Annotated in this window: 47 protein-coding genes (2 of these 47 cut by a window edge); 37 read left to right on the top strand and 10 right to left on the bottom strand. The window is 53.6% G+C overall.

The window, feature by feature from the left end:
* The 6 genes from DFQ01_RS18965 to DFQ01_RS18940 form a co-directional block, all read left to right on the top strand.
* Positions 1-1,260: the 3' portion of a sensor histidine kinase gene (locus tag DFQ01_RS18965; RefSeq protein ID WP_110045470.1), read on the top strand. 24 nt of this gene lie to the left of the window's left edge; 1,260 of the gene's 1,284 nt are visible here — the last part of the coding sequence; its start codon lies beyond the left edge, outside the window; the stop codon is at positions 1,258-1,260.
* A 613-nt stretch (positions 1,261-1,873) separates the two neighbouring features.
* Positions 1,874-3,379, top strand: coding sequence for an extracellular solute-binding protein (locus DFQ01_RS18960; RefSeq protein ID WP_181394747.1), 1,506 nt, complete (start codon positions 1,874-1,876; stop codon positions 3,377-3,379).
* On the top strand, positions 3,379-4,077 hold the full coding sequence (locus DFQ01_RS18955) for an ABC transporter ATP-binding protein (RefSeq protein WP_245946791.1): 699 nt from the start codon (positions 3,379-3,381) through the stop codon (positions 4,075-4,077). The genes DFQ01_RS18960 and DFQ01_RS18955 overlap by 1 nt, the downstream gene beginning before the upstream one ends.
* Complete coding sequence (locus DFQ01_RS18950) at positions 4,034-5,107, top strand: efflux RND transporter periplasmic adaptor subunit (RefSeq protein ID WP_110045468.1); 1,074 nt, start codon at positions 4,034-4,036, stop codon at positions 5,105-5,107. Before DFQ01_RS18955 ends, DFQ01_RS18950 begins: the two co-directional genes overlap by 44 nt.
* The gene (locus DFQ01_RS18945; protein ID WP_110045467.1) at positions 5,107-7,896 is read left to right on the top strand and encodes an ABC transporter permease; all 2,790 of its coding nucleotides are present in this window, start codon (positions 5,107-5,109) and stop codon (positions 7,894-7,896) included. The genes DFQ01_RS18950 and DFQ01_RS18945 overlap by 1 nt, the downstream gene beginning before the upstream one ends.
* 21 nt (positions 7,897-7,917) lie before the next feature.
* Positions 7,918-8,871: an ABC transporter ATP-binding protein gene (locus tag DFQ01_RS18940; RefSeq protein ID WP_110045498.1), complete on the top strand. Its 954-nt coding sequence runs from the start codon at positions 7,918-7,920 to the stop codon at positions 8,869-8,871.
* 361 nt (positions 8,872-9,232) lie between these two features.
* Here the strand turns inward: DFQ01_RS18940 and DFQ01_RS18935 are convergent, their stop codons facing one another.
* Positions 9,233-10,033, bottom strand: coding sequence for a WYL domain-containing protein (locus DFQ01_RS18935; protein WP_110045466.1), 801 nt, complete (start codon positions 10,031-10,033; stop codon positions 9,233-9,235).
* Positions 10,008-11,333: a helix-turn-helix transcriptional regulator gene (locus tag DFQ01_RS18930; protein ID WP_110045465.1), complete on the bottom strand. Its 1,326-nt coding sequence runs from the start codon at positions 11,331-11,333 to the stop codon at positions 10,008-10,010. The genes DFQ01_RS18935 and DFQ01_RS18930 overlap by 26 nt, the downstream gene beginning before the upstream one ends.
* A gap of 466 nt (positions 11,334-11,799) precedes the next feature.
* On the opposite strand from DFQ01_RS18930, the gene DFQ01_RS18925 reads away from it, so the two are divergent.
* Together DFQ01_RS18925 and DFQ01_RS18920 are read left to right on the top strand one after the other, a co-directional pair.
* On the top strand, positions 11,800-13,341 hold the full coding sequence (locus tag DFQ01_RS18925; RefSeq protein WP_110045464.1) for a TROVE domain-containing protein: 1,542 nt from the start codon (positions 11,800-11,802) through the stop codon (positions 13,339-13,341).
* On the top strand, positions 13,316-14,119 hold the full coding sequence (locus DFQ01_RS18920; protein WP_110045463.1) for a nucleotidyltransferase domain-containing protein: 804 nt from the start codon (positions 13,316-13,318) through the stop codon (positions 14,117-14,119). The genes DFQ01_RS18925 and DFQ01_RS18920 overlap by 26 nt, the downstream gene beginning before the upstream one ends.
* A 62-nt stretch (positions 14,120-14,181) precedes the next feature.
* Here the strand turns inward: DFQ01_RS18920 and DFQ01_RS18915 are convergent, their stop codons facing one another.
* The 3 genes from DFQ01_RS18915 to DFQ01_RS18905 are packed head-to-tail and all read right to left on the bottom strand — an operon-like array spanning position 14,182 to position 15,721.
* Complete coding sequence (locus tag DFQ01_RS18915; RefSeq protein WP_110045462.1) at positions 14,182-14,757, bottom strand: histidine phosphatase family protein; 576 nt, start codon at positions 14,755-14,757, stop codon at positions 14,182-14,184.
* Between the two features lie 29 nt (positions 14,758-14,786).
* Positions 14,787-15,224 carry a GNAT family N-acetyltransferase gene (locus tag DFQ01_RS18910; RefSeq protein WP_217490340.1) on the bottom strand — a complete coding sequence of 146 codons (438 nt, stop codon included), beginning with the start codon at positions 15,222-15,224 and terminating at the stop codon, positions 14,787-14,789.
* Complete coding sequence (locus DFQ01_RS18905) at positions 15,224-15,721, bottom strand: DinB family protein (RefSeq protein WP_110045461.1); 498 nt, start codon at positions 15,719-15,721, stop codon at positions 15,224-15,226. The genes DFQ01_RS18910 and DFQ01_RS18905 overlap by 1 nt, the downstream gene beginning before the upstream one ends.
* A gap of 216 nt (positions 15,722-15,937) precedes the next feature.
* Between DFQ01_RS18905 and DFQ01_RS18900 the strand changes: the two genes are divergently transcribed.
* The 10 genes from DFQ01_RS18900 (at position 15,938) to DFQ01_RS18855 (ending at position 27,779) form a co-directional block, all read left to right on the top strand.
* The gene (locus DFQ01_RS18900; protein ID WP_174812500.1) at positions 15,938-17,884 is read left to right on the top strand and encodes a cellulase family glycosylhydrolase; all 1,947 of its coding nucleotides are present in this window, start codon (positions 15,938-15,940) and stop codon (positions 17,882-17,884) included.
* A 234-nt stretch (positions 17,885-18,118) separates the two neighbouring features.
* A complete protein-coding gene (locus DFQ01_RS18895) occupies positions 18,119-19,873 on the top strand; it encodes a methyl-accepting chemotaxis protein (RefSeq protein ID WP_110045460.1) in 1,755 nt (584 codons plus the stop codon).
* Between the two features lie 161 nt (positions 19,874-20,034).
* Positions 20,035-21,135 (top strand): glycosyltransferase family 2 protein, encoded by a 1,101-nt coding sequence (locus DFQ01_RS18890; protein WP_110045459.1) that lies wholly within the window; start codon positions 20,035-20,037, stop codon positions 21,133-21,135.
* Complete coding sequence (locus DFQ01_RS18885; protein WP_245946790.1) at positions 21,132-21,770, top strand: glycerol-3-phosphate acyltransferase; 639 nt, start codon at positions 21,132-21,134, stop codon at positions 21,768-21,770. The genes DFQ01_RS18890 and DFQ01_RS18885 overlap by 4 nt, the downstream gene beginning before the upstream one ends.
* A 900-nt stretch (positions 21,771-22,670) precedes the next feature.
* Positions 22,671-23,123 (top strand): MarR family winged helix-turn-helix transcriptional regulator, encoded by a 453-nt coding sequence (locus DFQ01_RS18880; RefSeq protein WP_281272026.1) that lies wholly within the window; start codon positions 22,671-22,673, stop codon positions 23,121-23,123.
* Positions 23,124-23,272: 149 nt separating this feature from the next.
* Positions 23,273-24,223 (top strand): ring-cleaving dioxygenase, encoded by a 951-nt coding sequence (locus DFQ01_RS18875; RefSeq protein ID WP_110045458.1) that lies wholly within the window; start codon positions 23,273-23,275, stop codon positions 24,221-24,223.
* Complete coding sequence (locus DFQ01_RS18870; protein WP_110045457.1) at positions 24,223-24,834, top strand: alpha/beta hydrolase; 612 nt, start codon at positions 24,223-24,225, stop codon at positions 24,832-24,834. Before DFQ01_RS18875 ends, DFQ01_RS18870 begins: the two co-directional genes overlap by 1 nt.
* A gap of 17 nt (positions 24,835-24,851) precedes the next feature.
* Complete coding sequence (locus DFQ01_RS18865) at positions 24,852-25,466, top strand: flavin reductase family protein (RefSeq protein ID WP_110045456.1); 615 nt, start codon at positions 24,852-24,854, stop codon at positions 25,464-25,466.
* Positions 25,467-25,755: 289 nt separating this feature from the next.
* Entirely contained in the window at positions 25,756-26,802 is a 1,047-nt protein-coding gene (locus DFQ01_RS18860; RefSeq protein ID WP_174812726.1) for an oxidoreductase, read from the top strand.
* Positions 26,803-27,014: 212 nt separating this feature from the next.
* Positions 27,015-27,779, top strand: coding sequence for a GDSL-type esterase/lipase family protein (locus DFQ01_RS18855; protein ID WP_110045454.1), 765 nt, complete (start codon positions 27,015-27,017; stop codon positions 27,777-27,779).
* 72 nt (positions 27,780-27,851) lie between these two features.
* Here DFQ01_RS18855 and DFQ01_RS18850 read toward each other — a convergent pair whose 3' ends face one another.
* Entirely contained in the window at positions 27,852-28,760 is a 909-nt protein-coding gene (locus tag DFQ01_RS18850; protein WP_110045453.1) for an AraC family transcriptional regulator, read from the bottom strand.
* A 93-nt stretch (positions 28,761-28,853) separates the two neighbouring features.
* Positions 28,854-30,323 carry an FAD-dependent oxidoreductase gene (locus tag DFQ01_RS18845; protein ID WP_110045452.1) on the bottom strand — a complete coding sequence of 490 codons (1,470 nt, stop codon included), beginning with the start codon at positions 30,321-30,323 and terminating at the stop codon, positions 28,854-28,856.
* 276 nt (positions 30,324-30,599) lie between these two features.
* On the opposite strand from DFQ01_RS18845, the gene DFQ01_RS18840 reads away from it, so the two are divergent.
* From DFQ01_RS18840 to DFQ01_RS18820, 5 genes are read left to right on the top strand one after another with little or no spacing between them, the layout of a single operon-like run.
* Positions 30,600-31,823 carry an ABC transporter substrate-binding protein gene (locus DFQ01_RS18840; protein WP_245946789.1) on the top strand — a complete coding sequence of 408 codons (1,224 nt, stop codon included), beginning with the start codon at positions 30,600-30,602 and terminating at the stop codon, positions 31,821-31,823.
* Positions 31,820-33,607, top strand: coding sequence for an ABC transporter permease (locus tag DFQ01_RS18835; RefSeq protein WP_110045451.1), 1,788 nt, complete (start codon positions 31,820-31,822; stop codon positions 33,605-33,607). The genes DFQ01_RS18840 and DFQ01_RS18835 overlap by 4 nt, the downstream gene beginning before the upstream one ends.
* Position 33,608: 1 nt before the next feature.
* On the top strand, positions 33,609-34,793 hold the full coding sequence (locus DFQ01_RS18830) for an ABC transporter ATP-binding protein (protein ID WP_110045450.1): 1,185 nt from the start codon (positions 33,609-33,611) through the stop codon (positions 34,791-34,793).
* Positions 34,765-35,523, top strand: a complete 759-nt coding sequence (locus DFQ01_RS18825) for a PHP-associated domain-containing protein (RefSeq protein ID WP_110045449.1) — start codon at positions 34,765-34,767, stop codon at positions 35,521-35,523. The genes DFQ01_RS18830 and DFQ01_RS18825 overlap by 29 nt, the downstream gene beginning before the upstream one ends.
* Positions 35,524-35,545: 22 nt before the next feature.
* A complete protein-coding gene (locus tag DFQ01_RS18820) occupies positions 35,546-36,379 on the top strand; it encodes a MurR/RpiR family transcriptional regulator (RefSeq protein WP_245946788.1) in 834 nt (277 codons plus the stop codon).
* A gap of 856 nt (positions 36,380-37,235) precedes the next feature.
* On the opposite strand, the gene DFQ01_RS18815 is transcribed toward DFQ01_RS18820, so the two are convergent.
* Positions 37,236-38,153 (bottom strand): aldo/keto reductase, encoded by a 918-nt coding sequence (locus DFQ01_RS18815; protein WP_110045448.1) that lies wholly within the window; start codon positions 38,151-38,153, stop codon positions 37,236-37,238.
* Between the two features lie 217 nt (positions 38,154-38,370).
* On the opposite strand from DFQ01_RS18815, the gene DFQ01_RS18810 reads away from it, so the two are divergent.
* Positions 38,371-38,583 (top strand): cold-shock protein, encoded by a 213-nt coding sequence (locus tag DFQ01_RS18810; RefSeq protein WP_110045447.1) that lies wholly within the window; start codon positions 38,371-38,373, stop codon positions 38,581-38,583.
* 114 nt (positions 38,584-38,697) lie between these two features.
* Here the strand turns inward: DFQ01_RS18810 and DFQ01_RS18805 are convergent, their stop codons facing one another.
* Positions 38,698-39,714: a substrate-binding domain-containing protein gene (locus tag DFQ01_RS18805; protein WP_110045446.1), complete on the bottom strand. Its 1,017-nt coding sequence runs from the start codon at positions 39,712-39,714 to the stop codon at positions 38,698-38,700.
* A gap of 205 nt (positions 39,715-39,919) precedes the next feature.
* Positions 39,920-40,273: a DUF3243 domain-containing protein gene (locus DFQ01_RS18800; protein ID WP_110045445.1), complete on the bottom strand. Its 354-nt coding sequence runs from the start codon at positions 40,271-40,273 to the stop codon at positions 39,920-39,922.
* Positions 40,274-40,616: 343 nt separating this feature from the next.
* On the opposite strand from DFQ01_RS18800, the gene DFQ01_RS18795 reads away from it, so the two are divergent.
* The 13 genes from DFQ01_RS18795 to DFQ01_RS18735 form a co-directional block, all read left to right on the top strand.
* Positions 40,617-44,072, top strand: a complete 3,456-nt coding sequence (locus tag DFQ01_RS18795; protein ID WP_110045444.1) for a glycosyl hydrolase — start codon at positions 40,617-40,619, stop codon at positions 44,070-44,072.
* Positions 44,073-45,320: 1,248 nt separating this feature from the next.
* Positions 45,321-45,881: an ECF-type riboflavin transporter substrate-binding protein gene (locus tag DFQ01_RS18785; RefSeq protein WP_110045442.1), complete on the top strand. Its 561-nt coding sequence runs from the start codon at positions 45,321-45,323 to the stop codon at positions 45,879-45,881.
* A 109-nt stretch (positions 45,882-45,990) separates the two neighbouring features.
* Entirely contained in the window at positions 45,991-47,700 is a 1,710-nt protein-coding gene (locus tag DFQ01_RS18780; protein WP_110045441.1) for an ABC transporter ATP-binding protein, read from the top strand.
* The gene (locus DFQ01_RS18775; protein WP_110045440.1) at positions 47,697-48,527 is read left to right on the top strand and encodes an energy-coupling factor transporter transmembrane component T family protein; all 831 of its coding nucleotides are present in this window, start codon (positions 47,697-47,699) and stop codon (positions 48,525-48,527) included. The genes DFQ01_RS18780 and DFQ01_RS18775 overlap by 4 nt, the downstream gene beginning before the upstream one ends.
* 116 nt (positions 48,528-48,643) lie before the next feature.
* Positions 48,644-49,453 carry a delta-lactam-biosynthetic de-N-acetylase gene (gene pdaA / locus DFQ01_RS18770; protein ID WP_245946787.1) on the top strand — a complete coding sequence of 270 codons (810 nt, stop codon included), beginning with the start codon at positions 48,644-48,646 and terminating at the stop codon, positions 49,451-49,453.
* 112 nt (positions 49,454-49,565) lie between these two features.
* Positions 49,566-49,727, top strand: a complete 162-nt coding sequence (locus tag DFQ01_RS31180; protein WP_174812501.1) for a hypothetical protein — start codon at positions 49,566-49,568, stop codon at positions 49,725-49,727.
* A 263-nt stretch (positions 49,728-49,990) separates the two neighbouring features.
* Positions 49,991-52,168 carry a methyl-accepting chemotaxis protein gene (locus DFQ01_RS18765; RefSeq protein ID WP_110045438.1) on the top strand — a complete coding sequence of 726 codons (2,178 nt, stop codon included), beginning with the start codon at positions 49,991-49,993 and terminating at the stop codon, positions 52,166-52,168.
* 122 nt (positions 52,169-52,290) lie between these two features.
* Complete coding sequence (locus DFQ01_RS18760) at positions 52,291-52,779, top strand: CcdC protein domain-containing protein (protein WP_110045437.1); 489 nt, start codon at positions 52,291-52,293, stop codon at positions 52,777-52,779.
* A gap of 826 nt (positions 52,780-53,605) precedes the next feature.
* Positions 53,606-54,226, top strand: coding sequence for a TVP38/TMEM64 family protein (locus DFQ01_RS18755; protein ID WP_245946786.1), 621 nt, complete (start codon positions 53,606-53,608; stop codon positions 54,224-54,226).
* Between the two features lie 171 nt (positions 54,227-54,397).
* Positions 54,398-55,327, top strand: coding sequence for an ArsR/SmtB family transcription factor (locus DFQ01_RS18750; RefSeq protein ID WP_110045436.1), 930 nt, complete (start codon positions 54,398-54,400; stop codon positions 55,325-55,327).
* Between the two features lie 69 nt (positions 55,328-55,396).
* Positions 55,397-56,368, top strand: coding sequence for a C40 family peptidase (locus DFQ01_RS18745; protein ID WP_110045435.1), 972 nt, complete (start codon positions 55,397-55,399; stop codon positions 56,366-56,368).
* A gap of 410 nt (positions 56,369-56,778) precedes the next feature.
* Positions 56,779-57,465, top strand: a complete 687-nt coding sequence (rnhA, locus tag DFQ01_RS18740) for a ribonuclease H (protein ID WP_110045434.1) — start codon at positions 56,779-56,781, stop codon at positions 57,463-57,465.
* Between the two features lie 197 nt (positions 57,466-57,662).
* A protein-coding gene (locus DFQ01_RS18735) for a copper amine oxidase N-terminal domain-containing protein (RefSeq protein WP_110045491.1) crosses the window boundary here: on the top strand, positions 57,663-57,671 show its 5' end (the start). Its footprint extends 843 nt past the window's final position; the window shows 9 of its 852 coding nt (coding positions 1-9); the start codon lies at positions 57,663-57,665; its stop codon lies beyond the right edge, outside the window.

Below are 57,671 nucleotides of genomic sequence, written 5' to 3'. Positions count from 1 at the left end.
CTTACGATTCGCAACGCCGCTGTGCTGTCCGTTATTTTGCTTGCGCTCCATGCCTTCGTTTATTTCGTCATGAAGGATATGATGTTCAACAATATCGACAAATCGTTGATGGGCGTCAATGACAAGCTGGATGTGACGACGCCGATGCCTGCGCTGCCCGGCGAGGGCTCAACTCTTATTTATCAAGTCGGGCAGATGAATCGCCCCGTATTCCAGCTATTCTGGACGAAGGAGAAGGAGCCGATCCAGACGCCTGGGAATGAGATGTTCGGGGCTGCCGATTGGGATAAGCTTCAGCCGGACAAGATCGGCACAGCAGCGCGCACGGTGAAGCTGGGCGACCAGTACTACCGCGTTTTCAACAGTGCGAAGTCGAATTCCCCTACGCTTATTGTCCGAATGGGGGACAAGACGCAGACCTCCGCTACAAGGCAACTGCTTACGAATATTTCGGCAGAGATCAGCATGCTGTATCGATTGAAGCTTATTTTGCTGACGGGAGGATTCGTCGGATTGTTGGTCGCGGTTGCCACCGGCTATTATTTGGCCAACCGCGCGCTTATTCCGATCCGCGTCTCACTCGAGAAGCAGCAGCAGTTTGTGTCCGATGCGTCACATGAGCTGCGAACGCCGCTGTCCGTTATTCAAGCGCATACCGAGCTGCTGCTAAGGCATCCCGATCATACGATCGAGCAGGACAGCAAGCATGTCTCGACGGTGCTGCAGGAGACGAAGCGAATGAGCAAGCTTGTTAGCGGCCTGCTTACCTTGGCGCGTTCCGATTCCAATCAGCTGGAGCTGGATAAGCGGCCTGTTCAGCTGGACCGGATCGTGAGCGATAGCTTGAGCAAAATGACTATGCTTGCCGAGGTGAAGCACATCAGCCTGCGCGCGGAGATTGAACCGTCCGTATCCATTCACGCGGATGAGGAGCGGCTGCACCAGCTGCTTACGGCGCTGCTCGACAATGCGGTCAAATATACGCCGGAGGGCGGCTCCATTCGGATTAGCTGCCGCATGCTGTCACAGGCGGTTCAACTGGAGGTGGAGGATACGGGCATTGGCATCGCCGCGGAGCATCTGCCGCGCATCTTCGACCGCTTCTATCGCGGTGAGAAAGCCCGTACCCGCCAGGAGGGCGGAACGGGTCTCGGGCTTGCGATCGCGAAGTGGATCGTCGAGCGGCACGGCGGTCGCATTCGCGCTGAAAGTAAGCTCGGCGTCGGTACACGGATTACGGTGACGATGCCGTACGCGTAAGAGAGCTGCGCGTGAGCGGCAGCGGCTCTGCATAAGTGGCCGCTTCTGATGCGTCCGAGCGGCCGGTGCGTTCGTACACAACGAAAAGGGAGTCTCACTGTCTATGACGGTGAGGCTCCCTTTTTGTCGTATGCGTACGATTGTGACTGCTGTAAGCCTGCTTCTAAGCTCGGTGTGAGTCTAGCGGTTGCCACAGCGATTATTTGGTTCAAATTGCAGCGTATGAGCGCGGAACGGTTGTTAGAGAGGCTATTGTGGCAGCAGGGGATCCGATTTGCTTGTTAAGGAGCTAATAGGTCTCTAGGCAACCCTTGCATTTTGAACAGGACCATAACTGTCTAAATAAGCGCTGCTGCAACCGTCCCTCATATTCAAGGGTATCTCAAGAAGCTTACTCATCGCAGGATTTAGGGATGGAGCATGCGGGTCTACGCGCCGCTGCAGCACCCTAACGGTTTTATTTGGATTTCAGCGTAATTTAAGCATTCTTTCAGCTTCTCTAACGGTTTTCTAAGAATGGCTCTTCATACTTACCCATAAATGCAAGACATTACATGGGAAAAGGTGATGAACAATGATGATGGAGCAAGGAACGAAAAAGAGGAGCATGAGAATGGGAGTACTGACCGGTACGCTCGTATTGGCGGTTGCGCTGACAGGCTGTTCGTCGTCAGGGGGCAGCAAGGAAAGCGGGGACCTCGGCATTCTAGACCGGGATGACAAGGGGACATTAAAGATCGGCTATTTCGACGAGCAGGCGTTCTACTCACAGTATGGTAACGCGTTCCAGGCCATGTTCCCGAATATGACGCTGGAGGTCATCTCGACTGAGGCGGCTGCAAACGCGGAAGACCCGGTCGCAGCGATGGAGAAGCTGATCGATGAGCAGCAGCCGGATGCGTTGCTGCTGACGGAGGAGCAGTATGCGGCGCTTGCTAAGAAAGGCAAGCTGTACGATCTGGATGCAGTGGTGAAGCAGGACAATTTCGACCTCGACAGTTATTTGCCTTCGGTTATAGAGCTGCTCAAGGCGCGTGGAGGCGGCAAGCTGTATGGCTTGAGCCCAAGCTTCAGCAGCCAAGCGCTTTACTACAACAAGGATCTGTTTGACAAGTACGGTGTTCCGTATCCGACGAACGGCATGAGCTGGGAGGATGTCATGCAGCTGGCGAAGCGGTTCCCGGTCAAGAAAGGAACGGCTGGCGCTTCACTTGAGAAAGTCCGCTCTGATGACGCATTGTACGGGTTGACGCTGCCTGTGCAGACGACCGATTCGTTCGAGCTCATTCGCACGATCGGTGAAGCCAAAGGCTTGCTGTACGCAGACCGCGATTCGAAGCTTGTGACGTTTGACACTGCGGAGTGGAAGGCTGTTGTCCAATCCGTGGTGGATGGATATAAGTCGGGCTCGATCTCCGCTCCTGCGACAGGTAATGGCGGCGGTGGAGGCGGAATGGGCGGTAAGCTGATGATTAAAGGAATGGGCGGTAACTCAACGTTATCATTTGGTCCGGATTCGATGCGGTTCATGTCCGGTCAATCGGCCATGTCAATCGATGATACGACGCTGATGAACATGATGGGGGTTGGGACGAATATGAGCGTCTCGACGAATGCGAAGGGCGGCGATGACAAAGGTGGTGGAGAAGCGGGCCCAGGTCCGATGGGGATGATCGACAACTGGGATGTTGTATCGATTCCGTCCGATCCTGCAATGAAAGATGTGACCGGCAGCATGAAGCTGCCTAATGTGTTTGCAATTAATGCCTCGGGGGACAATCTGTCGGCCGCGTGGGAGTTTTTGAAATACGCGAATGGCGACCAGCTCGCGAAGACGAGTGCGAAGTCTTCCCCGACTTTGTCCTCCAGGGTCGCTTACAAGACGGACCTTGGTGGCAGGAACATCGACGCATTCTACACGGACAAAGTGAATGAGCAGAGCTTGCTGCAAGCCGAGACGCTGCCTGCGGGCTTCGCGAATTCGTTCGCGGAGATGGCGGCGGGGCAGATTAACAAAGCTGTCGACGGCACGCAGACGGTCGACGAAGCGGTCAAGGCGATTCAGTCTCAGGGTCAGAACCTACTCACAAAAGCGCTGGCGTCTGAGGAGCAGGCATAGTGGAACCTCAGCATCACCAGCAGCAGCTGTTAGTGGAGGTGCGCAAAGTGCGGCGCAGCTTCATCAGTGGCAGCAGTCGTGTCGATGTGCTGAAGGGTATCGATATGACGATCAAGCCCGGTCAATTGACGATGCTGCGCGGTCGATCGGGGTCGGGCAAGACGACGCTGTTGAATCTGCTCGGCGGACTTGATCGGCCGAGTGAGGGCGAGGTGTACTGCTGCGGACGAGCGATGCATCAGCTGCCCGATAAGCAGCTTACGGCAATCCGGCGGCGCGACATCGGCTTCATCTTCCAAACGTTTGCGCTGCTGCCGTTGTTAACGGCCTGGGAGAACGTCGAGCTGTCGCTTCGTATGAGCGGTGTTCATCGTTCGGAGTGGAAGGCACGCACCGCGCATTGTCTTGAGCTCGTCGGATTGACGAAGCGGGCTGCTCACCGCCCGTTCGAGCTATCGGGCGGTGAGCAGCAGCGGGTGGCGATCGCGAAAGCCATTGCGCACAAGCCTGCGCTGCTGCTGGCGGATGAGCCGACTGCTGAATTGGATACACAGATGGCGGCTCGTATTCTAGCCGTATTCCGCGACGTCATTGAGGTGGAGCGGATTGGCATATGCATGACGACACACGATTCTACATTATGGGAGGCTGCAGATGTTGTCTATCGAATGGCGGACGGCACAATCGAATCGGCGTAAGCGCGGCGCGCCTGCATTCCGACTATTGATCAGCGTGCTATGCTTATCGCTGTTGTCGGCGGGCTGCACGCTGCTGCCGCAGGAAGAGGAGAAGGAGTCGCTGCCACAAATTCGAGTGCCTAAGATCGCAACGAAGATCGAGTATCCGGTGACGCGACAGACGCTGGAGCTAACGGCGTCAGGGGCTGGGAAGCTGTTGTCGGAGCAGGAGGACAATCTGTTGTTCGAGCTCGATAACCAGCGTATCACGAACGTCTATGTTAAAGCTGGCGACAAGGTGAAGAAGGGACAGCTGTTGGCCGCGCTTGATACAGGCGACACCGAGAGTCAGATTCAGCGCAAGCAGATCGAGATTGCGAAGGCGGAGCTGGATTTGAAGGATGCTTTGCGCGGCCTGGATGGGGACGAAGCCGAGAGCAGCACACAGCTGCGCAAGCAAGAGCTCGATTATGGTTTATTGAAGGATGAGCTCGCAGAGCTGCAGCAGGATTTGACCGGTTCGAAGCTGTACGCCCCTTACGATGGTATGATTGTCAGCTTCACGGCGGAGAAGGGTGATTTGACCCAAGCTTATGAGACGATCGGCACAATCGCCGACCTATCCTCGCTCGTTGTCGCCGTAGAATTTAATACAAGCGATCTGGATAGCATTGCACCGGGCATGGAAACCGTCGTCAGCATCAATGCGGCAGGTGATTACAAAGGCAAGGTCCGTAGGCTGCCCATCAGCACGGACCAAGACGACGATGAGGAATCGCTTGATTCCTATACGCTGATCGACGTCGATAAGCTGCCGGAAGGTGCAGGGCGCGGCACGCCACTGTCAGCATCCGTTATTGTGGAGCGCAGGACGAATGCATTATCGATTCCGCTTGCTGCCCTTCGAACGCAGAACAGTCGAAATTATGTGCTCGTCTCGAACGCTGATGGCAGCAAGGGCGAGGTGGACGTAGAGGTCGGCATTCAGACTTCGACGGATGCGGAGATTATTAAGGGGCTGGAGGAAGGCCAGAAGGTTGTGAGCCGATAATGCGCATTCTTCTGTTTCTACTGCTCAAAATGCGGCAAAACCGTTGGTTCACCCTGACCACGCTATTAGGCCTGACGGTCGCCGTTGCATTCGCCATGAGCATCCCGATGTATGCGGATGGAACACTCAAACGCGTTGTAGCAAAGTCGCTTGAAGAGCAGACGCAGGGGCTTCCCGCCGCATCGCTCTATTTGAAATACCAGTCCGACGGCAATGACGAGGCCGATCTCGAAGGTCTCGCGGAGGCCGACCGCTGGGTCCGGGAGACGCTGCCGAAGCGTATGGGCTTCCCGGTGGAGGGTTATTCCAGCCGGGTCAGCTTGCCAGCCTCCACGGTTCGTCCCGTAAGTCAAGGCAGTGGCGCAGCGAACCGACTCGTTCGGATGGAGCTGGCGACGCAAGCCGGCATACCTGAAGGAGCAGAACTTGTGGACGGCAAGCTGCCCGCAGAAGGAAAGATGGACGGCGTGATAGAGGCGCTTGTTTTGGGCGAGACGATGGAACGTTATGACTGGAATGTCGGCGATACGTTCTACTATGATGCCAAGAATGCGGACGGCAAGGTTCAACGACTGACAGTTCGCATCTCCGGCTCATATAAGCTGCGCGACGAGACGAACCTAAGCTGGGCAATCGACGGTAAGGACAAGCTGGCTAGCACACTATGGGTCAGCAATGACACGATGACGGGTACGCTATTAGGTGACAGTAATCTCGTACCAGATTCTGCTGGATGGTTCTATGCGTTCAATCTAGACAATATCCGTATGCAGGACTTGTCGCCGCTTATTGACGAGCTGCAGCGACTGGAAGTGACGCTGCACGGCATGCTGGCCGATACGAAAATGAATCTGACGTTTGAGTCGATGCTGCGCGATTTCCAGCAGCAGAGCGTCCTGCTGCTGGCGATGCTGTTCGCGCTGGCGGCACCTGTGCTGACGATGGCGCTCTATTTCATTACGCTTAACGCGCAGCAGGCTTTAGAGCGTCAGCGCGGTGTCATTGCTGTGCTGCATAGCCGTGGGGCGAGTCCGCGGCAAATCATTGCTTTGTATGCGATCGAGGCCGCCATTCTCGGCTTAGCGGCGCTGGCAATCGGCGCATGCTTGGCTTGGTTCATGGCCAAAGTGATCGGCTCCTCCAGCGGTTTCTTATCTTTTGTTGGACGGAAGTCGATTCCGGTTGGTATCAGCCGCTCCGCGTGGCTGCTCGGCGGGATGGCAGCGGTACTCGCTGCCATTGCCTCTACTGCTCCGATTCGCAGGTACGCTGAATCATCAGTAGTTCAACATGCTCAACAGCGCTCGCGGGGAGCGGGCAGACCGATGTGGCAGCGGTTGTATCTCGATGTGGTGCTGCTTGGGTTGGCAGGAGCAGGATGGTATGCACTTCATGCCGGCCAACTGTCGTCGGTGTCGGGAGCTGATAGTGAAGCGAGCATACAGCCTGTCATCTTCGTCATACCGGCGCTGTTTATATTCGCAGCCGGCCTGTTGGGGCTTCGCCTATTCCCGCTGCTGCTGCGTTACTGGAACGCCATGATGAGGCATCGGATGCCGGTAACCATCTACTTGACTGTTACGCAGCTGTCACGCTCTGCCGTTTCGTTCTATCCGATCATGCTGCTGCTCATCCTGACGATTGGGCTTGGCGTTTACAATTCCTCTGCCGCTCGAACAATGGATCTTAACGCCTCTGACCGTACGCAGTATCAATACGGAGCTGATGTCGTGGTGAAGACGGCATGGGAAGGCGTGCAGGACGAGAATGATGAGAATCGGATTTATTATTCCGAGCCGTCGTTCGAGTCGTTCCGTCAGTTGGATGGCGTAACAGCGGCGGCACGCGTCTATAAGGCGACGGGCAAGGTCGAGATTAGCGGCAAGTCAGCTGGCAGCGGTCAACTCGTCGGCATCGACAATGCCGAGTTCGCGCAGGCGGCATGGTTTCGCAATGACCTGTATGCGATTCATCCGTATTATTATTTGGATGCGCTTGGCACGGCGGAACAGGCGGTGCTCGTATCGCAGGCTTTTGCACGTAAGCATGGGCTGAAGGAGGGGGATCCGATTAGTCTGCGAGTCGGCTACGATAACACCGCGGTGGACTTCGTTGTCGTTGGAATCGTGCCGTACTGGCCGAGCTTGTATGAGGATGAATCGCCTTACTTCATCGCGAACCTCGACTATATTTATCAGCAGATTGAGAAAACGCCGTACGAGGTGTGGCTGAATATGGACGATGGCGCGAAGCTCGGGCCGGTGCTGGATACGTTGGCGGATCGAGGCGTTACGGTTACCGATGCTAGTGATGCGCGCAGTGAACTGGTCGATCGGCGCAGCCATCCGGCACAAGGAGGACTATTTGGCATCCTGAGCCTTGGGTTTATCATAACGCTGCTAATCTCGCTGCTCGGGTATTTGATTTTCTGGCTGTTCTCGTTATCGCGAAGAGTCGTTCAGCTCGGTATTCTGCGTGCGACAGGGCTGTCACGTGGTCAATTGACCGGTATGCTGCTGCTTGAGCAGTTGTTTACGACGGGGCTGTCACTGGCAGCAGGCATCGGGCTAGGTCAAGCGGCAAGCCGTTTGTTCCTGCCATTCCTGCAAGGCGGAGGCGTCGACAGCGAGAGACAGGTGCCGCCGTTCCGCATTGTGTTCGAGGCGGAAGATGCATTAAAGCTGTATGCTGCAACTGGCGTTATGCTGGCAGCAGGAGCTTGCCTGCTCGTCTGGCAGCTGCGCAGCCTGCGCATTACACAGGCCGTGAAGCTTGGCGAGGAACGGTAGGATGGAGGTTGTTGCATGGAGATGATTCGATGCGAGGGAATGGTCAAAATCTATAAAACCGACGACGTCGAGGTCGTCGCGCTGCAAGGGCTGAACTTAAACGTCAGGCAGGGCGAAATGATGGCGATCATCGGCAACAGCGGGAGCGGAAAGTCGACGCTGCTGAATATATTGGGCGGCCTCGACCGCCCTTCTGCCGGGCAGGCGCACGTAGGGAAGTGGAACCTGCTTAAGATGACGAAAGAGCAGCTTATTGCCTATAAGCGGGAGACTGTCGGATTTATTTGGCAAAATAACGCACGTAATCTCATTCCATATTTAACCGCGCTGCAAAATGTGGAACTACCCATGCTCATCCAAGGCAAAGTGGATCGCGCATTTGCAAAGCAGCTGCTCAGCGCCGTTGGGCTGGAGCATCGAATGGGCAGCCGCCTCACGCAGCTGAGCGGCGGCGAACAGCAGCGCGTTGCGATCGCCATCGCGCTCGCAGGGCGTCCGCAGCTGCTGCTGGCCGACGAGCCGACCGGCTCGGTCGACAGCGCGACGGGCGAACAGATTTTTGAGATTTTCCGCAGGCTGAATGCCGAGATGGGCGTCACGATTGTCATCGTTACGCATGATCTATCGGTCGCCGATCGCGTCGATCGTGTCGTTGCGATACGCGATGGGTTAACGAGTACGGAGTGGATTAGGCGCGAGGGCGGAGAGACGGGTTCTCTGGCAGGCGTTGTGCATGGTGTGGGCGAGGCAGGGGAAATGGAATCGGCAGGCGCTGCAATCGCGCAAGCTGCTGTAGGCTTCGGCTCTCGGCACGAGCAGTATGTCGTTATCGACCATATTGGCAGGCTGCAAATTCCGAAGGAGTATTTGGAGTCGATGAATGTGGGAGGCAAGGCGGTGCTGTCGTTCGATGGGAGGCGCGTTACGATTGGGCCGTCGGAGGAACAGCGAGAGGAAGAAGGGGAGGGCGTGTGACGCTCTCCTTTTTTGTCATAGGATGATTAGGTTTATGTTGTTTGCTGCGTTCCTCGTGCAGGCGGTCAGTCGCTGGGACAGCATGACATCATAAGTGCGGTGCAACCGCACTTATTTTTTTATTACAGCCAAACCCCGACGAACAAGAGCGGGAAAATCACACGTAATGCAGCGTACGAGTAGGAAATGGGAGGCTGCAATGGGTTTCAGTGTGGAACTGCCACGCTTAAACGTCCTGATGGGGTCGTCGCAAATTAATAAGAGTGGTACAGCTACACTTAACTCCACACGTGCTTCCCCAACACGACGGGGGCGTTGACGCTGTGCGCAATGCGCAATGCCATCATGCTGCCTGCACCCCTTATTCCCCTATTCCATACCGCGCAATGGCCTTCGATGAGGACTCCCACATCCGCCGCTTCAGGTAGTTGCCTTCTGCAACGCGTACTCGGAGGCCGAGAAAACGGATTTTGGACAGCAAATATTCGCCTTCGTCGGCAGGATATGTGACGTGGATATGATACAGATCGGCCTGTTCGTCATAGCTGACCGTCTTGTCAAAGCACGAGAACGCATAAAGGATGCGCGACAGCTCTTCGTTATACATGCGAACGACTTCAATAACCGCTTGCTGCTTGCGATTGTGGAGCAGCTCGGACGCACGACGGTGAAGCGATGCTGCACGATCGGCGTGCAGCTCGACCGCGTCAGCTGCGATGAGATTGTCCAGCTTCGTCGCCATCAGCATGCGGCTTCGCGGGCTGTACCAGAGCAGATACCACTCCCGTTTCACCATGCTGTATTCGAGCTTCAGCGGAAGGCCGAATTGATTCCGCATGCCGCCATGCTTGAGCCGATACGTAATATAGCTGCCGAAGCCTTGCGCAATGATGCGGCGGAGCGAGCGCAGCATCGGGTGGTACACATGCTTCTCCCGGCTCTTCGCTTTCTCGATAATGATGTCGCGAATGTCGGCTGCGGCTTCGTCCGCCAGCAGTCCGCGCAGCTTGCCGAGCGTATCCGAGGTAAAGGCATTTTCCGCTGATTGGTGAGACAGCAGCATCTTCAGCCATGCGCGCTCCTGCGTAGTCAAGGCGAATGCGTTCGACTCGTCGAGCCGCGACAGCATTTGGTAGTTAAATATTTTTTCGAACGGGTTCATAATGGGCCTGAATCTCCTTCCACTCCGCAATGAACTCCTTGCGCAGCCATGCGGGCTCAAGCACCTCACAGCTGGAACCGAAGCTCCGCAGCCACGGCTTAATCTCGTAGATGCCATTGACCATAATCGTATAGAGGAAAGACTCGTCGGATTCCTCCGTGATCGAACCCCATTGGCCCTGCGCCTCCACACGTTCCCGAATGAAGTTCGATCCAGGTCGCTCCGGATTGAAAAATCTCGCCACAACCTTAATCGTTCGCAGCGTATCCACAACCCAGCTTCGCTCCATCTGACGCTCAACCGTGTTCAAGTGCCGATTGAACTCTTCCTCCGAAACCACCTCGCCTTCCTCGATCTGCGTAATGCCTTCCATCCGGAATTTCGCAATCGCGTTCCGCTGCGTATGGCCGATGAGGTACCAGCGTCCATATTGATGATCGTAGATAACACGAAGCGGGAGGAGGGGCTGCGTTTGACTTTGCTCCTCGCGTTCGAACAGTGGATTCGTGTTCTTAGCTGCGTAGTTTTTCCCCTTCCGAGGTGCATGGTATACAAAATCAATCCGTCGCCGCTCCCGAATCGCACGGTGAATCGTATGTAGATGCGCCTCGTCAAGAATGCGCGAGTGGTAGTGGTACTTGTACAGATGCGTCTCGGCTGCCGATGGATCGAAGCCGCGCTTGCGCAAAGCCTTCTTCAGCGTGTCGCGAAGCAAGTAGCCTTGTACAGACGGAACCTGCGTATTCGCCATCACATCGACGTAATCATAGAGATCAATCAGCTCGTCATCCGACAGCTCATTAATCAGTCCGATAGCTGCGGTGTAGCGGAAAGGGCGGCTGTCTGAGGTACGGACGATAACGCCGACCTCCTCAAGATATTTGAGATCGCCACGGATCGTCTTCTCGTCAGGGCTTGGATAGTCCGCAGACATCGTCTCGCTGCAGCAGTCGAGCAGCTCTTTTGCGGTCAGTGACTGATCCTGCAGCACAGTTAATATCGTGGACAGCCGGACGCTCTCCGACTCCTTCAGCGACTTGGCGCGGAAGAGGAATAACAGCAGCGGGTCGGCCGATTCGTAGTAGTTGTAGCGAAGCCCGTCTGACAGTTCGGTCTCCTGCTCGGGGGACAGCGGCTGCTTGAGCGAGCTTTGCATCTCCTTCAGGTAGCGCATCGTTTTGTCGTAGGTATGTACGGAGATGCCCAGCCGCGCCGCGAACTGCTGCCGGTTATATGCACCGCCTGCGAGCGCGAGCAGCCGCAGCAGCTGCACCTCTTTGTCAAAGCTTTCTCGAGCCACTGTCCATTCCTCCTCATCTTGTCCGATCACAAGGGTAATGGCTCCATTGTAACAAGCCCGTCAACTGGGGAAAATGGAAACTTTTTATTCTTCGCCATACTTTTGCCCTGTTCGCAGGGGTGGATTTCGGTGAAAATCAGGTTGTGAAGCCGAGGCTGTAAAGCGGAGGCCGCACAGATCGTTGAGGCGCTAGGAAGGGTTACTTCGACTGTAGATCGGCTTGTCGTTGGTTCGAGTCCAACCTTTGCCGCAAGGCAGAGTAGCTCAGTTGGTAGAGCAGCTTGTGCCTTTCCGCCATTTTCCTCAACGATTGTTACATAAGCAGCATAGAGCGAGGCGCTAGAGAGGGCTACTTCTATCCAACGTTTATTGCGGGCGAGTGCTCCGCGCCGCCTTCTCGCACATTTCCTCGCTCTTTCTTTTTTTCATAACAATCGACGTTCGTATATAAAAGGGGGTTAAACCGATGAGCATCGCTAAGAAATTGTTCGCCAATATGAGAATGAATCCGACCACGACGAACCGTGAGAGCTATCCAGCCTACATCCGCTCGGCAGAAGAGCAATACGTGCAGACGCTCGTAACGAATACGATGGGCAATACGTTCTACGCTGACCAGCAGGAGCTGCTGCAAGAAGCAGAGGCGTTGCACTGCGAGATGGCAGAGCATAATCCGCAGTTTATGGCGAAGGCGCTGGTCTACGCACGCAATGAAGGGCACATGCGGCTGCAGCCGTTGTTCGGCTTGGCGGTGCTGTCGGTATGTCGCCCGGATTTGTTCAGCAAAATTTTCATGCAAGTGGTGCGAATCCCTTCGGACCTATCGGACTTCCTGACGATTGTGAGCGGGATGGGACGGGGACAGGGCGGTCGTGCGGTGAAGCGCCAGGTCAATCGATTCCTTGCAGGCGTCTCCGAGTATTGGGCGATCAAATACAACGGACGCGGCCGGGGCTTCAGCCTTGGCGACGCAATTGCGACGGCGCATCCGAAGCCAGCCGACCTGAAGCAGCAGGCATTGTTCCGCTATTTGCGCGGCCAAGAGGCGAATTTGTCGCTTATTCCGCAGGTAGAGGCGCTGGAGTATTTGAAGAAGGCGACAACGGAAATCGAGCAGATCTACTGGATCGAAGCAGGCCGGCTGCCGCACGAGATCGTGACGGGTGCCATCAAGCCGACGAAGCTCGTATGGGAAGTTCTCATGGAGCAAATGCCGACCTTCGCGCTGCTTCGCAACTTGAATGCGCTGGATCGTGCGGGTGTGCTGCAGGATCGCTACTGCCTCGACCGTGTTGTTGATCGACTGACGGATCCGCGTGCGCTGACGAAGTCGCGCATTTTGCCGTTCCGCTTCGCGACCGCCTATCGGCAAGTTAGGAACGATGCTGTTCGCAGCGCATTGAGCAGCGCGGTCGAGTATACGTTCAAGAATTTGCCTGACTTGGAGGGCCGAACGGCTATTTTTCTCGATATATCGGGCTCGATGGAAGGACAATATTTGCAGATCGGCTCTGTATTCGCGCTTGCGTTATATAAGAAAACCGCAGGGAACTCGCTGTTTTGGCTGTTCGATACGGCTGTAGAGGACGCGAGGCCGTCACGTCATGAAAGCATTTTAACGCAGGCGGAATGGATACGTGCACGAGGCGGCACCGATACAGGAGCGCCTGTGCGGAAGCTGCTCGCGGAGCGGCAGCGCGTGGACCAGATCATCATTATTACCGACGAGCAGCAGAACAGCGGTAGTCCATTCTATGACGCATTGGCGAAGTATCGGGCGAAGGTGAACCCGAATGTCAAAGCGTTCGTGATCGACATTGCGCCGTATCGCAGCGCGATGGTGCCGCCGCAGGATGCGAACACGTTCTATATTTACGGCTGGAGCGATACGGTTCTCCGTTATATCGCTCAGGCGACTAAAGGTTATGGCTCGATGGTGGAGCGGATCGAAGCGATCGACCTAGAGGCAGGAGGGACACGGGATGACAGTAGACGCGATACGGAATGAGATAACGGAACAATTGAAGCGGATCGAGCAGGAGGAGCAGGTTCGCATCCTATATGCATGCGAATCCGGCAGCCGCGCATGGGGCTTCCCGTCGCAGGACAGCGACTATGATGTGAGGTTCCTCTACGTTCGGCGGCCGGAGTGGTATTTATCGATTCAGGACAAACGCGACGTCATCGAGCGTCCGATCAGCGATCAGCTCGACATTAGCGGTTGGGATTTGCGGAAGGCACTTGGCTTGTATCGCAAATCGAATCCGCCGCTGCTTGAATGGCTGCAATCGCCAATCCGTTACGCCGAGCCATACCGCACGGCAGACCAGCTTCGTGCGCTGTCATCGCAAGCTTTCTCGCCGAAGGCATGCATGTTCCATTACTTGCATATGGCGCGCGGCAACTTCCGGACGTACCTGCAAGGCGATCAGGTGAAGATCAAGAAGTACTTCTACGTTCTGCGTCCGATTCTCGCCTGCGAATGGATTGAGCAGTTCGGCGAGATGCCGCCGATAAAGTTCGATGAGCTGGTCGAGCGGCTGCTCCCAAGAGAAGATGCGCTGTGGAACGAGGTGCAGCAGCTGCTCGAGCGGAAGAAGGCAGGCGAAGAGCTCGACTACGAGCCGCGTCAAGAGGCGATTCACGCGTATATCGCCAAGGAGCTGGACTCATTGGAGAAGCGTGCACATGCATTGAAGTCGGCGGATGCGACTATCGATGAACGGCTGGATCGCTTGTTCATTGAGGCTTTGCAAGAGGTGTGGGGGCTTGTCCTCCCTCAGTAGTCATTCGGAAAAGGCGTGGACACTGGCATTAGCAGGTGTTCACGCCTCATTAAGCATTGTTGTTATTTAGCGCCCCATATTCTTTTTACGCTTAATAATGTATGTCCCTCAAATTTCATGCGATAAACATCCGGTTTCGAAGTGTTCAGCATGAATGCCAAGTCATATTTACGATCATAGTAGCCCATCATTAAGGCCATGACGGCGCCATGCGTGCCAATCACTATTTTTCTTCCTTGGTAGGTCGTTAATAGCTCTTGCAGAACTGTGACAGCGCGCTGTTGGCAATCGGCATTGGACTCGCCATCGGGTCTTGCGAACGTGGGATCTGCATAGCACTGCTGGAGCAGGGGAAGCAGCTCAACATCGGGCATTCGGATTTCCGTCGAGGAGAAGTGCTGCTCTTTTAGATTTTCGTAGACGATAATTTCTTGTCCGGCATCATGCGCGAGCTCTTGAATTGTTAGAATCGCACGTTGATAGGGGCTGGAGACGAACACCTCAATCCCTTCGGACTTGAGCAACTCAGTAATGCGAGAGGCATCCAGCATTCCTTTATCCGTAAGTCCTCTTGTCCGTTCAGTTCCTTCGGTCAGCGGGGATTGGCCATGCCGCACCATATATACATAAGTTGTCATTATGTCCTCCTAAGTTTAATGCACCTGCTTCACGGCCGATTGAACATGAAGGTATAGCATTCCTCTTCCTGAAACCCGCACTGTTCATAGAGCTGCTTGGCATATTTGGTCCAGAGCACCTTGGCCGTGTCCTTCAAACGGGGATGAGTATTAATAAACGTAATGAGCTTCTTCCCAAGCCCATGGCCTCGATACTGTTCGTCGACTATGACGTCGAGGATTAAGCTGTAGACCGCATAATCCGTGACAACTCTTGCGAATCCGATCTGTCGTCCCTTGTGATAGACCATTACGCAGAGCGAGGTTTCAATCGTACGGGCAATAACCTCAATCGGGCGATCTTTCGCCCAGTGTGACTGCCTGAGCAGTCCGCACACTTCATAGAGATGAAGTCGAGATTTATCGTCGGTAAAAATAAAACCGTTATCTGCAATTTCGATAACAGCTTCGTGTGGATGTAGGATCATCAGAAAATTCCGCCCAAGCGATCATCCGCTGGCGGGGGATAACCAAGCTGTCGGGCCATCGAGACGATTTGCCCTTTGTGATGGAATTCATGTGTAACTACATGCGTAAAAAGATGCAGTGGCGACGCAACATGCGGCTCGTCCTGCCAGAACACCGGATGGACGATCGGTTCAGACCAGTCGTTAGTCGCGTTCAGAAATCGCTGCACCGTATCGTCAACTTCAGCGAACAGATTGCGGACGAACGGGACATCCGCACGTTTGATTTTATCGATGGATATGTCCTGATGATGGTCTGGCGGCAGCCGGAATGCGAACGATCCAAGCCAGAGACGATAGCTGTCGGCGACATGAATATGCGTCTTAAGAATCGTCCCTCTGCCGAACGAGGGGAGTGCTTGATGCAGAAGGAGAGGCGGTATCTCTTCGAGAAAAGCGAATAGATTGTTTCTAGCAGATTTGACCCAATCATATTGCTGCTGCAGCAGTTCGATCATTGGAGAGTCCTCCTAGCGCTTGTTCTTCCATCTTCTGGTTTATTCGCTGTATAGCTTTGATTACCCTCCTAATCGGATTTACATCACCCATTCAAATTTGTTGGCTAGTATTTTGTGCAGAATCGATTAAACTTCATTTCCTAATTGGCGATTATTCATATAAAATATGGATGATAGGCAACTCCCAGACGGAGAAGGTTATGGAGGAGTAGAGGGATGGCATTGACGAACGTATCTAGAAAAATGGCAGCGGTTACATTGGTGGTTAGCCTTCTTGTCAGTCTCTGTGCGTTATCGATACCCTCAAGAGTGGAAGCAGCTCAGAATGATCCAGCATCCCGCACTAAAATGCAGCAGTACGTCGCCTCGATGCAGCCTGGCTGGAACTTGGCGAATACGTTCGATGCGCCCGGTTCGGAGACGGCCTGGGGCAATCCCGTCGTTACGAAGGAGCTTATAGAAGCGATCGCTGCGCAGGGCTACCACAGCATTCGTATTCCGATTACATGGGAAGGGCGAATCGGCAGTGAGCCGGACTACAAGCTGGACGAGACGTTCATGAAGCGTATCCAAGAGGTTATCGACTGGTCGCTTGATGCGGGTCTGTATGTCATGATCAACCTCCATCACGACTCCAACTGGGTATTCAACATGACAACCGATCATGATGGGGTACTCAATCGATTCAATGCGGTTTGGAAGCAGATCTCGGCTTATTTCCGGGATTACCCGGACAAGTTGATGTTCGAAAGCATCAATGAGCCGAGGTTCTCGGATGATTGGAATAAAGATACACCGGAATACTTCACGATGCTGGACGAACTCAACCAATCGTTCTTCAACATCGTGCGTCATGCTGGCGGGAAGAACAAGCTTCGCCCGCTAGTGATCCCGTCGATTACGGCCAACCATTCGCAAGCGAGACTAGATGAGTTGTACAAGACGATGACCAAGATGAACGATCCGAATCTTATCGCGACGATCCATTATTACGGCTATTATCCGTTTAGCGTGAATATGGGCGGTTCCACAACCTTCGATGAGACGGCACGCGCCGATGTGGAGCACTCGTTCGACAGGGCTTATCATACGTTCGTTGAGAAGGGCATTCCGGTCGTCGTTGGCGAATTCGGCTTGCTTGGCTTCGATACGTCGGTCGATACGATCGAACATGGCGAGATTCTGAAATACTTTGAATACTTAACGTATTACGCGAAGCAGCGGCAGCTGACGCTTATGCTGTGGGATAACGGCCAGCATTTTGATCGCAGCAGCTTTACTTGGAAGAACCCCGATTTTTATGAAGTGATGCATGCAGGGCTTCAGAGCCGTTCGTCCAACGCGCTCTCGGACTCGATCTACTTGAAGCAGCACGATCCGGTGAAGGATGTCTCCATGCCAATGAACATGAACGGCAATACGCTTACCGAGATTCGAGTTGGTGATCGTGTGCTGACAGCAGGCACCGACTATAAGCTCGATGGCGACCAACTGACGCTGACTGCAGGGCTGCTGCAATCGCTGCTGACGGACAAGCTGGGCGACAATGCGGTGTTGACGTGCACGTTCTCAGCAGGGGCGCAATGGAGCTTCCATGTCATCCAGTACAACACGCCGCAAGTGCGAAGCGTAGAGGCGACGAGAGCGATGTTCATCATTCCGACGACCTTTAATGGAGACAACTTGGCAACGATGGAGGCGGTTTATGCAGCAGGTGGAAATGCAGGACCAGACGATTGGACGCCGTACAAGCAATTCGGCAAGTCATTCGAGCCTGATCCAGCCCACAATTATATTACGCTGAACAAGGAATTTTTCGATCAAGTGAAAGACGGCGAGGTGCTGCTGAAGCTGCATTTCTGGAGCGGGACGGTCGTCGATTATAAGCTAGTTGTTGACGGCAATAAGGTGTCGGGCATCGGAGGCGATGATTCGGAGGCCGTGGTGAGTGAGACAACGTCTGAGGCGAAACCGGCAGCTGTGGAGAAGACCGAAGAAACTACGTTATCATCACCACCGATTGCACAGATGGAAGACACGGACGATCAAGAAACATCAGAAGGCGAGGCCGAAGCGCTGTGGTTCAGCGCTGGCGGCATTGTTCTCGTCGTTGCTGCTCTAGGTGTCGCGCTTGTGCTGCACCGGAGAGGAATGTTCCGTTAGACGGTACACGGATGCATAGCTGCACGTTAACTCAAGTCTGAATAGAAGCTGTTACCCGAGCCGATTAGGTGTTTGGGTGACAGCTTCCTTTTTATACTTCGGGGTATAATTTTTTACACAAAGCTAATCAATTCTCAGCAGGAAATAGCGTAGGGTTGTCGAAAAGACTTGAAATATAGTAAATTCTGTCGATTGACTTCAAGCGAGACTAACTGTCAAAAGGAGCGCATCCCCATGTTTTTGTTTCGAAGCCGCTTGGTAATGAAGCTTTCTGTTACGATTGTAGCAATACTGATCGTCTTGTCTTCCTTCTTTATCTACATTGAGGTTCAAAGCACGAGGTATGCGAGCGAGGAAGCGATCGGCAGCTTCAGCATCCATACGGCAGAGGCGTATGCGGGACAGTTCGACGTGAAGTCGTACGATGCATTTCTGAAGGATCAGCAGGAAAGCGAACTGTACTGGACGATTCGGGAACAAATGAACGAGTATCGCGAACGGATCGGCGCCATGTATGTGTACACGGTACAGATTGATGACAAGAAGCAGCCGATCTTATTGATCGACGGTCAGCCCAAGGACTCAGACTCCGCTTCGCCGATCGGTGAAGTAACGGATATGCCGACTGATGCGATTGAAGCTGTACTGCAGGGGCAGACAGCGAAGTCGGGTATTATCAAAAATCCAGAATACGGAGATTACATATCGTCTTATGCACCACTTCATGATGCGGATGGCACAGTGATCGGGGTGCTCGGTATCGATACGGACATATCGGTATCGTCGACGATTTATCATAAGGTAGTGAAAGACAGCATGCCGCAGCTCATTCTGGTCGGCGTACTCACTTTGCTTGCAGCAGTTGTCATTGCAGTGCTAATGGCGCGTGCGCTTCGTCCGCTAGCTGTCGTGGTGAATAGTGCAGAGGCATTGGCACGCGGTGATCTTGCAGAAGCGAAGGCGCAGCTGGAGTCGAAGCAGGTTCGATCGAAGGATGAGATCGGCAATGCGTATGCAGCGATGAATCAAATGGTTGAACGACTTGGCGTTACGCTTGGCGATGTCGTTCGCGATGTGAAAGTAACGACGCAGCAGCTTGTGACGTCGACTACAGATTTCCGCTCAGAAGCGGATCAGATGGTTGCCTTGAACGAGGAGCTGGAACAGTCCATGGTTCAGCTTGCAGATGGCGCGCGGCACCAGCGCGTAGGCGCAGAGGATAGCGCGAAGGCAATGGAGGAAATTACACTCGCAATCGGCCGTGTATCTGAAGCTTCGACGAGTGTCTCCGTGGCATCAGGCGAGGCGATTGAGACGGCAGAACAGGGTCGGCAGTCGATTCAGTGGCTGCGAGAGCAGGTTGCCACGATTGCAGATGTAGCGCAGCAGACAACGAAGTCGGTAGAGCTGCTGAATACGCATATGGAGGAAATCGCCCCGGTGCTCCAATCGATTTCGAGCATTGCCGACCAGACGAAGCTGCTCGCGCTTAATGCATCGATTGAGGCTGCGAGAGCAGGGGAGCATGGTGCAGGCTTTGCCATTGTAGCGGGTGAGGTTCGGAAGCTTGCCGAAGCGTCGACGGTATCGGCGATGCATATTACTTCGCTGCTTCAGCAGATTGGACAAGAATCGGCGAACATCGGAGCTCGAATGCTGGCAAGCGGCGAAGAGATGACCAGAGGAACGACGCTGTCGGGCGAGGTTGAGCTGCTGTTCAACCAGACGGTGGAGCGGTTCATCCATGTGAACGGCCAAATCCAAGAAATATCGGCATCGGCGGAGGAAGTGCTGGCTGGCTCTGAAGAGGTTGCGGCATCGGTTGAGCAGATTGCGCAAATCTCGAACACGGCAGCTGATAATACAGCTGCAATTCAGCGCATGTCGGCTCGCCAGCTGGCGGCGGCGAAACGAATCGCAGACACGACGGAGCAGCTTCAGCAGAACAGTGACGGGCTGGAGGCGGCGGTTGAGAAGTTTAGATTGTAGTTAGGAGGAGTCGGCAGCCGTTTGTAAGACGGCTGCTGGCTCTTTTTTTATGCCGAAGACGGGCTGCTGCTATCCTATTACCGCTGGAATCTCTTTCATTGTTCATATAAACGCCCTTCCTGAAATATATTGACAGTAACAAGGCGAAGGGGGTGGTGCGAATGGAGACCGCAATCGTCGTGCTGCTGCTGTGCGCGTGCGCCGCAGGCTTTGTTCTGTTCCGCCGCAATACGGTGCCCGTCAGTCGGCTGGGGCCGGTGATTTCAGGGAAGCTGTCGATTATTATTCCTTCGAGGAATGAGGAGCGTAACCTGCCTCACTTGCTGCACGCATTGGAGCTTCAAACCTACGAATTCATTGAGGTTATTGTTGTAGACGACTGCTCTGAGGATCACACGCGTGAGATTGCAGAGCGCTTTGGCGTGCGCGTCATTACGAATACGGAGCCGCCAGAAGGGTGGACAGGCAAGAACTGGGCAGTGTGGAACGGCTATTTGCACGCTACAGGCGATCTGATTGCCTTTCTCGATGCGGATGTAAGGCTCTCTCCTCATGCGTTGAAATCGCTGCTGGCAGCCAGAGAGCAGTCGGGCGGTGTGATCTCAGTCGTTCCTTATCATGAGGCGGTCCGGTTCTATGAGCGGCTGGCGCTCATTCCGAATTTGCTCGGCTTGTATGCTTTCACCTCGCCGTTTGAACGGTCGAGTCCGAATAAGGGCTTGTACGGTTCTTGTATAGTGACGTCTAGAGCAGATTATGAACAGGCGCGTGGTCATGAGGGAATCAAAGGCGAGCTGCTGGATGATCTGAATTTAGGGGCGCAATTCGTACGTGCTGGCATTCCGGTGACCAATTACATCGGCTATGGCATGGTATCGTTCCGCATGTATCCAGGAGGCATCAGAAGCGAGATCGAAGGGTTTAGCAAAGGGGCTGTTCTCAGCACGAGCAAGCTAAGCGGTTGGACGACGCTGCTTGTTGCTGTGTGGCTGGTTGGGTTGATTGCTGCGGAAACGGCGCCATTCCTGCTCGGAACCTCGTGGTGGCAGCCGCTCGCGGTTGGGTACTTGGTATATGTCGTGCAATTGTATGGCTTCATTCACTATACGGGGAGATTCGGCATCTGGCTGCCTGCCGTACCTATCATTAGCACAGTCTTCTTCTTATTTATCATGCTGTACTCCGTGTATCAGGTTGTATTTCACGGGCGGGTCGCTTGGAAAGGCAGGCAGGTCAAGGTCGGAGGGAGGAGCAAGCCATGATGCTGCTCCTGTGGACGCTGCTGTCGTTTCTATCCGGTTCGCTCATGTTCTCTTATTGGCTCGGGCGGCTGGCTCGATACGATTTACAACAGCAGGGAGACGGAAACCCTGGAGCGATGAATTTGTGGAGGACGGCAGGTCGCTGGTACGGGATATCGGGAATCGTGCTCGATTGGGCAAAAGGGTATGTGCCGATCCTGCTGCTTTTGCACACTGGCGCCATCGCCACAGATAGCAGCAGCTTGCTGCTTCCATCCGCTGCCGCGCTCCTCGGCCATATGTTCTCGCCCTTCCTGAGGTGGAAGGGTGGGAAGGCAATTGCGGTCACCTTCGGTGTCTGGAGTGCGCTGACCGCGTTCGCTGCATCGCTCGCCTATGCGATCATTCTAGCGCTGTTGCTCGTGATCGTCCGTTTGATCAGCCGCAGCTGGCCGGGGTTCCATTCGTCCGAGACGGATGGCGTGCAAGTGGTGCTGGGGATGGTGCTTCTCGGCGTTTACTTGATTGCAGCCAATTATTCGAATGCGATCCGATGGTTCTGGCTCATTAGCGTGCTGCTGCTGGGCTATAAGCATCGTCACGAGTGGCGTCGCTTCTATGCGCGTTACGTTCAGCACCGAACGCCGCCGCTATGAGTAGAGAGCTGCATCCGCGTGTGCTTCGGCGCATGGCGGATGCTGTTTGGTTTGTGGGGGGAGAGCGCTGCAGAGTGGCGTGCTTGGGACGGGTCGCATAGTTATTATTCGAAACATGACTCAAATGCGCCCTAAGGATTCGTGTAAGTAAATACGTTGCTCAACTGCTCTAAGGAACTCAGGAAGCGCTATATGGCTGGGAAGCGCCCGAATGTTAGTCTAATGGACTCCACCGTCACTATTCGTTCAGAAATCTCGCTAATTGCGCGGAAACCAACTATATAAGTGCATCTGAGTTCCTTACACGTAAGAGTGGCGGAGCGAGGTACGAATAAGGTCTGCTCAGTTCCTTAGAAGGTAGTGAGTGACTGAGGGAATGCGGGAGTGGCGTTTGGTCGGGTTGGCATTGGGCTTATAGCACGATTCGTTACGGGCGGGGTGCGAATAGCGTGTCCTCCGTTCATTAGATAAGTTGGATGACCACTTGCGTGCACATCGTGACCACTTGAGTGAATATGCAAAGGCCGGCGGAGTAGGACGGAGATACGAATGATGGCAGACCAGATTTGAGGTGAATCGACCATTCCAACCTTTTTTCATTTTCTGTGCAAACAACCGCTTGACATGTATCTTAAATTGTATTATCTTTAAATCAAGATAAATGAACGACACGCAAACACGACAGCAACGAGGTCGTCGAGATCAAGTGTCGAGCATGATCGAAGCAAGAATAGCGAACAGCGATCGAGCTTGGAATTAAGCAAGCTGGTCACAACACTCATACACAATCGCATCTAGCGAACAAGAGCACCAGCATACATCAGCTTTTGAACAAACTTGCATCAAGTCATGCATAGTTATGACGCGCACGAACAACGCTAACAGCAGAGGGTGATCATCATGCCAGATCGTACAATGAGCGAGAAGGAAGACGCATTGAACCTGTACATCGCACTATCGAGAGCTAGCCAATGGGTCAACGCACATGCAGACCGCGACATTCGTCGGCATGGATTGAACCGAACCGAATTCGGCGTTCTCGAGCTGCTGTACCACAAGGGCCCGCAGCCGATTCAACAGATTGGCAGCAAGGTGCTCATGAGCAGCGGCAACATCACATACGTCGTCGATAAGCTCGAGAAGAAGCAATTCGTATCGCGAAGAACTTCGACGGAAGATCGCCGCCTGATTTACGCCGAGATTACGGAAGAGGGCAGGCAATTCATCGAGCGAGTGTTCCCGCAGCATGCCGAAGTAATCGACCATGCATTGGCCGGACTGACGGCAGAGGAACGTACAGCAGCGAGCGGGCTGCTGAAGAAGTTAGGCAAGCACGCGCAGCAAGGCTACTAGCAATAGCGAGGAGATCGACGGGCACTGCCTGATGGCCTCAATGCCAGCAAAGCAGCCGATTGCTGCAAACTTATACCTTATATCTTAAATTAAAGATTCTCAATTTACAGGAACTTAAAGAATGGCTTACCAAAAGGAGATGGATCTATATGACAACTTATCAAACGGCAGGTATTCACCACATTACGGCATTCGTTCGCAACGCACAGGAAAACGTCGATTTCTACGCAGGGGTTCTTGGCCTCCGCCTCGTAAAGAAAACAATCAACTTCGACGCACCGGAAGTGTACCACCTGTACTTCGGTGACCAACAAGGCAGCCCAGGTACGATCATTACGTTCTTCCCATGGGCGAACTCACGCAAAGGCCGTGTCGGCGGCGGTCAAGTTGGCGTTACGACTTATGTTGTACCAACGGGCAGCTTTTCTTTCTGGAAAGAGCGCCTGACGAAATTTAACGTTTCGTTCGAGCAAACGGTGCGCTTCGGCGAAACGTTCCTGCAATTCGAAGACCGTGACGGCCTGAAACTGGAGATCGTCGAACGCGCAGCTGGTAAACTGAGCGAGTGGGCATTCGGCGGCGTGCCAGTCGACAAAGCGATCAAAGGCTTCGGCGGCGCGATCCTGTACAGCACAGCGCCAGATCAAACGCAGCATCTGCTTGAGCACGTCATGGGCTTGCACAAAGTCGGTCAAGAGGGTCTATATGCACGCTATGCATCTACTGCGGATATTGGTAACATCATTGATGTCCCCGTTCAAGCAATGGAGCATGGTGTAGGCGGAGCGGGTACGGTTCACCACATCGCATGGCGCGCCGTTGACGATGCGGAGCATGCACGCTGGAGAACACATGTTGAAGCGAACGGCTACCACCCAACGCCAATCGTTGACCGCCAATACTTCAATGCGTTGTACTTCCGTGAGGCAGGCGGCATACTGTTCGAAATCGCAACGGATCCTCCAGGATTCGCACGTGACGAAGAGCCAGACGCACTTGGTGAAGAGCTGAAATTGCCAGAATGGTATGAGCCAAAACGTACCGTAATCGAATCACTCTTGCCGCCGATTGAAGTGCGGGTATTGGAAGGTGACAAATAATGAAGCATATTTTCAAGCAAGGTTCGGATTCTAAAGCGCCCGTACTCGTGATGTTTCACGGTACGGGTGGTACCGAGCAGGATTTGCTCGGACTCGCGGAGCTGATCTCGCCGACATCATCGATATTAAGCGTAAGAGGCAATGTGCTTGAAAATGGGATGCCGCGATTTTTCCGCCGCATCGCGGAAGGCGTCTTTGACGAGGAGGATCTCGTATTCCGCACGACGGAGCTCTACGATTTCCTCGATCAAGCGGCAGCTGATTATGGGCTTGATCGCAGCAACTTTGTTGCCGTCGGTTACTCGAACGGCGCCAACATTGCAGGCAGCCTGTTGTTCCACTACGCAAGATCGCTGAGAGGCGCGATTCTGCACCATCCGATGGTGCCGCGCCGCGGCGTGAAGCTGCCGGATCTGGCCGGCGTGCCGATCTTCATCGGCGCAGGGGAGAACGATCCGATCTGCTCGCCGGTAGAGACGGAGGAGCTGGAGGAGCTGTTCGACAAAGCAGGCGCCTTGGTGGATGTTCACTGGGAACGTGCGGGCCATCGTCTTACACAGACGGAAGCGGAAGCGGCAGCGCAATGGTTTAAGCTCAATTTCGTGAAATAGGAAGAGGAGGAAGTCCGATGATAGCGATTGATCCGACTGCGATAACCGAACGGGACAACTACAAGCTGCTGATTGGCAGCATCATCCCGAGGCCGATTGCCTTTGTCAGTACGCTGTCCGAGGACGGCGTACTGAACGCCGCGCCATTCAGCTACTTCACGATCGTAACGGCGAACCCTCCGATGATTGCAGTTTCTGTTCAGCGCAAGGCAGGAGAGCGCAAGGACACTTCCCGCAATGCGATCGCGCGTGGCGAGATGGTCGTCCACATTACCGACAGCTCCTACTTGGAGCAGGTCAATCGGACAGCAGCGAGCCTGCCGCCGGACGAAAGTGAAGTAACGCTGACGGGACTGACGCCGGTCGCGAGCGATCGAATCGCTGTGCCGGGCATTGAAGAGGCGCATATCCGCATGGAATGCGTGCTCGAGCAGGCTATTCCGGTTGGCGGCTTAGAAGGCGCGCCAGCAGCCGATCTGCTCATTGGCCGAATCGTCCAGTACCACGTCTCGGAGTCCGTCTACGACGGCAAAGGCCATATCGATCCAGTCGCATTGCAGCCGATCAGCCGCTTAGCGGGCGACTTCTACGCAAAGCTCGGCGACGTATTCGTCATCGAGCGTCCGAGTTAAGATTGAAGCGGAAGGACCCCAGACGATTCTACCGCGTGGACACCTAGAATGCCCGGGCTTTCATGGAATGTTGAGACGAGCGGAAGCTCGTCTTTTTTACGTGCGAAGAGAAAGAACGGTGTCTTTCATACGGTCAAAGGGTATGGATATACTGGCTGTAAGTGTCGTTGTCATCCTGAGACGAAGGAACTGTACGGTAATGGTCTTATGTAGACAACCTTGGAGTCGACCGTTATACTGATGAAACATTTTAACTGTCCTTGCGGGGATACGCGCGAAAGGAACGATCATCATGACAATTCGAGTTGGCATCGTAGGCTTCGGCCTGTCAGGGTCAGTGTTTCACGCCCCTATAATCGAGAGAGTGGAAGGGTTGGAACTTGCGGCTGCCGTTTCTTCGAATGCGGCTAAGGTACATCAGACTTACCCTCATATAAAGGTTTATGCAGACATCGATACGATGCTGGCGGAGGATAACGTCGATCTCGTTGTCATCTGCACGCCGAATACGACGCACGTGGACTATGCGAAGAAAGCGATTGAGACTGGCAAGCATGTCGTCGTCGAGAAGCCTTTCACGGTAACGGCGGACGAGGCGGAACAATTGATCGCGCTGGCGAGGGAGCGTGGCGTCCGATTGGCGGTCTATCACAATCGCCGCTGGGATAACGATTTTCGCACCATGAAGGCACTCCTTGAGACGGAGATGCTCGGACGGCTGTCGACGTACGAAGCGCATTTCGATCGGTTCCGGCCGCAGGTGGCGGACCGTTGGCGCGAGAAGGACATGCCGGGCTCCGGCATTTTGTACGATCTCGGCTCGCATCTGATCGATCAGGCGCTGGATCTGTTCGGGATGCCGCAGACGGTATACGCCGATTTGAGAGTTGAGCGCGACGGGGCGCAGACGGTCGATTATTTCCATCTCATCCTCGGCTATCCGAACATGAGGGCTATTCTCCATTCGGGCTCGCTTGTCAAAATGGCCGGTCCGCGCTTCACGCTGCACGGCGATCGGGGCAGCTTCGTGAAGTACGGAATCGACCCGCAGGAAAGTCAGCTCCGTGAAGGAAAGCATCCCGGCGACGAAGGCTGGGGCGAGGACAACCGCGAAACCTACGGCAAGCTGAGCCGTATGGACGGCGAGCAGTCCATTGAAGAGGCGATTCCGACGCTGCCAGGCTGCTATGAGTTGTTCTATGAAGGCGTCTATGAGGCAATCCAGCATGGCAGCCCTGTGCCGGTATCGGCGGAGGATGCACTCAATACAATCCGTATTATCCAATACGCTATACAAAGCCACGAAAGCCAGCGAACAATCCGCATCCCGGAATAGGAATGGGCCGGCATCGGCGACCGACATATGCAGCACAACAAAGCCAGTACCGCGCCGGTGCTGGCTTTGTTGTACGTTAGAACAATACTGACAAAATAACCTAAAGATAATCTAAACTTAATTAAAACACAGCTTGTTCGACGTACATTTACAATTCATTCGTATATAATAGGGGGCGAAATCTACTATTTTTTGAAGGAGAGTGTCTATTCGTGTTTAGCAAGGTATTATCGATCATGATGGTTTCGATTCTGGCGATGTCCATTTTCGCTGCAAGTGCATTCGCGAAAAGTGACAATGCGAGAAAAAGTTTAGCAGCACTGGGGGATTCGATTACATACGGCTACAACCTGGGCAGTGACAATTCTGCACCTTCCCAGTACGCTTTTCCTTATCTAATGGCGCAAGTGGCGAAGCTGAAGGTGACGAACTTGGCTGTTCCTAAGCTGACCTCGTCTCAGCTGCTGGAGCTGGTGAAGAACGATAAGAGCTACCGTCAAGAGTTGAAGCATGCGGACTATGTCACACTGAGCATCGGCAACAATGACCTGCTGGCGGCGGTGTCCAGCGCCTCAACGAGCGGCACTTTGGACGTCGCACAGCTGCAAGCGAGCCTTGTGTCGTCGGTATTGCCAGGCATACTCGGCAATGTAAAAAGCACGATTGAGGAGATTCGCTCGCTAACGGATGCGCCGATTGTGGTGTACAACATTTATAACCCATACCAAGTGAACAATCAGCCGATGCACACGCTCACGAACCAACTGCTGACGCAGCTCGTGAACAATAATCTTGCAGCACTCGTTCAATCGCTTGCGACAGCCGATACGTGCAATACATTGGTGCTCGCTGACGCTTACACCGCTTTCGGAGAGAATCAGCTGCTCTATGTGCGCCAGAACGATATCCACCCAACAATCGAAGGCCAGCAGCTGCTCGCGGAGATTGGCGAAGCGGCACTTGGGCTGAAGAAGTAGTGTTAACCTATTAACGGGGCAAAATAAAAAGCCGAGGCCCATAGAGGGTCTCGGCTTTCTTCATGCACTCGGTTATTTACGCTTGATCGGGATATAAATATCCATCTGAATTTCCGGCCGAGCAGGGTTGCTGCGTTCATCGTACAATTCGAACTCCGGCTTGCCGGCATGCTCATAACCGGATTGCGGGAACCACTCGGTGTAGATCCTCTGCCATGTGCTTTGGATGGAATGTGTGAACAGAGCGGGCTCCACGAGCGGCGTCGTGAATACAGCATAGTCAGCTTCGCCGAACTCACGTGCGACTTGACCTTCCAGCATGCCGTCGAACGTGCCGACTTCCATGCCGATCAAGTAATTGAATTGACTCGTCTCCATATTGAAGTTGTAGCAGATGCCGAGCTCCGCCATCTCAGTCGAGATGCGATTCGGGATTTGCTGCGACAAGCCCCGCTTAATATAGTCCTGCCAGAAGGCTGGAATCTCCCGCATATTGTCGCCATTGCAAGACGTCGTCGTTGTTTCATATCCAATAACCTTGAACGCTGGTTTCGTAATGATCCGATATTCCAATTGAATTCCTCCTACAAAAGGATTGTTGTGCTGCTGCAGGACGTTCAGCTTGGCATAGGGTGGAGGCTTGATGCCCAGCTTGCGATACTCGCCGGGTGTTCGGCCAAACATTCGCTTGAATGCACGCGTGAACGTCTCATGGTTCTGGAAGCCGCAATGGAGCGCGATGTCGAGCAGCCGCTCATCCGAGTAGGCGACCCGATAAGCCGATACGGCTAGGCGCCGCCTGCGCACATAATCCATCACCGTTTCTCCCGCCATGGTCTGGAAGACGCGATGGAAGTGGAAGTCGGAGAACCCTGCGACCTGCGCAAGCCGCGATAGGGACAGCTCCTCATCCAAGTGCTCCTCCGCATAATCAATTGTGGTCTGAACCATTCTGGGGTAATCCTCTCTGACGCGATTCATGCGAATAACCTAACCTCCTGACTGCCGTGCTCCTGCTGCTGAAACCTATTGTACACGGATCATATGTTCGTTTCTTGACGATAATTGCTTTTTCTAGCTTTGCACCTGAATCTTATAATCTTTCTTCAAATATTGATGGATCCGCTTGAAGTCATCAGCATTCAGGCTGCGCAGCGGCTTCTTCTCCCGGCCGATCATAATGCCGATCACCTGAGCGGCGAGGCCAGTATTCGGTTGGATGCGCACGCTGCCGTAAGCGGCTGCTTCGGCACCGGCATTTTTGCCGGCGGTCAGCAGGTTGTCGACGCCCTTAATCTCGAACGAGCGCAGCGGCAGGCCGTAGCGGTCCGTATTGCCAAGACCTTGTCCGCTCGGAAAACGCCGCGTACCTTGCACATCGATCGGGTAACCGCCAATGCTGACATTATCCCAGAACATGCGCTTGCTCAGCAGATCGTCGCGCTTCAGCACGTATTCCGATTCGTACCGATCATACTCGCGAATATACAAGTAGTCGGGCAGCGTGTCGAGCTGCGCCTTGCTGTAGCCCGGGATGTTCTTCTGCAGAAATTGCAGAATATAAGGTGCTTCATTCTTGGCTTTGTTCACGGCGCTGCTCACTGACTTGGCGTCTGAAGGGTTCACGTCATAGATAAGAAGCGCATTAATAATGACTTTTCCATTGCGTTGATACGTAGTATTAAGTCCGCGCAGCTTGAGCTGCGAATCCTTCGGTTTATAGTTCGCCGTCAGGTTGCTGAAGCCTGTGCCGAAGTTCCAGTCGACGTATGTGCCGGGTCCGTATTTCTTTGCTAGATTGGTCAGTGGATAATCACGCAGTGTTGCCGCATGCAGCTCGTTCCAATCCACGTTCTTGACCTTCAGCATGTAGGTGGCTGCCATATATTCCGGTTCAGGACCGCCGCCCTTGAACAACGACTCCGTTCCAGGGATTCGCTTCAAATCAAGCTTGCTCGTTAAGGCTGCGAAGTCTGTATTCTCGACCCAATAGGTGGCTGATACGGTGTAGGGCTTGCCGTCACTCGCCTTGTATGTAATGGACTGAATGGTGCGTGAGTTCGTTCCTGAAGCGGTCGTCTGAACCGACTGGATCGTAATGCTGCTCCGCAGCGGGATGGATTGGATAAGTCCGTTGTAGTACTTCGTGAATTCCTCCACGGTACGAATCGATTTGTTATTGTAGCCGTCAAAAAGCCGCTTCATTTCGCCTTGTACAAGGCTTTTTTTGCTAGCATCATGAGGTTCGTCGAGCACCAGCATTTGCCCTTGGATGAGCTGGCCGCCGGGCTTGGCACGCGGATCAAGGATAAGCACGCTTTTCCCGAGCTTGTGCGCGGCTTGCGCCAGCAGAACACCCTCTATCTCGCTGCCGATAACGACAACATCGTAGTGTTGGCAGGGGCTTGTGCATGAAGTTGAAGTGGCAGCTGCCGCCTCTGACTCCGGTGCATTCGTGACGCTGCTGCTGCTCAGCAGCAGCGCGAAGGCCAGCAGAAAGCAAACGAGCGGACGTAGTTGGTGTGCTGATTTGGATTTTTTCATTAGTCCCTCCAGTTGGAATAGATAGGTTGTTTATGGGAAATTCGACCTTAAACCAGAAAATCCTACAGCAATCTGCATTTTTCTCGGAGTGAGGCGGTTGTTGAGACTGTTCGATATGATAGAAAACTTTCATTTTTGAAGAAGTGATAGTTTTTTACTAAATCTCCAAATAACCATGACATTCGTTTTACAAATCGTCTCTATAGTCATAGGCAAGCGGTACAAAAACTTAAGAGACGATCCGACAAACGGTCCGTCGCTAGGAGGAACAGTTTCATGTATCACAAGAAGAAGTCACTGCTTGCGATGATCATGCTGATCTGCGCGATTACGCTCATGACAGCGTGCGGTACAACGAGTAAGGACGAGCCTGCTTCGAAGGAGACGAACGCATCCGCTGATACGGCTGCGCCAGCCGCAGACAACGCTGGCAATGGCAGCGATGCAAGCGCAGCAGCTTCAACCGAGACGGTAGAGGAGCTGTACGCACAAGCGAAGGAAGGCGGCAAGCTGATCGTCTACTCGACATCGGGACGCGCGAATGATGCAGCAGAGACATTCATGAAGCAGTATCCGGGCATCGAGGTTGAAGTCAGCAAAGTCAAATCCGACGAGATGATGGATAAAGTGACGAAGGAACAGGACGCAGGCCAGTTCAACCCAGACGTGATCTTAACGAAAGAAGTTAGCGGTGCGGTCTATGAAGAGATGGTCAAACAAGGCCGCTATATCAAATATTTGCCGGAAGAGTTCGCGCCAATGGTAGACGAGCCTTACCGCACGCAAGCTGAAGCATACGCGAACTACGTGGAGTTCCGTACGATTTTCTATAACGCATCGACTTATTCGCAAGCGCCAGTGACGAACTGGTGGGACCTGACGACGCCTGAGTTCAAAGGCAAGGTGTACACGGCTGATCCGCTCAGCTCGCCAGCGTTCATGGACCTATTCACGACGATGGTCATTAACAGCGACGACATGGCGGCAGCTTACAAAGCGAAATTCGGCAAAGACATCGAGCTGAACGGCACGGAAAACGCAGGTTATGCGTTCATCAAGCAGCTGTTCGATAACGGCCTGATCGTGCTCAAAGGAAGCGACGACGTTCTTGATGCCATCGGCAAGGCAAAAAGTGATGCAGTTGGTCTCGCGGTATCGGGCGACGTATCGAAGAACGAAGAGAACGGCTGGACGATCGCGCCGATTCTCGACATTCAGCCGAAAACGTCCGTACCGGACTCGGGCTACCTGTTCATCGCGAACAAAGCGCCGCATGAAGCAGCAGCGAAGCTGTTCATCCGCTGGATGATGGGCGAAAAGGATGGTACGGGTGCAGGCATGGAACCATTCAACAAGCTCGGTTCATGGGTACCGCGCTCTGACGTGAAGACACAAAATGATGTTGCGTTCGAAGAGCTGAACCTGTGGCTGTTCGACGGCGAGAAGCTGTACAACACAGCACCGCAAGTGCGCGACTTCTGGATTAAGCACAATTCATGACGAACCGTATGTTCAATTGGTTGCGCAATCCCGTTCATTTGATCGGGATTGCTGCACTTTTCTTGCTGTCCTATACGATCATCTGGCCCGTGATGCGAATCGTATCGACGACCTTCTTCTGGCGGCAGCAGGATACAAGATTAACGGGGGAAGCGAACCCGGGGCATTTCACGCTGTACCACTGGGAGCGGGTACTGGCGAGCGACATGAGCTACTCGCTATTTTACAAACCGATTATGCACTCGCTCAGTGTTGGATTCGCGGTATCGGCATTGTCGATGGTAATGGGCTGCGGGCTTGCATGGCTCGTTGTGCGGACGAATATGCCGCTGAAGAAGACGATTACGTTTCTAGCTGTCATCCCGTACTTATTGCCGTCGTGGATTTTGTCTCAGGCATGGCTTACTTTCTTCAAAAATGGCAAAATCGGCGGAACGCCCGGCATTCTGCAATCGCTGCTGCATGTGTCGCTGCCGGACTACGTGTCGTACGGCTTCGTTCCGATCGTCATTACGATGTCGATTCACGACAGCGTCTTTTTCTTCCTGCTCGTCGGCGCTGCGCTCAGCTCGATGAACAGTCAGCTTGAAGAGGCGGCAAGCGTGACGGGAGCGCGGCGATTGACGATTTTACGCCGGATCGTGTTCCCGCTCGTCATGCCGTCGATTTTGTCGGGATTTATTTTGATATTCACCAAAGCGATCAGCTCCTACGGTGTACCCGCATTGCTCGGGGCGCCTGTTAACTTCCATATGATTTCGACGATGCTTTATTCGAGCATGCGGTCGCGTCTGACGACGGAGGCGAACGTGCTCAGCCTGACGCTGATGCTCATCTCCATGTTGACGATCTATATGAATCAACGCGTCATTGGCCGTCGGCGCAGCTTCGTTACCGTAACCGGTAAGGATAGCGCAAAGACGCTGACGCCGCTAGGGAAATGGAAGCATCCGGTGGCAGTCGTCACCGTTGTCGTTATGATACTGACAGCTCTCGTGCCGCTTCTGATCCTGCTGCTGCAATCGTTCATGCTCAAGGAAGGCGACTACAGCCTGAGCAATCTGACGATGCACTATTGGTCGGGCGGTTCCGATCCTAATATTAATACCGGCGAGAAAGGGGTGCTTCGCAACCCGATCTTCAAGCTGGCGCTGCGCAACTCGCTCTACATCGCGGGAGTCGCAGCCGTACTGGCTGCCGTTATTGGTCTGATACTCGGTTATGTGGTGACGCGAAGCAAGCAGTCATGGCTCGGACGGGCGGTTGACCAAGTGTCGTTCCTGCCGTATCTGATGCCGGGCATCTCACTCGCTGCGATCTACATTTCGATGTTTGCGAAGCCGACGCTGTTCATCCCGGCGCTGTACGGTACGATAACGCTGCTCATCGTCATTACAGTCGTGAAGGAGCTGCCGTTCACCGTGAAGGCGGGCAGCGCCTCGATGATGCAGATCGGTCGAGAGCTGGAGGAGGCGGCGCAGATCGGCGGGGCCAGCTGGTTCACGAGGTTTCGGCGCATCTTGCTGCCACTTAATCGCAAAAGTCTTGTATCCGCCTTCCTGCTCGTCTTCATCAGTGCGATGAAGGAGATGGAGCTAATCATTCTGCTCGTCACGCCGCGGACGGAGACGCTGACGACACTTACGTTCTACTATGCGGAGAAGGGCTACGAGCAGTTGACGAACGTCATCCTCATGATGATTATCGCGATTGTCATTGTTGTATATATCGTTGCCGTCCGCTTCGGCAAGGCGGATCTGACACAAGGAATTGGAGGGCAATAGAATGGGAGCGACCGCAATCGAGCTGCGCGACATTCAAGTCTCGTTGGATCGGAAGCCGATTCTGCAAGACATCAATTTAACGATCGAGCGTGGCGACTTCATGACGTTCCTCGGTCCATCCGGCTGTGGCAAAACCACGCTGCTCCGCACGATCGCCGGCCTGCAGAAGGTGGAGGAGGGGACGATTGCGATCAGCGGCAAGGAAGTGGCCAATGGTGCAACCGACTTCCATTTGGAGCCGTCGAAGCGACGCTTAAGTCTTGTCTTCCAGAGCTATGCGCTCTGGCCGCACATGACCGTCTATGACAATGTGGCGTTCGGCTTGCAGGTGCGCAAGATGCCGAAGCCGGACATTCGGAAGAGCGTTTATGCCGCCTTGGACAAAATGCGAATTCCTGAGCTCGCCGACCGCTATCCGAGCGAGCTGTCCGGCGGGCAGCAGCAGCGCGTAGCGATTGCTCGCGCGATCGTGACCGAGCCGGACATCCTGCTGCTCGATGAGCCGCTGTCCAATCTGGATGCGAAGCTGCGCGTTGAGATGCGCGCCGAGCTGAAGCGAATTCACCAGGAGCTGAACACGACGATCATCTACGTTACGCATGATCAGCATGAAGCGATGACGCTGTCGACGAAGGTCGCCGTCTTCTTCGGCGGACGCATCGTCCAGCTGGATCGGCCGCGCGAGCTGTATAAGCATCCGCGTACGCTTCAGGTCGCACAGTTCATCGGCAATACCGGCCTTCATATGAATGCGGTGGACGGCAGAATGATTGGAGACAGCAGTAGCGGTTACCGCCTGCAGACACCGCTTGCTGTCGTGCCATTGGAGCATGCATCATCTGTGCACGTCGGGCGAGAAGTGGTCATGACCGTAAGACCAGAGGATATCAAGCTGCTCGTCAATCGGATACCGGGCAGTACGGCCGCGACGGTGGAGGCGATTTTCCCATCGGGTGCGGATACACATATACAATTGCAAGCCGGCGGCGCTTCGATGATGGCCCGCGTTATGGGGGAGCCGGATTGCGAGCCTGGCAACCTGCTATTCATGCACGTAGATACGGAACAAATCAACCTATACGACAAACAGACGGGCGTGCGGATCGAGCATCGGCACACTCGCCAACAAGACGAACGAGCGAAGGAGAACGACCACAATGAAAATCGACTTTCATATTCACGTTAAACTTTCGAAAAAAACGAATTTCGATATCGACCACTTCAACAGCATCCTAGATGAGGCTGTGGCCAATGGTCTTGATGCGATAACGCTGACCGAGCATTTCAACACGCACCGTTTCGAAGATGTGTACGGCACGCTGGATCGCATGTTCCCGTGCAACAACCATTACTACGATCGCGACGGGTTCAAGATTTTCACCGGCATGGAGGTGGATGTGGCCGAAGGCGGTCACATTCTCGTCAGCGGTCCGAAGGATAAGCTGCTGGAAATCCGTGCGATTCTTGAGGATCACACGTCGCCGGATCGTTTCATCGGCTTGGAGCGTCTATTCGAGCTGTGCGAACCGCGGGGCATGATGGTCATCGGCGGACATCCGTTCCGCGAGTCGAACCATCTCTACCATGTCGATCGCGAGCTGCTGAAGCGGTTTGATGCGTTCGACCTGAACGGCAAAGATCTGCATGAGATCGGCATTCAGGAAAATATCGCGAAGGTGCTGACGCTTGGCGAAGAGCTTGGCGTGCCAGTTGTCGCGGGCAGTGACGCGCACCAGATGTTCCAAGTCGGCTGCGTGCACAATACGTTTGTGGGTAACTTCGAGACGATTGCCGACTTAAAGGCGGCGATTCGTGCAGGTGCTTATAAGAGGGTGCTGTCGCCGTCGCTCCATCTGCAAGTGCGGGCCGCGAATTTGGTGAAGAAGCTGCTGAAGAAGAAAACGGAAGTTGTCTAGCTCGCAGACGGGAGGAGTCCGTGTGTTGTTCGGGGGCTACAAGCTGACGCGAGGCCATCGGCTCATCGCAGATTATATAAGCAAAAATCTCGATGACATCCCGTTCATGGTTGAAGAGGATCTGGCTGCCGCTTGCCAAGTTAGCGTATCGACCGTATCGCGCTTCTGGATTGAAGTTGGCTCGAAGAACATGAAGGAGTTCAAGCAGAAGCTGAAGGACGAGGTCATCATGTCCCCGTCTCGTAAGCTGCAGTCCGCTTTCAGCAAAATGGAAGAGCAGAAGGGTGCGGCAGCGGCGAGCGTCATGGCGCCAACCGAGTACCTGCGTCAGTCGGCCGATCGGCTGGAGCAGGCATCGTTTCAAGCGGCGGCCGATCTGCTCGCCGTGGCGGGGACCGTTCATATTTACGGTCCCGGCTCAGCGGAATGCTTGACCGCGCTGCTCGACTTCCGCCTCACGCGGTTCGGCGTTTCCGTGAAGCGGATCGCGCGCGGCGGCCATGAGCTGTTCGAGGATATCGTGCATATGCACGCACGCGATGTCATCGTGCTGTTCGGCTTCGTGGCGGAGTCGCCGGAGATGGCCGTGCTGCTTGATGTTGCACGGCAGCGCGGCTGCAAAACGCTGCTTGTGACGGATCTCGCCGTCAGCCCGATGCTGGAGAAGGCGGACATCGTGCTTTATACGGCACGCGGACAGCAGTGGGAGTTCCACTCGATGGTGGCGCCGATCGCCGTCATCGAGGCGCTCATCGTCGCGGTCGGCAAGCAGCGCGAGCAGCAAGCCCTCGCCAACAGCGAGGAGCTCCACCAGCTTCGGCGCCAGTACCAGAAGTGGCTGCCGAAGAAGGTATAGCTGGGATAGAACGGTTGAGCAGATAGGGCGGCTCAACCGTTTTTGTGTAGGAGTGAATTATCGCCCCTAACGGGCTGGCTGATGTTGGTCGTTCGAAGTAGGGGCGAAAAACCGCCCCTAACGGGTAGGCGGATGCGGGAAGTGTGAGTTAGGTGCGAAAAATCGCCTCTAGTGGGCTGGCGGACATGGGTGGTATGAGTTAGGGGCGAAAAATCGCCTCTATCGGGCTGGTGGATGCGGGAGGAGCGAGTTAGAGGCGAAAAATCGCCTCTAACAGGCTGGTGGAAATGGGTGGTGTGAGTTAGGGGCGAAAAACCGCCTCTAACAGGCTGACTGATGCGGAAGAGGGAAATAGGGGCGAAATCGCCCCTAACAGGCTGACGGATAGGAAGAGGGAAGTAAAGGCTAAAAATCGCCTTTAACTAGCTGAAGGATGGTAAAAGAGGGAAGCAGGGGCGAGAAACTGCCTCTAACGGACTGGCGGATGTGGGAAGTGTGAAGTAGGAGCGAAAAACTGCCTCTAACGGGCTGACGGATGTTGGAAGTGTGAAGTAGGGGCGAATAAACGCCTCTAACACCAGCGTGTGCACCAAGTGCCCGATAGAGTAGATTTAAGTATCCAAAACAGCCGACGTGCGTACGTTGGCCGGATAGAGCACATTAATGTATCCTAAACAGCCAACGTACGCAACGAGCACCAGATAGAGTAGATCTAAGTATCCTAAACAGCCAGCGTGCGCACCAAGCGCCAGATAGAGTACATTTATGTATCTTAAAGCCAGCCGCAACTAGCACCATCAGCCACACAAAAAAACGGTTGATACAGATGTCATTCATCTGCATCAACCGTTTATTTTTAAGGCAGCTTATTACCAGCAGCGCGGTAGATGGCGTACCATTCTTCGCGCGTCAGGTAGATCTCGCTCGCTTTGCAGCAGTCTTTCAAGCGGTCGATGTTCATCGAGCCGATGACTGGCTGCATTTTCGCTGGGTGGCGGAGCAGCCACGCGATGGCGATCGTCGTGTTGGACACGCCGTATTTGGTTGCAACCGTATCGATCGCTTGATTCAGCTCAGGGAACTTGTCGCTGCCAAGGAATACGCCTTCGAAGAAGCCGTATTGGAACGGGGACCAAGGTTGAATCGTCATGTCGTGCAGGCGGCTGTAGTCGAGAATGCTGCCGTCACGGCCGATTGCCGCATTGTTCTCCATGTTTACGTTAATGCCATTGGAGATCATATTCGCGTTCGTGATGCTCAGCTGCAGCTGATTAGCTATGAGCGGCTGCTTCACATAACGCTTCAACAGCTCGATCTGCATGGGGTTCTGGTTGGATACGCCGAAATGGCGAACCTTGCCCGCGCGCTCTAGTTGATCGAACGCTTCTGCTACTTCCTCTGGTTCAACGAGCGCATCCGGACGGTGCAGCAGCAGGACGTCCAGGTACTCCGTGTTCAGTCGCTTCAGAATCCCATCAACAGACGCCAGAATATGCTCCTTGGAGAAATCGAACATGCCGCTCCGAATGCCGCATTTGGATTGAAGAATGATTTGTTCCCGAACTGCCGGGGTCATATGTATAGCTTCTGCGAAAATTTCCTCACATGTGCCGCCGCCATAAATATCTGCGTGGTCAAAGAAGTTAGCGCCTTCTTCTAAGGCTGCTTGAACAAAACGCTCCGCTTCTGGCTTGCTGAGCGAATTGATCCGCATGCAACCGACGGCAACGACAGGTACTTCTAGCTGACTGCTTCCAAGCTGTATCGTTCTCATGATAAATAGCCTCCTGCTCGTGGTTTAGTCCACAGATGATTGTGACATATAGGGGGCCTAATAACAAGCTGACAAATCAACGAAAGAAGCATGTCTGTAAGCGCTAAGCTGCTGCATAAAATAAGCAAGGAATGAAAATAGTATAAGAGTCCAGCCAGCAAATGCTGCTACGCAGATGGATGCAGGCTGAATTCGAAAACGAAAAGAGGTCTCTCGCATGTACTATTCTCGGAAGAAGCCGATTGAAGAAGCACCCGACGAATTAACCGCGATTTGGTCCTGCTCAGCAGAGGATTGCAAAGGGTGGATGCGAGACAACTTCACGTTTCAGGCGGCTCCCGTATGCGTGCTGTGCCAATCTCCTATGGTGAAGGGCGAGCGGATGCTTGCTGCTGTTGTGAACACAAGCCCAATTGCGATGAAAACCTAATAAACAGCGCTCATATGGTGCAACAATAGCCCTTGCCGTATACCGGCAGGGGCTATTGTTTATGCCAAGAAGCCAGGTCTCGGCTTCTTTCTTCTATGAGGTCATCGAATCGAGCTAGTTCTCGTATAGCACCTGCCCCGTAAGGGACAAGTCATAGCCAGCAATGGCGCGAAGCTCCTGCTTGAATGGTTCAGCATGTAGAATCGACAGCAGCGCATCGATCATCGGTTGATTGGCAGCTGTATTCAGCACGACTAGATCATAACGCTCCATAATGAGCGGGATAAAATCAACCTGACCGACGATGTTTGTCGCCTTCTCCGCCCCGACCCCGATATCCGCTTCGCCGGCAGCGACCTTTGCCGCAACAGACAAATGGCTGCCGTGAATTTGGTCGTAATAGCCGTTAAGCTGTGCAGGCTTGATGCTATTGAGACGAAGCTGCTCGTCGAGCAGCACACGTGCGCCGGCGCCTTGCTCGCGGTTCGCCAGGCGAAGGCCGGGGCGGCTGAGATCGGACCAGCTCTGGATACCGAGAGGATTGCCCTTCGCCACATAGAGTCCGGCAGGGCGCGAGAGCAGATTGATTACCTTATAAGGTAATCCGACGAGCAACCTGCGGATGTACGGGATATTATATTCGCCTGTATCTCCATCGAGCAGATGGGTGCTGACGATATCGGATTCGCCCTTGTACATGCTGATGAGACTGTCCAAGCTGCCTGCGTAGGAGCGAAGCGGGCGCAAGCCGGTCGATTGACTCTCCAGATGCTTTGCCAATATATCAAGGCTTATATCTTGGCCAGTAATGACGATCGGACGGACGCCCTGTGCAGCAGGCGCAGGCAAGGCAGCTCCGATCCCCGGCAATTCTGACGCTGGCGCCGTAGTTATGTAGCTGGGTAGACGATCCGGCAACTGCTGCGGACTGGAAGATGCGACCGCTGCTGTTGCGCTTATATTTTTACTACGCTGCTTATAGGCTTCCAGATCCGTCGCATCGACACGCATCTGCTTGCCGACTCGATAGGAGGGCAAGTCGCCTTTCTTGATGAGATCGTAGACGGTAAGCTTGGATATTTTGAGCAGCCTCGCGATTTCTTCGGCTGTATAGGACATGTCCTGTGACATAGGGGATGAGCCTCCCGTGAAAGAGTGGAACCGTTATCAATAACTTGTATGTATTGTAGCATATTTCGGCGGGGCGAAGGCGCTGGAGATGACCCATTATCAGACGTAATCGTTATGAAAGGTAGATTGTCACATGTCAAAAGCCACAGAAGACGGGTGATAGATTTCCCGTTTCCTGTGGCAGTGCTCCCGTGTGTGGACCTACTTAATGAACGTATCCATCCGGCCTCGCCAGCTTGACGAGCATGTGAGCCAAGTGGTGCTGTTCCTCTTCCGAGCCGCATTTCCACAGCTCCTTCAGCAGCTTCTCTTCGCTGTTGCGGGCGTCTTCATGATCGGCTAGGTACTCTGCGACCTCTTGGGCGATGACAGCAATTTGCTCCTCATTCAAACCAATGCTCTGTGCGAGCTTGATGCGCTTCCCGAGGTAGCCCTTGAACGTCTCGAAGCTTTGCAAAATCCGCGACCGCTCATCTTCGTCAATGCTCGTAATGGCGCGTTCTACCTGCTCGGGGTTAATGTCTCCGTCTTTATGAACGACGTGGTTGTGCTCGGACATGGGGACCTCCTTGTTGATCGTCAATGGGATAGCGATTCGTTACCAGTGTTTCCAATATGAATTCCCCTGTATTCAAAAGGAGGATTATTAGGTCGATTCCGCTTTCTTTTGTTATTGTTTGAGTGGTTTTTGTATTTTCTTAAATGGTTAACTGTTATTTTTTGTTAGGTATATATCACAAAAATACAAGTAGGAAGTAACCTTAGTGATCTATCATTTGTAAGCGCTTTAAGCTATCATTGAAATACCTGAGTATCAGTCATCATGACCAACTATTCGATGGGAGTGATGGAAGTTGCACGCGAGAAATTCTAGATGGGTGGCAAAGATTTTATGTTTTTCAATGTTAGCTTACTTGTTATCAACGTTAGGTTCGAACGGAGCAGTACATGCAGCTGCAGTTCAGAACCAAGTGTATGATTTCGAGGACGGAACGACGATGGGATGGGCAGGCGGCTGGGGCGATGCGCTCGTGTCGGCCGAAGCAAGCACAGACCTAGATACGACGGATAACCACTACGCGCTGAAGGTCAACACGAATTACAACAACGATGCCGTCTGGCAAAATGCTGCGATCTATGTCAGCCACGGCCTCGACATCTCGCAGTATGAGAAGGTCGATTATGACGTCTACGTGCCGGCGTCGTTCCCTGGCGTACTCTCCCTGAGTACAGCCATCAACAATGATTGGAATGAGCTTAACTATAGCAGTCATGATATTCCTTCCTTGTCTGCATCCGCGCAGACGATTAACGGCATTTCTTATATTCCGATTCATAAAAGCGTAAAGCTGCCTTCGAACGCAGCGCAGCCGCAGCTCGTTATTCAGCTCCAGAAGAACATGGATCTGATCTATAACGGTCCGATCTATATCGATAACGTTGTGCTTACAGGGCGTGACGAGTCAAGCAATCCGAGTGCGCCAAGCCAGTCGACGACCTATCTGGCGAAGGACGCGGTGCTTACGGGCAGCGGACCGGTATTCCAGACAGAGCCGGTGTGGGGTGATGAAACGTACGCCGGTGAAGGTTATGTTTCTTTCTTCTACGAGGCGGATGATGCGAATCCAGGTACAGCGACATTTAATGTGAATGCACCGCAAGAAGGCTTGTACACCCTCTACGTTGGTTACTATGGGCCGTATGGCTACAAGGAAACAACGGTGTACGTGAATGGTCAGGGGAATGGCAACGGTGCGCTTCCTGCATTGGCGGAAGGCACGGTTGTCGGCGAACAGTCACTTGGCAAAGTGCTGCTCAACGCAGGTTCGAACACGATCGGTTTCGGACGCAATTGGGGTTATTACGGCATCGAGTATATCAAGCTCGTGTCCGATAAACCGGTCGGCGACCGAATAGAAGCCGAGGATGGCCTGTTGGAGGGCGGTGTTACGAAAGGCACTGACGGTACGGGCTACTCCGGAACGGGTTATGCCTTCATGATGGGCAGTGGTTCGATTACGCTGACGTACAATGCCGCAAATGCAGGCTTGTATGATCTGGCGATCGGCTACCGCGCGCCTTACGGCTACAAGGAAACGAATATGCTGCTTAACGGTCAGCCGAGCTCTACGGTCAAGCTGCCGGAGACGGCCGATTTTACCGAGATATCGGCAGGTAAGCTGCTGCTGAACCAAGGAGAGAATACGATCAGCTTCGAGCCATACTGGGGGTGGTACCATATCGACTACATTACGCTAACACCTGCGGCGCCGGCGAAGACGCACGAAGTGCCGAAGACACTTACGAATCCGAATGCCTCGTCTGAGGCGAAGTCGCTGCTGAGCTATCTCGTTGATCAATATGGACATTCGATTATTTCTGGCCAGCAAAGCTTGTCCAATGCGGAGTTTATCCATGATCAGACGGGCAAATATCCGGCGATCGTCTCGTTCGACATGATCGAATATTCGCCATCCCGCGTATTGTTCGGCTCTACCTCGCATGAAGTCGAGGATATGCAGGAATGGGCGAGCCGCGGCGGCATCGTCGCGCTGGCTTGGCACTGGAACTCGCCAAAAGGCTATTACAACGAGCCGGGCAAAGAATGGTGGAGAGGCTTCTACACGGAGTACACGACGTTTGATGTGCAGTATGCGCTGAGCCATCCAGAATCGGAAGATTACCAGATGCTCGTTAGCGATATCGATGTTATCTCTGAGAAGCTGAAGCCACTGGCGGAGCAAGGCATTCCGATTCTGTGGCGTCCGCTCCATGAGGCGGAGGGCGGATGGTTCTGGTGGGGCGCGAAAGGCCCTGAAGCAGCCAAACAGCTGTACCGTCTCATGTATGATCGAATGGTTAATTACCATGGCTTGAACAACCTGATCTGGGTATGGAACTCCCCGTCAGCAGACTGGTATCCGGGTGATGATGTTGTCGACATCATCAGTACGGACATTTACAATGCAGCAGGCGACTACAGCCCGAACAGCAATCAATACGAAGCGCTGAAGTCGCTTGTTGGCGATAAGAAGCTCGTGGCATTGCCAGAGAACGGACCGATTCCAGATCCGAACTTGCTCCAAATTTACAATGCAGACTGGAGCTGGTTCAGCACGTGGAACGATGATTTTATCCGCGATGGCATTATTAATACACCTGAGCATCTGAACAACGTGTTCAACAGCGACTATGTGACGACGCTTGATGAGCTGCCAGGCAATTTGTCCACTTACGGTCAGCCGACGACGACGGCATCGCTGTCTGATACGGCTAGTGTAAACGGCTGGTACAAAGGGGATGTAACCGTAACGCTGAGCGCTGCTGCACAATCCGCAAGCGATGCGGTTACGACGACGTACTCGTCGAACGGCGGAGAGCCCGTTGTCTATACAGAGCCGTTCACGATCGGTGATGAAGGCGTGACGACGGTTCAATATCAATCGACGGATTCGGCCGGCAATGTGGAAAAGGCCCATACACTGACGGTTCAAATTGACCGAGTGGCGCCGACCGTGAAGATTGTACAGGCGGGGCATGATGTTGCCGATGTGACACCGGGCGATCCGCTCTCGTTCAAGCTTGAGAGCAGCGATGCAAGCTCTGGCGTAGCATCGGAGAAGCTGCTGCTCGACGGTCAAGCGATCGAGCAAGGCGCAGCCATTAATTCCGGCACAATTAGCTCCGGCAATCACACGGTATCGTATGTTGTAACGGACGCGGCAGGCAACACGACGGAAGGAAGCACAGTATTTAACGTGGCGCCAATCTTAGCGACGGGCAAGCCAGGCGTGCCGGCGCTGTCTCATAACAATGGTTACGATAGCGGCTTGCAGGATGGCGACTACACGGTAACGATGAATCTGTACTATGGCAATAACGGTACGACGTATAAGCTGTACGAGAATGGTGTGCTGATCGGTGAACGCCGACTGGTGGATGCATCGCCATCAGGCCAGACGGTCGCAATTGACGTATCCGGCAAGCCGAACGGCACTTACACGTATACGTGTGAGTTATCCAACGTATTCGGCACGACCGCATGTGCACCGATCACAGTGACGGTTAATGCAGCTAATCCTGGTACGGCCCAGCTGTCCCATAACAACTGGGATGGCGACGGCAGCTATGAAGTAACGATGAACTTGTATTACGGTACGAATGCGACCAGCTACAAGCTGTACGAGAACGGTCAGTTGATCGATACGCAGTCGCTGGCAGCTTCCTCGCCGAACGGCCAGACGGCAGTCACTTCGATTAGCGGCCGAGCACCGGGCTCCTACACCTACTATTGTGAACTGGTGAATGCCTCCGGCGTTACAACGAGCCAGACGATTACAGTGGTCGTATCGAAGTAGGGGGATTAATGGTTAGTATGGTTAAAAGGTAACTGCAGCCGCCGCCGGCCGCCGCGTACGAGATTCCCGTACGCCCGCCGTCGGCGGCTGTTTGAGTTGTATGGAGGGCAGTTGGCGAAGGAGGCGGCTCGCCCAGGCCGGTGTGTCGTGGATATGGTGCGAAAATGCACCATACTGACCCGCCGGGGCTGATGTGGCGTGGATATGGTGCAGAAATGCACCATACTAGCTCGCTGGGGTCGGCGTGGCGCTGATAAGGTGCAGAAATGCACCATACTAGCTCGCTGGGGTCGGCGTGGCGCTGATAAGGTGCAGAAATGCACCATACTAGCTCGCTGGGGTCGGCGTGGCGCTGATAAGGTGCAGAAATGCACCATACTAGCTCGCTAGGGTCGGCGTGGCGCTGATAAGGTGCAGAAATGCACCATACTAGCTCGCTGGGGTCAGCGTGGCGCTGATAAGGTGCAGAAATGCACCATACTAGCTCGCTGGGGTCGGCGTGGCGCTGATAAGGTGCAGAAATGCACCATACTAGCTCGCTGGGGTCGGCGTGGTGCTGATAAGGTGCAGAAATGCACCATACTAGTCTGCCGAGGTCCGCTTGGCGCTGATAAGGTGCAAAAATGCACCATACTGGCAGCTGCTCCGTAGGAGCAAAACTGCACCTACACGCCCGGCCGTCGGCCAAGCACCGTCTCGTAGGAGCAAAACTGCACCTACGAGCCCGGCCGTCGGCCAAGCACCGTCTCGTAGGAGCAAAACTGCACCTACGAGCCCGGCTGTCGGCCAAGCACCGCCTTGTAGGTGTAAAACTGCACCTACAAGCCCGGCTGTCGGCCAAGCACCGCCTTGTAGGTGTAAAACTGCACCTACAAGCCCGGCCGTCGGCCAAACGCCGCCTCGTAGGTGTAAAACTGCACCTACGAGCCCGGCCGTCGGCCAAGCACCGCCTCGTAGGTGTAAAACTGCACCTACACGCCCGGCTGTCGGCCAAACGCCGCCTCGTAGGTGTAAAACTGCACCTACAAGCCCGGCTGTCGGCCAAGCGCCGCGCCGTAGGTGTAAAACTGCACCTACAAGCCCGGCCGTCGGCCAAACGCCGCCTCGTAGGTGTAAAACTGCACCTACAAGCCTCGCGACTAGCCCTGCAGAAATCTGGAAAATATTAATTGTAATTCCTACTATTCCGACATATAATCGCACTAAGCAAGTTTTGAATATTTTTCATATCTGATAGGAGGATTTCCAATGAGCAGAAGCAAGGGCTTATCGGTTCAATCGATCGTTGCGGTTGGCATCGGCTCCGCGCTGTTTGTCATCCTGGGCCGATTCGGCTCGATTCCTTCCGGCATCCCAGATACGAATATTGAAACGACATACGCACTGCTTGCTTTGTTTGCGATTTTATACGGCCCGATCGCGGGAGTACTTATCGGACTGATTGGACATACGCTCAAGGATGCGATTTTCTACGGCTCCCCATGGTTTAGCTGGGTGATCGCCTCTGCAGTAGTTGGCTTAATTATTGGCCTCGCGTCGAAGCGTCTGGGCATCGAAGACGGCGAGTTCGGCAAGCCGCAGCTCATCAAGTTTAATTTGTATCAAATTGTAGCGAACGCCATCGCATGGTTCCTTGTCGCACCGACGCTGGATATTGTGATCTATGCGGAACCTGCGGACAAAGTGTATACGCAAGGGCTTGTCGCAGGTGCTTCGAACATTGTGACGGTTGCGATCATCGGTTCGCTGCTGCTGCTCGCGTTTGCGAAGACGAGAACGAAGCAAGGCAGCCTGACTCGCGAAGCCTAATTGGCCGAACAATGCGAATCAATCAATCCATACGTAGTAGAAGCCAGAAGCCGGTGCCTGCCACCGGCTTCTTTCTTAACCTTACTAAATTCCGAAGAGGGCGGATGCATTGAGAGAGCCGATGATCGAGTTTATAGATTTCACCTTCCAGTATCGTGCGCAAGCAGAGCCGACGCTCCGAAACATAACGTTGACCATTCGAGAGGGGGAGAAGGTGCTCATTCTTGGTCCTTCCGGTTCGGGCAAAAGCACGCTGGCGCACTGTATCAATGGGCTCGCTCCACATTTCTATCCAGGGACGATGCAAGGCACGGCCAAGCTGAAGGGGCGCGACATGAGCAGCCTGAGCCTCTATGAACGCTCGACGTATATCGGAACGGTGCTGCAGGACCCCGATGGGCAGTTCGTCGGCATGACCGTAGCTGAGGATATTGCATTTAAGCTTGAAAATGAAAATGTACCTCAGCACGAAATGGTGCCGCGAGTAGCAGAAGCCGCCCGCGGTGTCGGAATGGAGCATTTGCTTAGTGCCTCGCCGCATGCACTATCGGGGGGACAGAAGCAGCGGACAACGCTCGCCGGCATTCTCGTTAGCGAGGCGGATGTGCTCCTGTTCGACGAGCCGCTTGCGAACCTGGATCCGCAGGCGGGCAAGCAAGCGATTGAGCTGATCGACCGCATTCATCGAGAAACGGGCCGCACCATACTCATCGTTGAGCATCGGCTCGAAGATGTGCTGCATCGGCATGTCGACCGGATCGTCGTGATGGCGGAGGGACGCATCATCGCCGATACGACGCCGGATGATTTGCTGTGCTCCAATATCTTGCGAGAGACGGGTATTCGTGAACCGCTCTATCTGACGGCGCTGCGGTATGCAGGCTGTGCGATTACACCTGCAATGAAGCCGTCCGACCTACCGAACCTTGAACTTTCAACGTGCTTACCGTCTCTCCGCGCTTGGTATGATGTTTCATCCGCCGCCGCCGCAGCTGCAGAGCGGCCAGCCGTGCTGGAGCTGCAAAACATTGATTTTCGCTATGAGCCAGGTGGTCCCTCGATTCTGAATCAGGTGTCATTACGCGTTGGGCAAGGCGAGCTTGTAAGCGTTGTTGGTCACAATGGGGCGGGCAAGTCGACGTTGTCCAAGCTCATCTGCGGCTTCCTCAAGCCTTCAGCCGGACGCATGCTGTACAAAGGTGAAGATCTCGCGAACGCTACCATCAAGGAGCGGGCGGGGCGAATCGGGTTCGTGCTGCAAAGTCCAAACCATATGATCTCGAAGACGCTTCTTTATGAAGAAGTTGCGTTAGGTCTCAATCTGCGCGGTATGCCGGATACAGAAATAAAAGAGAGGGTTCATGAGACGCTGAGGATTTGCGGACTCTATCCGTTCCGTAGTTGGCCGATCTCGGCGCTTAGCTACGGGCAGAAGAAACGGGTCACGATCGCTTCGATTCTGGTGCTTCAACCGGAAGTGATCATTTTGGATGAGCCGACTGCGGGACAGGATTATCGTCACTATAACGAAATGATGGAGTTTCTGCTATCGCTCACCGTAAACGGCGTCAGCATCATTGTGATTACGCATGACATGCATCTGATGATGGAGTATGCCCAGCGGACAATCGTATTGTCCGAAGGAGAGGTGCTTGCGGATCGCGCACCGGCCGATGTGCTGACGGATATTCGCTTGATAGAGGCAGCAAGCTTGAAGGAGACATCGATTTATACGCTCGCCCAGCGGGCGGGCATCGAGCAGCCGGAGGAATTCGTCCGGCGGTTTATCGCTTATGATCGGAGGGAGCGGAACGTATGAAGATGCGAATGCTGACGTACTCGCCGCTCGATTCGCCGCTGCATCGATTGAGTGGTGCGGCGAAGCTTATCTTTTTCATCCTATGGGCCGTTACGGTCATGGTTACGTTCGATACACGAAGTCTGCTCGTCATGCTGTTATTTGCGCTCATCCTTCTTCGCGTGTCACGGATCAAGCTGCGTGATTATGCGTTCGTGTTGTATTTGATTTTGATCTTTTTCGCTTTGAACCATTTGGCGATTTTCTTATTCTCCCCTCTTGAGGGGGTGAGTCTGTATGGCACAAGGCATGATCTGTTCCCGATTGCCGGTCGTTACATCGTGACGGAGGAGCAGCTGTTCTACCAATTTAATGTCGCGCTCAAATATGTCACGGTCATCCCGATGGCGCTGCTGTTCATGCTAACGACAGAGCCGGGCGAGTTCGCAGCGTCACTTCATCGAGTGGGCATCAGTTATCGGATTGCTTACGCGGTATCGATTGCTCTTCGCTACATTCCGGATGTTCAGCGCGATTATGAGAATATCGCATGTGCGGCTCAAGCCCGGGGTATCGATATCTCGCGCAAAGAGAAGCTGACGCGGCGAGTACGCAACATGATCGGCATTCTGCTGCCGCTCATTCTGACGAGCGTCCAGCGCATTGAAACCATTAGCGCGGCTATGGAGCTGCGAAGCTTCGGCCAGCACCGCAAGCGTACGTGGTACAACGGTCGTCCATTCACATGGATGGACTACTTCGTCATCATTTTGATCATCTTGATCGCCGCCGTATCGACTTATGTGACATTCCAAGACGGATCGAGGTTCTACAACCCTTTTCAATAAAATGAAGCAGCGCCACAGCGTTCGCATAATTATCCTCCTCTGGGCAGACACTAACAGCGGCTTGTGCACGCATGACGTCGGCAGAGCCCGTCTATTCTACTATGAGGAGCATGCTTATGATAACGCTTCGTATCCTAGCAGCGATCGTAATTCTGCTATCTACCGGGCAGGTTGCCGCCGCCCATGCTGACGGAGGAGTTTACCATTTTGGCTTCAAAAAAAGTGTGAACGGTCAGCCGCCCTCCATCGATGAGGAAGGCTTTAAGGGGCTGTTGACCCGTTACGGTGCCGTATTCACGGGGGACATGTCCGCTCCTGAGCTGTTTCTCACCTTCGATAACGGCTATGAGAACGGCCTAACTGCAGGCATTCTCGACGTATTGAAGGAGAAGCAGGTACCCGCCATTTTCTTCGTAACGGGTCATTACATTAAGACGCAGCCCGAGCTGCTGAAGCGGATGGTGAACGAAGGACATTTGGTTGGCAATCATTCGTGGAGCCATCCAGATATGAGTACACTGTCTGCCGAACGAATCAAGCAGGAGCTCGATCAGGTGAAGAGTGAAGTCGCCGCCCTCACGGGGCAAAAGGAAATGAAATACTTGCGGGCGCCGCGCGGCATTTTCAACGAGCGGTCGCTTGCCGTCAGTCATCAGCTTGGCTACACCAACGTATTCTGGTCGATTGCCTATAAGGATTGGGACACGAACGACCAGCGTGGCGCGCAGTATGCTTATGACAAAGTGATGGCGCAAATGCATCCCGGCGCTGTTATTCTGCTGCACAGCGTCTCGCGCGATAACGCCCAGGCACTCGGTCGAATCATCGACGCTGCGAAGGCGAAGGGATACCAGTTCAAGAGCTTGGACCAAATGAACAACCGGACGCCAGCTCCCTCTGGATCTGGACAGCAGCAGGCAAGCTGATCGAATAAGCCGTGTTGGTTGAATCTGGATCGCAGGTCCCGCGCATAAGTGAACTGCTGCTTGCGGACTATACTTAAGGCATGCAACCCAAGGAGACGGGGAGGTGTCAACCATGGCGAAACAGAACAAAGCGAACAAAGCGGCGGTTCAATCGACTGAGCTAAATAAGCTGCCGATCAGCAACGAGGCTGATACGGAATTTGCCTCCGCGGAGCCTGCTGCGGAAGCAGCGAAGGCGTTCCAAAACAAAGTTACGGACAAAAATTTGCAGTAACAAAACATAGCTGCTATATGCGATTTAGGGATGCGAAGCGCCACTCGTCGAGTGGCGCTTTTTATTTTGGATTTACATATATATTAATTTCAAAACAGGTTTCATTGTTGGTTTCTTCAAAATTCCGACATTAAAGACGTTTTTCCGCTAAATTATATTGCTGGTTTTACCGAAATATTATATGTTGTAGATAACTAGTTAATTCATACATTAACTATTTGCGACGTTTCTCAACTGGTCAAGATGGAGAAGGGGGCATTACCATGAAGTTTAATGTAACCGATTACATCAAGAAGCCGTCCAAGAAGGCCAAGCAATCTTCACAGGCCGAAAGGGATGGAGCAGTACCGATCCGTTTAAGCAAGGGGAAGGGCTTTAGCTTTCGCTCGATTAGCACTAAGCTGTTTTTGTACTTCTTCATCAGCATTGTGCTGTTCGTTGCGATTGTAGGTACAATGTCCTATATTGTATCCCGTGATACGCTGAAGAGCAAGGTGGCGGAAGCGTCTGAGCAAACGGTAGAGCAGACGACGGAGAAGCTGGATTTCCTATACAACTTCTACGAGAACATTGCGACACAGATCGCTGTAGACCGTACGCTGATGGGGGACCTGGAGACTCGTCAAAACTTTATCGAAGGCGACTTTCAAGCGACGGACCGTTATGAGGTTGACCTGAAGATCCGCAATGCGCTTGCGGAAATCGCCTCGACCAATGACATTGGACTCCAATTGTTCGATAAAGAGCCATTCATGAAACCGGACGCGATGGAATTGACCGACGCAGCCTTCTATTCGACTGCCAACGGCTCCTCGTTGTATGCGGACTATACGAAGTACTTCGATACGTTGGAGAAATCGGCAGGCCGCGTCATCTGGTTAGGCACGGTTGAGAAACAGGTTACGACGGATTCGAAGACGAACTACATTACACTGGGCAAAATGCTCAAAGCCGGCACCGGCACCTTCTTTGTATTCATCGAGTTCAAGGACGAAGTGCTGATGAACGCGCTTGAGACCGTTAAGCTTGGCAATGAGCATCACCTGACGATCAGTGGTGAAGATGGCAACGTTATTTACAGCTTCGATCCGAAGGAGATCCGCAAACCGCTTAATTTGACACTGCCAGTGTCCAAAGATAAAGAAGATGTATCGGGATCGTTTAACAATGGTGACGATCTAGTACTGTACAGCGCATCGGAAGTTAACAAGTGGCGTGTGACGGGTTCGGTTCCGGTCTCGGAGCTGACCAAAGACATTAACCGCATTTTTGTTATTACGATCATTCTTATTGCAGCTGCTATCGTCATCTCGCTCTTGATCGGTTATTTGATCGTCCGTACGGTCGGCAAGCCGATCAACCAGGTGCGTGACCTGATGGAAAAAGTAGAGCAGGGCGACCTGACGGTTCGCATGAACGTTAACCGCAAGGATGAGATTGGCAAGCTCGGTCAAAGCTTTAACCAGATGGCAAGCAATGTGGGTAAGCTCATTCATCGCACGAACGAAACGCTCGACTATGTGGTGAACACCTCGGTACAGCTTCAGGACGTATCACGCAAAATGGGTGACTCCGCGAAGGAAGTATCGCTCGCAACGGAAGAGATCGCACGCGGTGCATCCGATCTGTCGCAGCAATCGGAGGATGGCAGTACGCAGGCGTTCTCGATGCAGGAGGAAATGCGCTCGTTCGTCCGCAACAACCAAGAGATGCAGGAGCAGGCAGAGGGTGTAAAAGGCGAGAGCCGCAGCGGCATCGAGCAAATGGATATTTTGCTTGGCAAGACGAATGAGAGTGAGAAGCTCACGAGAGAGACGCTTAATCGTGCGCAAAAGCTGATGGACAGCACGAAGCAGATTGGACAGATATTGCAGCTGATGGATGAAGTGGCGAAACGAACGAACCTGCTGTCGTTGAACGCAGCGATTGAAGCGGCGCGTGCGGGTGAGCATGGCAAAGGCTTCGCTGTTGTTGCGAATGAAGTGCGTAAGCTAGCGGAGCAGTCCAGTGGTTCGATTGGCGTCGTAACCGAAATTATCGGCACGATTGTGGATGAGGTTGAACTGACGGTTAAAGCATTGAAGGAAAACTACCCGATTCATCAGGAGCAGGTTAATGTCGCGAAGAACGTCGACCACATTTTCCGCCAGGTGGACAGCCGAATGAATGGCTTCGTTCAGAAAATCGCGCAGACGTCAACGTCGATCAGCAACCTGCAAGCTTCGCAGAGCACCCTGTCGGAGATGATTCTGCAAGTGAGTGCAACGGCGGAGGAATCGACGGCGATTTCGGAGGAGGTTGCTTCGTCGGCGACCGAGCAGCTGGGTGTCAGTGCGGAGCTGGTGCAAACATCCGAGAAGCTGAGTCAGCTGTCGAACGAGCTGCGCAACATTTTATCCGAATTTGTTACAGGGGAAACCGAACAAGCGGATCAGGAATAGCCGTTGGGAGAGGGAGTCTTGAGGCTCTCTCTTTTTCATTTGTTTGAATTGACAGAAGTTGATGGGTTAGGTAACAATGAAGTGTATGTCTCCAGAATTAACCAAATTAGTGGGGTGGATTTGTGACTGCAACAGAGCTGTATACACTCGTCTTCATTATTGCTGCACTTGTATTGTTTCGGTCCGTACGCAGCTTTTACCGGCCGATTCGAGGAAATGGGGGACGGTTGCTGCTGCCTCTTGTGTACATGCTGCCAGCAACGTATGTCCTTATGAACCCGGATGCGCATGCTACCTCGAATCAGTGGCTCGTAGCTGCAGCGGTTGGTATTGTACTGTCGCTTCCGTTAATCTGGACGACACGATACGAGATGCGATCGGACAACCAGATTTATGCGAAGCCTAATGTGTGGTTCGTCGTATCGTTCCTTGCGGTTCTGGCGACTCGGTTCGTGCTTCGTGCGAGCATCGATGGCATTGACTCGCAGACGCTTAGCGCGCTGTTCGTGACGGTGGCGTTCTGCTACGTCATCCCGTGGCGGGTTGTTTCTTACATTAAATTTCGGATGGTGAAGACGAACTCGGGAGTGGGGAAGGGCTTTACTTTGTAAAATAGTGTTTGGTAAAAGGCTGCAGGAATCACTTCGCAGATGAAATTCTTGTAAAGGCTGCTAGGCTGCTGATGCCACTTCGCAGATGAATGTTCTTCCGATCGCTGTTGTCCCCGAATTGCCTTGAATGAATGAGATCGCTACTAGGTAGCAATTCGGGGACAAAGGCGACCGCTGACGCTTCTACAGAACAATTCATCTGCTTCGTTCTTGCAGCTAAGGGATTAAACCCCGCAGTTTGCCCTTTGGGGTGGGGTAGGTGAGTGAACTCCGCGCATTCCACGCTTCGTTTCTATAGTTTGTCGACTCCGGTTATTCTCCCTTCGTCTCCTTATACATTTCAATGTTACTCCTGTTTGTAACAGCTCCGGCGACGTTATTCCGGTGCTCTAACGGACTCCAGTGACGTTATTCGGCTCAATTTGGCGCCTTTTTAGATGTAAGGGACTCAGTGGGCGCTATTTGGACAAATTGGTGGTATTTTGAGCATCGGGTGAGCGAATAAGGTCATCTGGGTTCATTAGCGTGGCGGAGGGTTCGAATGCGAAGAATAGTGACTTCTCAGTTCCTTAGCGACGGGCCCGCGCTCGCAGCATTATGCACTCCGAACCGCACACCTTGTACCGAGTGCTCGGCACCTGCATGCATTCCCGCACCCCGCACCCCGCCATACTGGTGCCCCTTCCATCGTCCCTGCATAGCGCTAGCCGCATCTCGCACCCTACACCCTTGCTGGGCTTCCGTGCCCCGCGACTAAACATCGCACCTTCTTATTCGTTATAATAGACGAATAGACAAGGCCGGATGGCGGATGGGGGACGGATGGATGATGCGGCGTTGGTGGGTGGTGTTGGCGTATGCGATGCTCGTGGCGGGAGTATTCGTCTGGCGGCATGACATATTGGATTGGCTGGAGCGGGGAGATGCTCCGATTGGTTGGTTGTTCGTTGTGGCGATTGTGCTGGCGTTCGTGCCGGTGGTGCCGTATAAGGTCGTCATTGGCTCTCTTGGTATTCTGTATGGGCCGCTGACGGGGGCGGCGCTTAGCTGGCTGGCGACGACGATTGCGTCGGTTGTGATCTTCGGACTCGTCCGATATTTTGGCCAGCGGCAGGGGAGGGCGTACTTGTCGCGTAATCGGCACACAGAACGGTTGTCGCAGCTGATGGAGCGCAAGCCGTTCATGTCGATTGCGCTTGTTCGGCTGCTTGCTGTATTCCCGAGCCTGCTCGTCAATGTGTATGCGGCGCTGTTGTCCATTCGTTTCACCACGTTTATTACGGCGACGGCTATCGGCAAAATCCCGGCTATGCTCACATTCGCCTTCCTCGGACACGAGCTGCTGCGCGATTGGCGTACGGCGCTAGTGACAGCCCTTATTTACGTCCTATTTATTGCGTCTCTGCTCATTGTCTATCGGCGGTGGGAGAGGCGGCAAGCGTCGTAATGAACACCGTTCTCTGTGTGCAGAGAGCGGTGTTTAGTGCAGTGAAATAGTTAACGCCTTAGTTGTTTACAGCATGAATCTTATACAACTGTACACACAATTACCTTTTGTCACCAATCGGAGGATCGCTTACAATAGCATTACAAATTTGCAGTGAGTGGGGGTGTGATTATGCTTGAATTGGACATTAATGAACCGGACAAGCTTGTAACCGTTGCGCATGCGTTATCGACGCGCGCGAGAATTGAGATATTGCGGCTGCTCAACCAGAAAAGCCTGAATATCGTCGAGATCGCTGATGCGCTGCAGCTGCCGGTGTCATCGGTGGCCAATCATGTGAGGGTTCTGGAAGGTGCACGGCTCATTCAGACGGAGCTGCTGCCTGCGGTCCGAGGTGCGATGAAGGTGTGTACGCGGACATACCATGATGTGCACATGCGACTGAACACGAGCTTCCTTGGAAGCAAAGGCGAAGAGCAGACCTATGAGATCGAGATGCCGGTCGGACATTATACGGACTGCGAGGTTTCGCCGACTTGCGGCATGGCGGACGGGAACGGGCTGCTCATTCCGGAGGATGAGCCAGCGAGCTTCTATCATCCACGGCATGTAAGTGCACAGCTCATTTGGTTCCGTCGAGGGTATCTAGAGTATCGATTCCCACTCGAAATTCCACCGAACAGCCGAATTACAGCGCTGGAGTTCTCGATGGAATTATGTTCGGAAGCGCCGAATTACGATAATGATTGGCCATCGGACATTACGGTGTGGATTAACGGTGTGGATATCGGCATGTGGACGAGTCCGGGGGATTTCGGCGACCGCAGAGGGCGGTTGAATCCTGGCTGGTGGGGCGAGCATGCTACCCAGTATGGGCTGCGCAAAATATGGCGGGTCGACGACGAGCGAAGCACCGTGGATATGCAGCCGATATCGGATGTGTCGCTTCAGCAGTTGGGCCTTTCAGGGCAATCGGGCATTCGCCTCCGCATTGGCGTGCGAGAAGATGCCAACCACAAGGGCGGCGTCAATCTATTCGGCCGTCAGTTCGGTGATTACGATCAGGACATTCAAATGCGTGTTCACTTTGTTATGGAGTGAGCGCAGATGATCGAATAATATTGGTAAATTGGAGGACCCTATTTCTGTTCAAGAAAGGGGTCTTTCTTCATGTCGACAATCTATCTCTCAGCAAAATATTACGTTCTCCTCACCGCCGCCTGTGGAGCGCTGCTGCTAACGAGCGGTTGTGGTTCGATAGATAAGGGGCAGTCTCAACCTTCGCCGTCCGCGCTCGCGAAGCGCTCCGCGCGCATTATGGCGGCGGACTCGTCAATCTCATCGCGCCGGATACCCGTTCTAGAAGAACGGCTGAACGGTCGTGTTTGGATTCCGCTGGACGAGGCGGTATCTCCGCTGGGGCTGCGATTGCATGAGACGACAGGAGGACGTACCGCGATTGGTGACATGGATGCGGTATACTCAGTTCGTGCCAACCAGACAGATGCGATGTCGGGCGATACGAAGGTTGAGCTGTTGGATGCGCCGAGGCGGATGAATGGGGAGCTGTATATGACACCGCGTGCGCTGTCATCGCTGCTGCAGACTGATGTGAAGTGGGACGATCGTACGTCCGATTTGCGTATTCGAATGATGGATGATCGATATAACACCGGGGTGAAGCCTGGCTCGGAGCAGGGGCAACAACAGGGGTTGTCAGGCAGCGGCATCATGCCGCTGGGGCTCGTAGATATTGACCCCATGGCAGTCGTTCGTTATGCAAAGACTTTCCTAGGGACGCCGTATGAGTTCGATGCTGATATTTATTCGAAATCGCACCGGTTCGATTGCTCGTCCTTCACCAAATATGTCTATGATCGGTTCGGCGTTAAGCTGCCGCGTTCGTCCCGCGCGCAATCTGCGTTGGGGAAGAGGGTTGGTCTAGAGGAGCTGCAGCCTGCGGACTTGATGTTCTTCTATACGCCAGGACGCTATGAGACGAACAAGGCTGTCGGTCATGTTGGCATGTACGTCGGCGGGGGCAAATTCATTCAAACGTACGGTGACCCCGGTGTTGTTATGACGAGCCTGAACGGGTATTGGAAGGGGCGTTTTCTATTCGGTAAGCGAGTGGCGAGATGAGAGACTAAGCTGCATTTATAAAGGTGCGCCAACAAAAAGCCGTCCATTCTGACCTGCAAAAATTACGCAGTTGATCAGAGGGGCGGCTTTTGGTCGTACGAGGGGTGAATTAATTATCGCTTTCCTTCTTCCGAGCACGTTGAATCATCCGAATGACGAACGCGCCGACGGCGACGAACAGAATTACTTGAATGATCGCCATATAGACGACGAAATTCATGGAAGTTTGCCTCCTAGCGGGACATCTATGCGTTAGAGTATACCACATTTGTGGGAGATACAGACGGTAGTTGTACGGGCGATTGTTATCACAAGGATTTATGCCTGCCATGCTGCTAATCATCGTTCTTAGGTTAGTTGGCGAATGATACACGAATGCGGTAATCTAGTAACACTGGGGGGATGCTGGAATGGCGGGTAGCAAGCATTATGTTGTATGGGTCGGTCGCAAGCCTGGCGTATACGCGGTATGGGCGGAATGCCAGAAGCAGACGAACGGATTCGACGGTGCGAAATTCAAGTCGTTCGAATCGAAAGCGGCGGCGGATAGCGCATTCCGCGATGGCTGGGAGAAGCATTGGGGCAAATCGTCTGGCGCAAGCAAAGCAGCCGGAGCGGGAACAGGTGCTGCTGCATCGAACCGATTCCGGGCGGCAGGACGGACAAGCTCGGCTTCGCAGGATGTGGGAGAGGTCGATTACGACAGCATCTCCGTCGACGTTGGGACAAGGGGGAACCCCGGACCTGTCGAGTATAAAGGGGTAGACACGCGGACGGGAGAAATATTGTTCTCCGTAGGTCCGATTGCGAAGGGGACGAACAATCTTGGCGAGTTTCTGGCGATCGTCCACGCGCTGCGATATTTGCAAGAACGCGGCAGCAATCGTACGATATACAGCGATTCCGTTAATGCGATGAAATGGCTGCGGGAGAAGAAGGTTGCGACAACGCTGGCGCGTGATGCTTCGACAGCCGAGATCTGGCGTCTCGTTGATGAAGCGGAAGCGTGGCTGCGCACCAACCGTTACGAGAACAAAGTGCTCAAGTGGCAAACGAAGGTGTGGGGCGAAATTAAGGCGGATTACGGACGCAAGTAGGTTTATGATCATGTGTGTTGTGTGATGGAATCAGGATGGAGCGGCTGCTTCATCCTGTTTTTTATTGCGCTGCGGCTAATGAGAGATTTCTCATGAACATTCACGTTGCTCTCGACGTCTTAAGAATGGCTGGAAAAACATGCTGATATTTTTCGCAGACCCATTTCTTGAGTAGAGAAGGATTGATAACGATGAAGATGAAGAAG

Origin of the sequence: Paenibacillus cellulosilyticus, assembly GCF_003182255.1 — a bacterium.
In the GTDB taxonomy this organism is placed as follows: domain Bacteria; phylum Bacillota; class Bacilli; order Paenibacillales; family Paenibacillaceae; genus Paenibacillus_T; species Paenibacillus_T cellulosilyticus.
Note: the sequence above shows the minus strand (reverse complement) of the source record. Positions and strands in the feature narration are given on the sequence as shown.

What these genes read in the sequence shown, in the direction of transcription:
- DFQ01_RS18885 (WP_245946790.1), top strand. Translation starts at nt 21,132, where the DNA reads ATGATGCTGCTCCTGTGGACGCTGCTGTCGTTTCTATCCGGTTCGCTC.
- DFQ01_RS18950 (WP_110045468.1), top strand. Translation starts at nt 4,034, where the DNA reads ATGTTGTCTATCGAATGGCGGACGGCACAATCGAATCGGCGTAAGCGC.
- DFQ01_RS18900 (WP_174812500.1), top strand. Translation starts at nt 15,938, where the DNA reads ATGGCATTGACGAACGTATCTAGAAAAATGGCAGCGGTTACATTGGTG.
- DFQ01_RS18810 (WP_110045447.1), top strand. Translation starts at nt 38,371, where the DNA reads ATGTACTATTCTCGGAAGAAGCCGATTGAAGAAGCACCCGACGAATTA.
- DFQ01_RS18745 (WP_110045435.1), top strand. Translation starts at nt 55,397, where the DNA reads ATGTCGACAATCTATCTCTCAGCAAAATATTACGTTCTCCTCACCGCC.
- DFQ01_RS18940 (WP_110045498.1), top strand. Translation starts at nt 7,918, where the DNA reads ATGATTCGATGCGAGGGAATGGTCAAAATCTATAAAACCGACGACGTC.
- DFQ01_RS18750 (WP_110045436.1), top strand. Translation starts at nt 54,398, where the DNA reads ATGCTTGAATTGGACATTAATGAACCGGACAAGCTTGTAACCGTTGCG.
- DFQ01_RS18775 (WP_110045440.1), top strand. Translation starts at nt 47,697, where the DNA reads ATGAAGATGCGAATGCTGACGTACTCGCCGCTCGATTCGCCGCTGCAT.
- DFQ01_RS18845 (WP_110045452.1), bottom strand. Translation starts at nt 30,323, where the DNA reads ATGAAAAAATCCAAATCAGCACACCAACTACGTCCGCTCGTTTGCTTT.
- DFQ01_RS18870 (WP_110045457.1), top strand. Translation starts at nt 24,223, where the DNA reads ATGAAGCATATTTTCAAGCAAGGTTCGGATTCTAAAGCGCCCGTACTC.
- DFQ01_RS18910 (WP_217490340.1), bottom strand. Translation starts at nt 15,224, where the DNA reads ATGATCCTACATCCACACGAAGCTGTTATCGAAATTGCAGATAACGGT.
- DFQ01_RS18905 (WP_110045461.1), bottom strand. Translation starts at nt 15,721, where the DNA reads ATGATCGAACTGCTGCAGCAGCAATATGATTGGGTCAAATCTGCTAGA.
- DFQ01_RS18815 (WP_110045448.1), bottom strand. Translation starts at nt 38,153, where the DNA reads ATGAGAACGATACAGCTTGGAAGCAGTCAGCTAGAAGTACCTGTCGTT.
- DFQ01_RS18840 (WP_245946789.1), top strand. Translation starts at nt 30,600, where the DNA reads ATGTATCACAAGAAGAAGTCACTGCTTGCGATGATCATGCTGATCTGC.
- DFQ01_RS18835 (WP_110045451.1), top strand. Translation starts at nt 31,820, where the DNA reads ATGACGAACCGTATGTTCAATTGGTTGCGCAATCCCGTTCATTTGATC.
- DFQ01_RS18935 (WP_110045466.1), bottom strand. Translation starts at nt 10,033, where the DNA reads ATGAACCCGTTCGAAAAAATATTTAACTACCAAATGCTGTCGCGGCTC.
- DFQ01_RS18765 (WP_110045438.1), top strand. Translation starts at nt 49,991, where the DNA reads ATGAAGTTTAATGTAACCGATTACATCAAGAAGCCGTCCAAGAAGGCC.
- DFQ01_RS18865 (WP_110045456.1), top strand. Translation starts at nt 24,852, where the DNA reads ATGATAGCGATTGATCCGACTGCGATAACCGAACGGGACAACTACAAG.
- DFQ01_RS18830 (WP_110045450.1), top strand. Translation starts at nt 33,609, where the DNA reads ATGGGAGCGACCGCAATCGAGCTGCGCGACATTCAAGTCTCGTTGGAT.
- DFQ01_RS18945 (WP_110045467.1), top strand. Translation starts at nt 5,107, where the DNA reads ATGCGCATTCTTCTGTTTCTACTGCTCAAAATGCGGCAAAACCGTTGG.
- DFQ01_RS18960 (WP_181394747.1), top strand. Translation starts at nt 1,874, where the DNA reads ATGGGAGTACTGACCGGTACGCTCGTATTGGCGGTTGCGCTGACAGGC.
- DFQ01_RS18875 (WP_110045458.1), top strand. Translation starts at nt 23,273, where the DNA reads ATGACAACTTATCAAACGGCAGGTATTCACCACATTACGGCATTCGTT.
- pdaA (WP_245946787.1), top strand. Translation starts at nt 48,644, where the DNA reads ATGATAACGCTTCGTATCCTAGCAGCGATCGTAATTCTGCTATCTACC.
- DFQ01_RS18925 (WP_110045464.1), top strand. Translation starts at nt 11,800, where the DNA reads ATGAGCATCGCTAAGAAATTGTTCGCCAATATGAGAATGAATCCGACC.
- DFQ01_RS18915 (WP_110045462.1), bottom strand. Translation starts at nt 14,757, where the DNA reads ATGACAACTTATGTATATATGGTGCGGCATGGCCAATCCCCGCTGACC.
- DFQ01_RS18825 (WP_110045449.1), top strand. Translation starts at nt 34,765, where the DNA reads ATGAAAATCGACTTTCATATTCACGTTAAACTTTCGAAAAAAACGAAT.
- DFQ01_RS18805 (WP_110045446.1), bottom strand. Translation starts at nt 39,714, where the DNA reads ATGTCACAGGACATGTCCTATACAGCCGAAGAAATCGCGAGGCTGCTC.
- DFQ01_RS18800 (WP_110045445.1), bottom strand. Translation starts at nt 40,273, where the DNA reads ATGTCCGAGCACAACCACGTCGTTCATAAAGACGGAGACATTAACCCC.
- DFQ01_RS18755 (WP_245946786.1), top strand. Translation starts at nt 53,606, where the DNA reads ATGATGCGGCGTTGGTGGGTGGTGTTGGCGTATGCGATGCTCGTGGCG.
- DFQ01_RS18890 (WP_110045459.1), top strand. Translation starts at nt 20,035, where the DNA reads ATGGAGACCGCAATCGTCGTGCTGCTGCTGTGCGCGTGCGCCGCAGGC.
- DFQ01_RS18795 (WP_110045444.1), top strand. Translation starts at nt 40,617, where the DNA reads ATGTTAGCTTACTTGTTATCAACGTTAGGTTCGAACGGAGCAGTACAT.
- DFQ01_RS31180 (WP_174812501.1), top strand. Translation starts at nt 49,566, where the DNA reads ATGGCGAAACAGAACAAAGCGAACAAAGCGGCGGTTCAATCGACTGAG.
- DFQ01_RS18785 (WP_110045442.1), top strand. Translation starts at nt 45,321, where the DNA reads ATGAGCAGAAGCAAGGGCTTATCGGTTCAATCGATCGTTGCGGTTGGC.
- DFQ01_RS18850 (WP_110045453.1), bottom strand. Translation starts at nt 28,760, where the DNA reads ATGAATCGCGTCAGAGAGGATTACCCCAGAATGGTTCAGACCACAATT.
- DFQ01_RS18880 (WP_281272026.1), top strand. Translation starts at nt 22,671, where the DNA reads ATGCCAGATCGTACAATGAGCGAGAAGGAAGACGCATTGAACCTGTAC.
- DFQ01_RS18920 (WP_110045463.1), top strand. Translation starts at nt 13,316, where the DNA reads ATGACAGTAGACGCGATACGGAATGAGATAACGGAACAATTGAAGCGG.
- DFQ01_RS18895 (WP_110045460.1), top strand. Translation starts at nt 18,119, where the DNA reads ATGTTTTTGTTTCGAAGCCGCTTGGTAATGAAGCTTTCTGTTACGATT.
- rnhA (WP_110045434.1), top strand. Translation starts at nt 56,779, where the DNA reads ATGGCGGGTAGCAAGCATTATGTTGTATGGGTCGGTCGCAAGCCTGGC.